Source organism: Alistipes intestinihominis (genome assembly GCF_040095975.1).
Lineage (GTDB): Bacteria > Bacteroidota > Bacteroidia > Bacteroidales > Rikenellaceae > Alistipes > Alistipes senegalensis.
The window spans coordinates 57,672-108,341 of the sequence record NZ_JBBMFL010000015.1 but is presented as its reverse complement, the minus strand read 5'-3'; the positions used below and the strand labels follow the sequence as shown (position 1 = coordinate 108,341).

The following is a 50,670-nucleotide window of genomic DNA, read 5'->3' as shown; positions in this document are numbered from 1 at the left end:
TGCAAGTTCAGGGGGCCCGAAGGTCGTGCGACAGGATCGGAGATCCGCACGGCGAGATAGCCGGTGGTCAACCGGCAACCGGCTATGGCCGGGTCCGATGAATTTGTGATAAATCACAAAGAAAAAAATCCTCGGAGCTGCGGCTCCGAGGATCTGATGTTGATACGTGAAGGGAAGAAATTAACAGTATAAGTCAATCTGCGGCTATTTTTTGTGATTAATCACAAAGAATAAGTTTGCAGTTGCACTGAAATTTCTTAATTTTGCAACGTTTTATTAAACGATGGTCTCGTAGCTCAGTTGGATAGAGCAGCAGATTTCTAATCTGCCGGCCGCGCGTTCGAGCCGCGCCGAGATCACTTCACGACGAGCGGTTTTCATGCTATATGAAGATCGCTCTCTTTTTTCTGACAACGTACAAATATGGGGTAGAGAGGTGTTTTCGGCTGCTTTTTATTTCTTTGTGATGAATCACAAGGAAATAGGAATTTGCAGAAACCATTTCCTTTCCGTACATTTGCTTTGAAGGGAAGAGATTATCTTCAGTTGAGAATAACTCTTCATTGTAACCCGGACTTCGGTCTGGGTTTTCTTTTTTGCTAATAATTTTTTGGACAAAAAAGTAACTTCCGCAACCATTTTTGGGAATCGAAAATTTGTATCTCAACTTTTTTTGGACAAAAAAGTAACTCGCGTTGGAGTCAATTTTTGGCTCTTCCCTTCACTTTTCAACAATTTCTCGTAATATCAGTCAAATTTCGCCCAATACTGAGGTTATAATGAGCAACAAAACCTTTCTCCTCGCGCGCGCGAGTAACTTTTGTTGGCCTATTCATCAGTTGTTATATAATTTATCAGGTTGTATAGTGAATTTATCAAAGATAAATTCTTTGATAAATAGATATAAGGTATCCGTGGACAAAAAAGTAACTTCCAAACCCTACTTTTGGACAAATAAGTAACTTGTTTTGGACAAAAAAGTAACTTCAAGACCGTCATTTTCTCATTTTTGGACAAAAAAGTAACTATTTATCGGGCCATTTTAAGAGTGCAAGTACTTTTGTATGGGCTTCCCATATTACGGACCAATCCTTCTCAATATACATATCGGTTACTCGCATCTTCAGATCAACGTGGTTAAGTGCCTCATGGACAGTCGCCTTCTCAATCTTCAGCAATCGTGATCGGGCAATTGTGGCCCAGGTATGGCGTGCTGCATAATATTGCAGCGCCGGCAACCCCAATTCGACAGCGATCATCTGCAACCCCTTATTTATCGCTTTATTCAGAGCATCCGGATTAGAATACTCGAGATAGAATCTGAATATTCGTTTTTTGAAGGGGTCTTTGTACTTGGCCATCAACGGTGCAATCATCGGCTCAATTTTCACTCGCATTTCGGCCCGGTCCGCTCGCCTGGTGCATGTTTTCTTGCGGTGATAGATTAATACACCATCTTCAATGTCCTGACAAGTGTACAAATCAACGGAATTCATACCTATCAGTCCAAAAGACATGATGAAACAATCTTTCGCCAAATTATATCGTTTGGCGCCTATTGTCGTATCCGGTCTATAAGGCAGATCGATTATTTGCTGCAATGTTTCCAATGAAATAGCGCGTTTGGCTGGTACATGCTCCGGTAACCTTATTTTCGAGAACGGAGCTCGCGTGATTGGAATAAATCCATAATCTTCATCATTGTATTTCAATTTTGCACGGTTATACATGGCCTTCATATTCGCAATATATAATGAGATTGCCCGTGACTTTTGCGCGCCTTTCAGCTTACTCAGGGTTTTCCGATTAGATCCCCGTTGTGAAGGCTCATGCTCGATGAAAGCCATAAATTCGCTGATCAAGCGAGATGTGATGTGCATTATATCGAATGAATCGGTCCCAATAAACCGTTGGAAGGCATTCAAGGCGGCAATATAATTTCGCCGAGTTCCTGGTGACAGGGTATCAGCCTGCTCTCTCCAAAATTTGCAAAAGTCCAAATGGAAATCTTCGGAACCGGCTAATTTCACATCGAGAACATGCACCAGGTCATCGACCGACATCCGATTAATCGTAAATCCCAGTTCGCGGCATATTTTTCGACAATCAGCACACAGGTCCTCGCACAATCCGAGAAGTTCTTTATCGGTAATTTCGAGGTTCGGGGTAACATACTTCGCCTCGACATAGTAAGGAGTACTGATTTTGCGCGATATTCGATTATGGGTAACACGTAATTTCACATTATACGTGCCGTCTTTACGCAGATGATTTTTGAATACACAAGTCTTAAAAGTAGCCATCTCTTAAAAATTTTGAGTCATTTTTGGACAACATTTGGGCAAATAATAGCCTATTTTTCGACCCTTTTTAAGAAATCGCACCAGATCAGAAGACTGCGCTATATACAAAAAGCACACTTAGCGAATCTTATAATACGCTAAATGTGAAGTAAATATAGAGATATAAACCCTTGCCCGGGTGTAAATCTATGAAGGCCGGAGCCCATAGTTTAGAAGGCTGTTGCTCTATCCAACTGAGCTACGGAACCAACGCACACGACGCATATCCATGCGAATTGCGGATGCAAAGATAGGAAAAGTTTTTCATTTTTCCGCGGCATCCGACATCCCGACCGCAGATTTGCAGGCGCAAAATGCGCATTTTTGCAGCATTTATTTTGCCGGGCGGAATATTTTCCCTACATTTGCAGGCTTAAAAGCCCGAACGGGTGAGCGTTTTTAATAACTTATAACAAAATTTTATAGCAAATGGCTGTTAAAATTCGTCTGGCACGTCACGGTAAGAAGGGCTATGCCTTCTATCACATCGTTGCCGCAGATAGCAGAGCGCCACGTGATGGTAAATTCATCGAAAAGTTGGGCATTTACAACCCCAACACGAATCCTGCTACGATCGACCTGGACTTCGGGAAAGCCCTGGATTGGTTACAGAAAGGCGCACAACCTACGGATACTTGTCGGGCTATTCTCTCCTACAAGGGCGTAATGTACAAGAAACACCTCCTGGGCGGTGTCGCCAAGGGTGCGTTCTCCGAGGCCGAGGCCGAAGCACGCTTCAACAAGTGGCTGGAAGCCAAAGCCGGTAAGATCGAAGCCAAGGCCAACAAGCTGGCGACCGACGCCAAGTCGGCCGAGAAGGCTCGTCTGGCTGCCGAGGCCAAGATCAAGGAGGAGCGCGCCGCCGCAATCGCCGAGAAGAAGGCTGCCGCCGAAGCCGCTGCCCGCGAGGCTGCTGCTGAAGCCGCTGCCCGCGAGGCTGCTGCTGAAGCCGCTGCCGAGACCGAAGCTGCCGCCGAGGAGGCCGCTCCGGAAGCTCCCGCCGCCGAATAAGGCGCCGCAGGAGGGCGGGGGCCGCAAATGTTTCCCGCTCCGATAAAAAAACGATAAACCGTCCCTTGGGCGGTTTATCGTTTTTTTGTATTTTTACACCGTAATTCTCAATCCTATGACTGTTCCCGCAGGCAGAATCAACAAACTTTTCGGCACCGAGGGCGGAGTGATGCTCTCGCTCTACCCCGCTTTCCCCGACGATTTCACGACCGACACCCCGCTGATGGTCACCATCGACGCATTGGAGGTGCCGCTCTGGTGCGAGCATTTCGAACGCCGCGGCCAGTCGGGAGCCACCGCCACGTTCGCCGATTTCGACACCGAACGCCGGACCCAGGAGCTGCTGGGACTCGAATTCCGCATCGAACCGGAAGAAGAGGGCGAGAACGACGAGTTCTATCTCGAAGACCTGATCGGCTTTGCCGTCGAGGCCGAGGAGACCGGAACGCCGGAAAAATTCAAAGGAACCGTCTCGGACTATTACGACAGCGATGTCAATCCGCTGTTCGAACTGGAGATCGGCGGACGGCAGGTGCTGGTCCCCGCCGCCGAGGAATTCATCGCACACATCGACTTCGAGGCCCGCACGATGCACCTCGTGCTGCCCGAAGGACTTCTGACACTGGAATAGGATGGCACGGGTAGTGATCGGACTTTCGGGCGGCGTCGATTCGTCGGTGGCGGCCTGGCTGCTGAAACAGCAGGGACACGAGGTCATCGGGCTCTTCATGATCAACTGGCACGACACCACGGGCACGCTCGAAGGCGACTGTCCGTGGCACGACGACCGGGTCTTCGCCGAACTGGTGGCCAAGAGGCTGGACATCGCCCTGCATGTGGCAGACCTCTCGGACGAATACCGCGCACGGGTCGTCGAGTACATGTTCGCCGAATACGAGCAGGGGCGCACGCCCAATCCCGACGTGCTGTGCAACCGGGAGATCAAATTCGATGTCTTCCTGCGCGAAGCGCTCAAACTCGGGGCCGACTACGTCGCCACGGGCCACTACTGCCGCAAGGCGGAAGAGGTGCTGCCCGACGGCCGCACGGTCTACAAACTGCTGGCCGGCAGCGATCCCAACAAGGACCAGAGCTATTTTCTCTGCCAGCTCTCGCAGGAGCAGCTGCGCTATGCGCTGTTTCCGGTCGGGGACCTGCTGAAGCCCGAGGTGCGGCGCATAGCCGCCGAGCAGCAGCTCGCCACGGCCCGGCGCAAGGATTCGCAGGGCATCTGTTTCGTCGGCAAGGTGGACCTGCCGACCTTCCTGCAACAGAAACTCGCCCGCAAAAGGGGCAATGTGCACGAGATACTCCCCGCATGGCCCAAATTCCGCCGTGAGGCCGCCCCTGCCAACGGTTCGGAACCCTCGGACGACCAGTTGGCCGCACAGGCCGAACCGTGGCACTACACTGTGCGCGACGGCAAGAAGATCGGCGAACACAACGGCGCCCATTTCTACACCGTCGGTCAGCGCAAGGGCCTCGGCATCGGGGGACGCAAGGAGTCGCTCTTCATCATCGGGACGGACGTGGCGCAGAACGTGATCTACGTCGGCGAGGGCGACGCACACCCGGGATTGTGGCGTCCGGCGCTGCACATCGTCCCGGAGGAGGTGCATTGGGTCAACCCCTCGCGCAAGATGGCGCCCGGCACGAGCGCCCGGTTCTCCGTGCGCATCCGCTACCGCCAGCCCTTGCAGGGAGCTACGCTCCACATGCGCCCGAACGGCATGTATATCCTCTTCGACGAACCCCAGCGGGGCATCGCCCCGGGGCAGTTCGCCGCCTGGTACGACGGCGACGAGCTGGTCGGCTCGGGAGTGATCGAGAAATGACCTAACTGAACCCACTATGATAAAACACCTCGCACTGATCGCCGCCGGAGTGCTTAGCCTGCACACCGCCGCAGCCCGCAAATACGTCGATGCCTCGACGCTGACCCTCATCGGCCGCACCTGCCCGATGGAGGGAAACCCCTACTACCGGGTCGATACGGCCCGTTACCATTTCGACAACGCCGCCATCCGCCGCTATTGCGGCTATCCGGCCGGCGTGGCCGTGCTCTTCACCACCGACAGCCGCTCCATCGAGGCCCGCTGGACCACGACCCCGCGCAGCTACGGCTGGAACATGACCCCGGTCACGCAGCGCGGCATGGACCTCTACATCCGCCGGGACGGGATCTGGACGATGGCCGGCGCAGCGCGCCCCGGACTGGAAGACCGGCACTCCGGCACCATCGTCGAGCACATGGACCGGCAGCCCCGGGAGTGCATGCTCTACCTGCCGACGTGGAGCGAACTCCTGACGCTGGAAATCGGCGTGGACGACGACGCCACCGTCACGCCGCTCGCATCGCCCTACAAACACCGCGTCATCGTCTTCGGGTCGAGCATCACCCACGGAGCCTCGGCCAGCCGTCCGGGTATGGCCTATCCGGCGCGCATGAGCCGCATGACAGGCATCGAGTTCGTCAATCTGGGGTACAGCGGCAACTGCAAGCTCCAGCCCGAATTCGCACGGCTGCTCGCCGAAACCGACGCCGACGCCTTTCTCTTCGACGCCTTTTCGAACCCCTCTCCAGAGTTGATCCGCGAGCGGCTCGAGGCGTTCGTCGCGGCGCTCGTCGAAGCGCACCCCAACAAACCGCTGATCTTCATGCAAACCCACTGGCATGCCGCAGGCAACTTCAACAACGAAGCCGCGCAGTTCCACCGCGAGCGGATCGACACCGCCGACCGGATGATGCGGCGGCTGGCGAAACAATACGACAACGTCTATTTCCTCGACGGCGAGTGGTACTACGGCAAAGACTCCGAAGGAACCATCGACTGCGACCACGGCTCCGACCTGGGATTCGACCGGATGATCCGCGAACGGCTGCCGCACATCCGGAAAATCCTGCGCAAATACGGCATCCGATAACACCGGAGAAAACTCTCTCCGACCGGGCCCTGCGGTTTTCCGCAGGGCTTTCCTTTTCAGGGGCCCCGAGGGGACGGACGCTCACCATACGTGAGTATACTCATGTATAGAAGAGCGTCACAAATGGCACGTTTTTTAGTTTTGTACGACAAAACAATGCCTGTGAAAACACCCGCCGACATCTACGTGATCGAGGCCATCCGCAAAGAGCGAATGGCGCAGAAGGTGTCGCAAGCCATGCTGGCATACGGCATCGGCGTCTCGAAAGGGTTTATCGGCATGGCCGAGAGTCCGAAGTACGACATCAAATACAATGTCAACCATATCAACGAGATCGCCAGGTTCCTGGGCTGTTCGCCCCGCGATTTCATGCCCGAAAAACCGCTGTAATCCGGAAGAGGTATGCGATGGCTGCTGTCAATTCTCGATTTTTCACTTCTCATTCTTAATTGCAGTTCCTACGGACGACCGCCCGTAGGAATTGCGTTCTACGACGTGGACCGCCTCTACGACACCGTCCCGGCGCTCTTCTACGACGATTCCGACTACACGCCCGAAGGCCGCCTGCGGTGGACTGCGGCGCGCTACGAACGCAAGATCCGCAACACGGCGGCCGTCATCGACTCGATGGCCCTGCCGATCGTAGCCCTGTGGGGCGTGGAGAACGAGCGGGTCGTGCGCGACCTCGCGGCAGCCTGCCGGGGCGACTACTCCTACCTCCACCGCACGCTCAATTCGCTCGACGGAATGGATTTTGCGCTGCTCTATTACGGAGACCTCTTCTACCCCGTTTACGACGAATCGGGCCGCGGCTACCTCTATGTCGAGGGCGAACTGGGACGCGACACCGTGGGGCTGGTGCTGTGCTCCGACCCGCGCACGGCCCGGTGGCTCATCGGCGACCTGCGCGAGGAGCGTCCGCATGCGAAACTGCTCGTCATGGGCCGCACGGGATCATTTTTCACACCCCGCCACGGACTCCGCGACAGAACCCTGCGGGCCGAAAAATCGGGCCGCGGCAATGTCCGGAGCGCCCGGAAATGGCAGATGCGCGACCGGATCTGGGCCGACACGGCGCTGCGGACTTCCGAAGGCGACGTTTTCGCACGCCGCTATCTGGTTGACCAAAAGAGCGGTAACCCCCTCGCAACCTACTCCCGAGGGGTCTACCGGGGCGGTTACGGATATTCCCTCCCGGTGTTCGTATACATCCGGTAGATTTTTTTGGAAATTTCGAAAAGTTTTCGTATTTTCGCAATCCCTCGGACGAAAATAAAATTTTCGGGTTGCGGTCGCGGCGGCGTTACCGCTATTTTTTAAGTTCCGGGGAAACGTGTTAGAAAAAAATTTATATACACATACCAATTAAAAAAAATCAAAAAACTATGGCAGACGTAAAACGGGTCTATACCTTCGGCAACAAAGAGGCCGAAGGAAACGGCAAAATGCGTGAACTGCTCGGAGGCAAGGGTGCCAACCTTGCGGAGATGAACCTGATCGGCATCCCCGTCCCCCCGGGATTCACCATCACCACGGAAGTGTGTGCGGAGTACTACAAACACGGCAAGGAGGCCGTCATCGAACTGCTCCGCCCCGAAGTCGAGAAGGCGATGAAGAACATCGAGAACCTGACCGGCATGAAATTCGGCGACAAGGAGATGCCGCTGCTCGTTTCCGTCCGCTCCGGAGCCCGCGCTTCGATGCCCGGCATGATGGACACCATCCTCAACCTGGGCATGAACGACCAGGCCGTGGAGGCCGTGGCCAAGCGCACGGGCAACCCGCGTTTCGCGTGGGACTCGTACCGCCGCTTCGTACAGATGTACGGCGACGTGGTGCTGGGCATGAAGCCCGTCTCGAAAGAGGATCACGATCCGTTCGAAGTCATCATCGAGGAGCAGAAAGAGAAGAAGGGCGTCAAGAACGACACCGACCTGACGACCGACGACCTGAAGGAGCTGGTGAAGAGCTTCAAGGCCGCCGTGAAGAAGCAGACCGGCGAGGACTTCCCGGCCAATCCGTGGGACCAGCTCTGGGGCGCCGTCTGCGCCGTGTTCGGTTCGTGGATGAACGAGCGCGCCATCCTCTACCGCAAGCTCAACAACATCCCCGCCGAGTGGGGCACGGCCGTATCGGTACAGGCCATGGTATTCGGCAACATGGGCAACAACTCCGCGACGGGCGTGGCCTTCTCGCGCGACGCTGCGACGGGTGAAAACCTCTTCAACGGCGAATACCTCATCAACGCCCAGGGCGAGGATGTCGTAGCCGGCATCCGCACCCCGCAGCAGATCACCATCGAGGGTTCGAAGCGCTGGGCCGTGGCTCAGAAGGTCTCGGAAGAGGAGCGCAAGGCGAAATACCCCTCGCTCGAAGAGGTGATGCCCGAGGTTTACAAGGAGCTGTTCGACATCCAGCACCACCTGGAACAGTATTTCACCGACATGCAGGACATCGAGTTCACGATTCAGGACGGCAAGCTCTGGATGTTGCAGTGCCGCAACGGCAAGCGCACGGGCGCCGCGATGGTCAAGATCGCCATGGACATGCTCCGCGAGGGTCTGATCGACGAGAAGACCGCCGTGCTGCGCTGCGAGCCCGCGAAACTCGACGAACTGCTCCATCCCGTCTTCGACAAGAAGGCCATCTCCAGCGCACAGGTCATCACCAAAGGTCTGCCCGCATCGCCGGGCGCCGCGACGGGTCCCGTAGTGTTCTTCGCCGAGGACGCCGAAAAGGTGCTGGCCAAGAACGGCGCACGCGCCATTCTGGTGCGCATCGAGACCTCGCCCGAGGACCTGAAAGGCATGCTCGACGCGGCAGGCATCCTGACCGCACGCGGCGGCATGACCTCGCACGCAGCCGTCGTGGCCCGCGGCATGGGCAAGTGCTGCGTATCGGGCGCCGGCGAGTTGCAGATCGACTACAAGGCCCGCACGATCCAGGTCAACGGATTCACGGTGAAGGAGGGCGACTGGATTTCGCTCAACGGCTCGACGGGCGAGGTTTACCTCGGCCAGGTGGCTACCAAGGCCGCCGACCTGAGCGGCGATTTCGGCAAGCTGATGGAGCTCGCCGGCAAATACTCCGTCATGAAGGTCCGCGCCAACGCCGACACCCCGAAGGACGCCGCACAGGCATTCGCGTTCGGCGCCGAGGGCATCGGCCTCTGCCGCACGGAGCACATGTTCTTCGAGGGCGACCGCATCAAGGCGTTCCGCGAGATGATCCTCGCCGACGACGAGGCCGGACGCCGCGTGGCGCTGGCCAAGCTGCTGCCGATTCAGCGCGGCGACTTCGAGGGTCTGTTCAAGGCCATGAACGGATACCCCGTGACGGTCCGCCTGCTCGATCCCCCTCTGCACGAGTTCGTGCCCCACGATGAGAAGGGCCAGAAGGAGATGGCCGCCGAGATGGGCGTGCCCCTGGCAAAGATCGTCGCCAAGGTCGAGTCGCTGGCCGAGTTCAACCCCATGCTGGGACACCGCGGCTGCCGCTTGGGCAACACCTATCCCGAGATCACCGAGATGCAGGCCCGCGCCATCATCGAGGCTGCCATGAACGTCAAGGCTACGGGCATGCCCGTGCACGTGGAGATCATGGTGCCGCTGGTGGGCAACCACAAGGAGCTGCGCTATCAGAAGAGCATCATCGACGCGACGGCCGAGCAGGTGTTCTCGGAGCGCAACGACAAGATCGACTACATGGTCGGCACGATGATCGAGGTTCCGCGCGCCGCCGTGACGGCCAACCAGATCGCCGAGGTCGCCGAGTTCTTCTCGTTCGGAACCAACGACCTGACGCAGATGACCCTCGGATTCTCGCGCGACGACATCGGCAAATTCCTGCCCGTGTACCTGGAGAAAGGCATCCTGAAGAACGACCCGTTCCAGATCCTCGACCGCAACGGCGTGGGCCAGCTGATCCGCGAAGCCGTATTCAAGGGCCGCGGCACGCGCCCGACGCTCAAGTGCGGCATCTGCGGCGAGCACGGCGGCGAGCCGTCGTCGGTGGAGTTCTGCCACTACGCAGGTCTGAACTACGTGAGCTGCTCGCCCTTCCGCGTGCCCATCGCACGTCTGGCAGCCGCACACGCAGCGCTCAACCAGAAATAACGGTCCGATGCCGGGAACAGCCCGGTACGATTTCGGAAAACCCGCAGCGCGACGGCTGCGGGTTTTCTTTTCGTCGGCAAAACCCCGCGGTTCGTTGAATATGTTTGGTCGTTATGGGAAAATTTTCTATTTTTGTTTGGCAAACAGTTTGAATAACGTCTATTCATATAAAAAACGGAAAAATGAAAAAGTTCTTATTTTCGGCGATCGTCGCGCTGTTCGCAGTATCGGCAGTGTCGGCGCAGGACAAAGGAAACTGGGCGCTGGGCCCCCGCATGAACATCTACACCAACACGGGCGACGCCGTGGTAGGTCTGGGAGCGTTCGGCCGTTACAGCATCACGGACAACTGGCGCATCGAGCCGTCGCTCATGGCTCTGCTGCACAGCGGCTGCTCGATCGACATCAGCGTTGACGCCCAGTATCTCTTCCACCTGGGCAGCGGTTGGAGCGTCTATCCCGCAGTAGGTTTCACGGCCAACGACATCGGCAAATGGGCCGCAGGTCTGAACATCGGCGGCGGCTTCGACTTCGAAGTGGCCCGCAACTGGGACCTCTCGGCCGGCCTGAAATGGCAGCCTATGTTCGACGACTGGCGCAAGAATCCCGTAGTCATCAGCATCGGCGCGGCTTACAAGTTCTAAGCCGGATAGCGGATAAAACGAATCCCGGAAACCTTCGAGGTTTCCGGGATTTCATTTTGTCACCGGCGGCGCTCAGCGCCTCTCGTTCACATGGATCATCTCGAAAATCTTATATCCGATCGGGGCGTAACTGCGCCACGCCGAACGCTTCGCCCGATAGACATAAGGCCGCTCCCCGGCATAGAGCGTCACTTCGGGCTCGGCCCCCTCGTCGAAGAATCCGCAGAGCAGCGAACCGTCGGCGTCGAAGGTGTAGCGGTGTTTCCACCCCTTCTTCTCCGGTTCGAGGTAGAGCTTCTCCACAGGCCCCGCCAGCACCACCCGTCCCGAGACGAAACGCACCGAATCGGCCGGAACGGCCTGCGCCATGCGGCACGTGAAATTGATCGTCGCACGGCCGCCGCGGTGCTCCTTGTAGGTGATGTCGAAGGTCAGGTCGCCCGCCTCCCGGCTCTCGAAGAGCGTCACCGGAAAGGTGTGGTAAATCACGCCGTCGCTCTCGGCCTTCGAGACGTAGTGGCTGCGAATGTTCTGCCCCGAGGCCGTCAGCACGCCCCCGACGGCGCAAAACGCAGCCAGCAGCCCGAGTTTAGTCACCGTAGACGATGATCGTGTAGATCGTGTAGACCCCGACATAGGACTTGGCCTGATAGTCTACGTGGTGGATGCGCGTGATGCCGGCCTCGCGGGCTGCGGCCTGGATGCTCGCATCGCCCAGAGCGACGACGCCCACATAGCCTTTGGCCTCGGCGGTGCCCACCTTGCTCGACCCGGCGTTGCCCGTAACGGCGAGCCCGTCCTTCACATCGGTATAGATGCCTCCCACGAGCGGAGACTTGACACATCCGACGAACATCATGGCCGCGAATGCCAGCGTAAAGATTTTTTTCATAATCGCATTATTTGGTTTTGTAGGCGCAGCGGTATTTCCCCTTCGCCAGATTCAACAGTTTTCCTTTGAGCAGCTGGCGGCGCAGCGGGGCGATGCGGTCGGTGAAGACCACGCCTTCGATATGGTCGTACTCGTGCTGGATGACCCACGCCTTGAGCCCCGTAAACTCCTCGTCGTGCTCGACGAAATCGGTGTCCAGGTAACGCATGCGGATCGCCAGCGACCGCGACACGTCGGCATGGATGCCGGGGAAGGAGAGGCATCCCTCGTTGTAGGTCCTCTTCTCCTCGGAATAGGCGTAAATCTCGGGGTTGATGAAAGCGCGCTTGTAGTCGGCGCACGAGGGGTCCTCCTCGCCCCACGGCGTGCAATCGACGATGAACAGACGGATGTTCTTGCCGATCTGGGGAGCGGCAAGACCGACTCCTTCGGCCTCTTCGAGCGTGAGGAACATATCCTCGGCCAGTTTTTTCACGTCGGGGTAATCGGGCGTTATCTCTTCGCAGCGTTTGCGAAGCGCCTCATCCCCGTAAATTACAATCGGATAGATCATTTGTTAAATTCCATATAACTCTGCAATATGATCGTTGCAGATATTTTGTCCACCAACGCCTTGTCGCGGCGGGCCATCCTGCCGATGCCGCTTTCGAGCATCGTGCGGTGGGCCATCACCGAGGTAAAGCGTTCGTCGTAGAAAACCACCTCCTTGTCGGGCCACGCCCGCCGCAGGCGTCCGGCCAGCGGTTCGATGAACCTCCACGTCTCGGAGGGCGTGCCGTCCATCCGCGAGGGTTTTCCCACAACTATCGTACTAACGTCCTCCCGGGCGAAATATTTCGCCAGCCACGTCTCCAGCTCTTTCGTCGGGACCGTTTCCAGACCTCCGGCGATCAGGCGCAGGGGATCGCTCACGGCAATCCCCGTGCGCCGGGTCCCGTAGTCTATGGCAAGAATGCGGCCCAAATCAGAGGTTCAGCATTTTGAACAGCTTGCGGTAGGAGCACTCCTCATCGACCATCGCATGCAGCTCTTCGATCTTGACGCGCTCCTGCTGCATCGTGTCGCGGTGGCGGACCGTCACGGTGCCGTCCTCCAGCGTCTGTCCGTCAACCGTCACGCAGAACGGCGTGCCGATGGCGTCCTGACGGCGGTAGCGCTTGCCGACGGAATCCTTCTCGTCGTAAACGACGTTGTAGTCGTATTTGAGCCGATCGACGATCTTCTGCGCCACCTCGGGCATGCCGTCCTTCTTGACCAGCGGCAGCACGGCGACCTTGATCGGGGCCAGTGCGGGCGGGAATTTCAGCACGACGCGCGAGTCGCCGCCTTCGAGCTGCTCCTCGGTGTAGGCCGCCGACATCACTTGCAGGAACATGCGGTCCACGCCGATCGAGGTCTCGACCACATAGGGGACATAGCTTTCGCCCGTCTCCGGATCGAAATACTGGATCTTCTTGCCGGAGAACTTCTGATGGCTGCCCAGGTCGAAATCCGTCCGCGAGTGGATGCCCTCGACCTCCTTGAAGCCGAACGGGAAGTTATATTCGATGTCCGTGGCGGCGTTGGCGTAGTGCGCCAGCTTGTCATGGTCGTGGAAGCGGTAGTTGTCGTCGCCGAAGCCCAGCGCACGGTGCCAGGCCATGCGGGTGTTCTTCCACTCGTTCCACCACCCCATCTCGGTCCCGGGGCGCACGAAGAACTGCATCTCCATCTGCTCGAACTCGCGCATGCGGAAGATGAACTGACGGGCCACGATCTCGTTGCGGAAAGCCTTGCCGATCTGCGCAATGCCGAACGGAATCTTCATGCGGCCGGTCTTCTGGACGTTCAGGAAGTTGACGAAGATACCCTGCGCCGTCTCGGGACGCAGGTAAATGGTGCTCGCGCCCTCGGACGTGGAGCCCATCTGCGTCGAGAACATCAGGTTGAACTGCCGCACCTCGGTCCAGTTGCGGGTGCCCGAGATCGGACAGGCGATCTCGCAGTCGATGATGATCTGGCGCAGTTCCCCAAGGTCGTTGGCGTTCAGCGCATCGGCGAACCGCTTGTGCACCTCGTCGCGTCTGGCCGCGGTCTCCGCCACACGGGGCGACGTTTCGCGGTATTTGGCCTCGTCGAAATCGGCGCCGAAACGCTTGCGGGCCTTCTCGACCTCCTTTTCGATCTTCTCGTCCTGCTTGGCCAGCCACTCCTCGACCAGCACGTCGGCACGGTAGCGTTTCTTCGAATCCTTGTTGTCGATCAGCGGGTCGTTGAACGCCGCGACGTGTCCCGAAGCCTCCCAGGTCTTGGGGTGCATGAAGATCGCGGCGTCGATGCCGACGATGTTCTCGTGCAGTTTGACCATCGAATCCCACCAATAGCGCTTGATGTTGTTCTTCAGCTCCACGCCGTTCTGCCCGTAATCGTACACGGCGCCGAGTCCGTCGTATATCTCGCTCGAAGGGAATACGAAGCCGTACTCCTTGCAATGGGCGACAAGTTTCTTGAAAAGTTCTTCCTGAGTCATCGCAATCTGTTTTACTTTACTGATTTACCGAATTACAAAAGTACAAAATAAATAATAAAAGCCGCCGCCGATACGGATTTTATTTCTATATTTGTGCCGGCAGCCTGCGAGGGCCGCCGACATACGACGATAAAAAGCGCATCGGCTTTTTTCTTACATGTGAAAATTGGACACTTTCGCGAATGGTAAGGAACAAAGGTTGATGCTCTCGCTGTTTTTCAGCGTGGGCATATTCCATCATTCTACCATTCGGGTCGTCCAATACCTCACATGTGGATATGGAATTTTGCCTGCGCCTTTTGTTGCCGGGACGGAAACACATCCCTTAAACAAAATAAAAAATGAAAACAGCAAAATTCTTCATGGCCTTCATGGCCGCCGCGCTGCTCGCATCGTGCAGCGACAGCGACGAGGATTATTCGGGCGATTTCGGGCAGATCAAGGTCCCGGACACCCGGCAACTGGAACAGACCGTCACGGCCGACGACACGCAGGCCGCCCGGGGCGTAACCTTCACGACCGAAGGGGCGTGGACCTCGACGATCGCCGAAAAGACCCGCGCCGAAGCCCCCGACTGGATCGGAATCTCGCCCGACCACGGCGACGCGGCAGGCAGCTACACGCTGAAAATCACCCTCGAATCCAACACGTCGGAAGCGTCGCGTTCGGCGACGATCGTCATCACGTGCGGCACGTCGAAGATCGAGATCACCGTCACGCAGGAGGGCTCGGACGACCCCATCGAACCGATGCCGGCCAACCGGATAACGCGCATCGAAAACTACTGGCGGACAATCCGGAACAGCGGCGATTCGGAGCCGGAGCGATGGACTTCGACCAGCCACTTCGCATACGACGATGCCGGACGCCTCACGAGTTACGAATGGGACGACACCCCGGAGAACACGGCCGATGTCATGGATGAAGTCCTCCGGATCAGCTATCCCGACGCCAAGACCCTGAAACTGTCCGCCGAAACGACGGAATCGCCCGAAAAGGGATCGTACACCGTCACGCTCGACGATGCAGGGCGCGCCGTCGCCGCCCGCAACGACAACGGTCCCGAACGCTGGACCTTCGCCTACGACGGCAACGGCTGCTGCAAGGAGTGCACCTACGAGGGCGACGAAACCCACTACTACCCGCGCACGGTCTGCCGCTGGAGCGGCAACGACCTCACCGGTCTCGACATCCACTCGAAACCGGACTCCATTTATTTCAGCTACGAACTCGAATACCACACCGACCTGTCCAACACGCCCGCATTGTGCAACCTCGACCTCAATGCGCTCCTGTTCGACGTATGCCCCGATATCGAGGACACCGACTTCTCCATGGGAGCGATACTCTCCGGAATCGGGCGGCTGGGCAAACGCAGCGCCCATCTGACGAACAGCTATCCGGACGAGAGCATGTTCTCGGTCGAGCCATTACCCGACGGATCAATTATCAGTTTCAGAGCCCTGAACGAGCGGATCGAATGGAAGCAGGTCGATGGACGGATCACCGAGGTCATCTGGTCTCAGGAGGTGGAGTGTTTCCAGCGAAAAGGCGACAATGAAACGATCCTTTCCGAACGAGGCTACAAGGAGACCGAAACGCACCGGATTTTCTATTGACGGACTTTCCTCCCGAAAACCGAACGGCGGTCTTACAAAGACCGCCGTTTATTTTACTCCCCCCCCGGGAGACCTACCGCCCCATCAACCCTTCGCGGCGGAACGAGAAATCCCCCTCGCGGGCGATGATGATGTGGTCCAGCAGGCGGATGTCGAACAACTCCGCGGCGCGCGCGACCCGCTCGGTCAGCGCCTTGTCCTGCCCGCTCGCCTCGGGGGTGCCCGAAGGATGGTTGTGGATCAGGATCAGCTGCGTGGCGAGCAGCTCCAGCGCCCGTTTGACGATCAGCCGGTGATCGACCACCGTGCCTGTCACCCCGCCCTGGCTCACGCGCTGACGCTCGATGATGCGGTTCGACGAAGTGAGATAAACCACCCAGCACTCCTCGTGGGCGAGGCGTTGCAGCTGCGGCCGGAACAGCCGCACCACGTCGTCGCTCGTCGCCACGGAATCGGCCTCCGCAGCCCGGTCCGCTGCCGCGCGGCGTCCGAACTCCGCGGCCGCCAGCAGCATCCGCGCCCGTTTCAATCCCAATCCGCCGACCATGCGCAGGCGGGCTTCGGACTCCCCGGCGATACGCGCCGGCGAACCGTCGTAAGCCTCCAGCAACGCCCGGGCCGCCTGCCCGTCCTCGGTGAGCAGGGTCAGCAGCTCGGCATCGTCCAAAGCCTCCACACCCCGTGCGGCCATTTTATCGTGGATATTTTTCATGGGCTCTCAGACGATCGACCTTGTCCAACAGCGAGGCGCACTGCTCGTCGCTCAGATACTGCGCCACGGAGAACGACGCATGCTGCTCGGCCTCCTTTTTCGACTCCCCGGCGCCGTGCCCCACCTCCATGTCGTCGATCAGCACCGTACAGCAGAACACCGGGTGGTTCGACGCATACTCCTTGTCGTGCTCCGTGCGGAACTCGATCCGGTGGCGGTTCTTCTGGCTCCACTCGATCAAGCGGCTTTTGAAATCGGTCTCCGACTCGGTAAGCTCCTCCAAATCCAGAAACCGCAGGTAAATATCGTTAATCAGCAGGCGGTTGACGAACTCATACCCCTGATCCAGATAGACCGCCCCCATCATCGCCTCGAAGGCGTCGCCGTAGATATGCTTCTGAGAGATGCCCGCCCCGCCGTTCGAGATCACGTGGACATCCAGCCCCAGTTTCACCGCCAGCGCATTGAGCGACTGGCGCGAGACGATCTTCGACCGCAGCTGGGTCATGAACCCCTCGTCGCGGTCGGGGTATTCGATGAAGAGATAGTCCGAAGTCACGGCCTCGATCACCGCGTCGCCCAGATACTCCAGGCGCTCGTTGTTGATCGAACGGCCGTCCTCCAAAACCAAAGAAGCTGACTTGTGAATCAAAGCCAGCTTGTAAAGTTCGATGTTGTGCGGAATGAATCCGAACAGATCATCGACAATTCTGTAATACGCCCGGTCACGCCCGTAATTCCGCCGCAGCGGACGCAATAGAAAATCAATCACGGCAACGGGTCGTCAACGGGGTTAGAGCTTGCGGAAAATGATCGTCGAGTTATGACCGCCGAATCCGAACGTGTTGCTCAGCGCGCATTTCACATCGCGTTTCTGCGCCTTGTTGAGCGTCAGGTTCAACTTCGGGTCGATCCCAGGATCGAGGTTCTCGCAGTTGATCGTGGGGGGCACCACGCCGTGCGTCATCGCAAAGATGCAGGCCAGGGCCTCGACGGCTCCGGCGGCACCCAGCAGGTGGCCCGTCATCGACTTGGTCGAGGAGATGTTGACATCGTACACGTGCTCGCCCAGAACGCCCGCTACGGCTTTCAGCTCGGGAATGTCGCCCGCGGGGGTCGAGGTTCCGTGCACGTTCACATAGTCGATGTCCTCGGGTTTGATGCCGGCGTCCTTGATGGCGTCGCGCATCGCCTTCATGGCACCCTTGCCCTCGGGGTGGGGAGCCGTGAAGTGGTAGGCGTCGGCCGAAGCGCCTCCGCCGACGACCTCGCAGTAGATCTTCGCACCGCGCGCCTTGGCGTGCTCATACTCCTCGAGGATCAGCGCCCCGGCGCCCTCGCCGATCACGAATCCGTCGCGGTCCTTGTCGAAAGGACGCGAAGCGTGCTGCGGATCGTCGTTGCGCGTCGAAAGCGCCTGCATGGAGTTGAAGCCGCCGACCGAAGGCTCGTTGACCGCAGCCTCCGAACCGCCCGCCACCATCACGTCGGCCTTGCCGTAGCGGATGGCGTCGAAAGCGGCCATGATGCCGTGGTTCGACGAAGCGCAGGCCGACACGGTGCAGTAGTTCGGCCCCATGAAGCCGTACTTCATGGAGATGAAACCGGCAGCGATGTCGGAGATCATGCGGGGAATAAAGAATGGGCTAAACCGCGGGGTTCCGTCCCCGGCGGCCCAGCCCAGACACTCATCGAAGAAAGATTTGATTCCTCCGATGCCCGAGCTCCAAATGACACCCACCTGCTCCTTATCGACCTTCTCGAGATCGAGGGCCGAATCCTCCACGGCCTGCGTGGCGGCGATCAGGGCATACTGGGTGAACAGGTCGTATTTGCGAACCTCCTTGCGGTCGAAATACTGAGCCGGGTCGTAATTCTTTACTTCACAAGCGAATTGGGTCTTAAACTTTTCGGCATTGAAATGAGTAATCGGTGCGGCACCGCTGACTCCCTTCTCCAGATTCGAAAAAAACTCCTCTATATTATTACCGAGCGGGTTGATCGTACCGATGCCCGTAACAACTACTCTTCTTCCTGTCATAAATTTAAGGCTTTGTTGGCCGTGAACGAAATTCTAAAAGAAAAAATTATTTCTTGTGCTCCTCGATGTACTTGATGGCGTCACCTACGGTAGCGATCTTCTCAGCGTCCTCATCCGGGATCTGGATATCGAAAGCCTTCTCGAACTCCATGATCAGCTCTACGGTGTCGAGCGAGTCTGCGCCCAGGTGGTTGGTGAAGCTTGCTTCGGGTACTACCTCCGACTCCTTGACACCCAGTTTGTCGACGATGATCTCGACAACTTTTGATTGAACTTCTGACATAATTTTAATTTTTTAGTTAAACAATTATTTGGAAATAGTTCATATACATTTCCAGAGCAATTTTGCGCAAAAGTAACACTTTTTTTATTACTTTTGACAAAACGGCCCGATTTTTTATTCACAACTTTTTCGACATTTAGCACAAAATTTTAATTAATACGTTCAAAACCATATCCTTATGAAATTGCTTCTGATCTCGAATTCGACCAATGCCGGCGAAGAATATCTGCGTTATCCGCTGCCCGAAATAGGCCGGTTTCTCGACGGGGTGCGCGAAGCGGTCTTCGTGCCCTATGCCGCGGTCACCTTCTCCTACGCCGAATACGAGAAGAAGGTGCAGGCGCGTTTCGCCGAACTCGGCATCCGCGTCCGCTCGGTCCACCGGGCCAAAGACCCCGCCGCGCTGATCCGCACGGCCGAAGCCGTCTGCGTGGGCGGCGGCAACACCTTCGCCCTGACCAAAAAGATGCAGCAGCAGGGGCTGATGAAGGCCATCCTCCGCAAAATCAAGGCCGGAACCCCCTACGTAGGATGGTCCGCCGGCAGCAACGTCTGCTGTCCGACGATCTGCACCACCAACGATATGCCCATCGTGGAGCCCGAATCGTTCGGGGCCATCGGGGCCGTGAAGTTCCAGATCAACCCCCACTACCTCGACGCCAACCCCGCGGGACACGCGGGCGAGACGCGCGAGCAGCGCATTCTGGAGTACATCGAAGCCAATCCGCGCCGCTGGGTGGCCGGACTGCGCGAAGGGTGCATGCTGCGGCTGGAGAACGGGAAACTGGAGCTGATCGGCAAACGCCCGATGCGGATGTTCCGCAAGGGAGTCGAAACGTTCGAGGTCGAACCCGGCGGCGATCTCTCTTTTTTATTATAAATAGGTATATCCGCTATGAAAGTACTGATTGCGGGCATGGGCCTCATCGGAGGCTCGTTCGCCCTGGCCCTGCGCGACCACGAACTCGCGGAGGAGATACTCGGGGTGGAGAACTCCGAAGAACACGCCGCCGAAGCCCTGCAACTGGGGCTGGCGGACCGCATGGTGACGTTCGAAGAGGGCGTCGCCGAGGCGGACCTCGTGGTGCTGGCCACCCCCGCCGACACCATTCCGCTGATGGCTGTCAAGGCCCTCAACCGCGTGAACGACAAGCAGGTGGTGATGGACATGGGTTCGATCAAAAGCGAGCTGTGCGAGGTGATTTCGATGCACGCGCACCGCGGGCGCTTCGTCGCCGCACACCCGATGTGGGGCACGGAGTACAGCGGCCCGAAAGCCGCTCAGCGGGGCGCCTTCACGGGGCGCAGCGTCGTGCTGTGCGACACCGTCCGCAGCGACAAGGACGCGCTGGCGGTCGTCGAGCGGATCTTCCGCACGCTGGGCTGCCCGGCGGTCTACATGGACCCCGAGGAACACGACCTGCACGCAGCCTACGTCTCGCACATCTCGCACGTCACGTCGTTCGCGCTGGCCCTCACGGTGCTCGAAAAGGAGCGCGAGGAGCGCCACATCTTCGACCTGGCGGGCGGCGGTTTCGAGAGCACGGTGCGTCTGGCCAAGAGTTCCGCGGCGACGTGGGTGCCGATCCTGCTGCAAAACAAGTACAACGTGCTGGATGTCCTGCGCGAGCACATCCACCAGTTGCAGATCATGCGCCGGATGCTCGAACGCGACGACGCCGAGGGGCTGAAAAACGCCATGGAGCGCGCCAACACCATTCAACGCATCATCCATTGACGACGACGGCCGAAACGGGACAGGCCGGCGAGCGGGCCGCGACCGAACACCTCCGCCGCGAGGGGTACGACATCCGCGCCCTCAACTGGCGGCAGGGCCGCTACGAACTGGACATCGTGGCCCTGAAAGAGGGCGTGCTTCACTTCGTGGAGGTCAAAACCCGCCGGGCGGGATCGCTCACGCCGCCCGAAGCGGCCGCCACGCAGCGGAAATTCCGGGCCCTGAGCCGCGCCGCCGAATGCTACCTGCACACGACGGGCTGGGAGGGCGAAGTGCAGTTCGACCTGGCTGCGGCCGAGGCGTTTCCCGACGGTACGATCCGCGTCGAGCTGATCGAAAATGCACTGGAATACAACTGGTAATTTTGCAGTTCCGACAAATTGTGCTATCTTTGCCGGACTGAAAAAAACTTCCTGACGCTGAGCCGCGAACGGCCGGGGCACAGGGAACAAGAAACTGAAAACCTCAACACCGTAAATACCGATGTGGTTCTATAATTTCGGTCTGCTTCTCTATGTATGGGCCATACGCCTCGTAGCGCCGCGTCATCAGAAGGCCCGGCTCTGGCTCGAAGGCCGCAAAGACCTTTTCCGCCGCATGCGGGAAGCAATCGACCCCTCCGCCCGGATCGTCTGGGTGCATGTCGCCTCGCTCGGGGAGTTCGAGCAGGGACGCCCCATCATCGAACAGATCCGCAAGACCCGTCCCGAATACAAGATCCTCGTCACCTTCTTCTCGCCCTCGGGCTACGAGATCCGCAAGAACTACAAGGGCGCCGACTACATCTTCTACCTGCCGCTCGACACGCCGCGCAACGCCCGCCGGTTCCTCGACATCGCCCGTCCCGAAATCGCAATCTTCGTCAAATACGAATACTGGCTCAACCTGTTGCGCGAACTGCGCCGCCGCAAGGTCCGCACCTACGTCGTGTCGGCCATCTTCCGGCGCAATTCGGTCTTCTTCCGCCCCTACGGCGGCATGTGGCGGCAGGCGCTGGAGTCGTTCGACGTGATGTTCGTGCAGAACGAGGAGTCGAAAAAACTGCTGGCGACGCTCGGATTCGACAACGTGCTGGTGGCCGGCGACACGCGCTTCGACCGCGTCGCCGAGATCGCCCGGACGGCCAAGCAGATAGATGTCATCGAACGCTTCAAGGCCGACGACCGGCTGTTCGTCGCAGGCTCCACGTGGGAGCCCGACGAAGAGCTGCTGATCCGGCTGATCAACGACAATCCCTGCGTGAAATTCGTCGTCGCGCCTCACGAGATGGACGAGGGGCGCATCGCGCACCTGATGTCCGAGATCAAGGGCGGCGCGCTGCGCTACACGCAATGCACGCCCCGCACCTCGTACGGGTCGCGCCAGGTGCTGATCCTCGACACCGTGGGCATCCTCGCATCGGTCTACGGCTACGCCACATGGAGCTACATCGGCGGCGGATTCGGCGTCGGCATCCACAATACGCTCGAAGCCGCGACGTTCGGCCTTCCGGTGGCATTCGGTCCCAATTACCAGAAATTCAAGGAGGCCCGCGATTTGGTGACGCTCGGCGCGGCGCGTTCGGTCGCCGACTACGAGCAGCTGCGGGCGTGGTTCGTCCCCCTGCGCGACAACGAAGAGTTCCTCCAGAAGACCAGCCGCATCGCCAAGGACTACACCACGCGCCATCAGGGTGCGACGGACATCATCGTCAAGACGATCTTCCACTGATCCGGCAATCTCCGAAAAAACGTGCAGCCTCCACGAAGGAGGCTGCACGTTTCATTTTCAATCGGCGTCCGGAGCCGGAGAATCACTCGTAAAATAGAGCGATTCGCAATGCTTTTTCAACTCCTTCCACGGATAATAGGGACCTCCGGGGATCGGCAGCCGGGCGTCGCGCTCGTTGTGCAGCACGCGGACCCGCACATCGCCCGTCGCGGGATTGCGGAAGAAGACGAACTGGATGTTGGTGCCCATCGGCGTCACGGTCTGGGCATTCCACACCGCGGCAACGTCGTCGAGCGACTCCACGCGCGTCGAAGCACCCTCGACGCCCAGCAGGGCCAGCAGCGGCGTTATGCAGGTGTCGTGCCCGAAGCGCAGCGAAGCCGAGAGGTCCGACTCACCCCGGACGACCTCGTCGGCCGTCTCGACGATGTTGCGCAGCAACGCCCCGGCATCGGCGACGATCGGGTCCCCGAAGCGGGCCGAGGGCCCCATCTGCATATAGCGAAGGGCGTTCTCGCACTCCCAGAGCGAGTAGAGCTCCTCGTCGGTAAAGATGTCGTAGAAGGGTTCGATGCCCAGGTGGCTAACGTCCTGGACGATGCTGGCGAGCATGTAAAGATCCTGCATCAGCTCCAGCGGCTCGGCGACCGCCCGGGGATCGGTGACCAGCGACCGCACCAGACGGTCGGGGTTCAGCCGCGCACGGCTCAGGCTGTCGGCGACCGCCGCAACCGCCTTGCGGGCAAGCACCAGCGAATTCCCCCGCGCCATATAGTCGAGATAGCGGCCGCTCGCGTCGCGGGTGGTCGTGATCGCCGGATTCAGCTCTTTGAGACGTTCGTTGAAGGCCGCCATGCTCAGGATGCAGCGCGGCACGAGCGTCGAACGGCTCTCGACGCGGCACACGCGGCCGCCGTCGGTCGAGAAGACCTCGGGCCAGGCCGCATACATGCGCTCGGCGATGCCCCGGTGCTCGGCCGTTCCGCGGGGCGAAAGGTCCCCGTAACGCAGGTACGCATCTGCGGCCAGCGCCTCGACCTTCGCCAAAACCTCCTGCCCCTTAGGAGTCAGTTTACCGGCCTCGGAGGCTTGCAGCAGAACGCCGAGAGGCCGGTCGTACGCCTTCTCCGAGGAGTGGTAGCGGCTGCCGTGACGGCCGTAATGGCTGATGTAGAAAGGTTCGTAGCCCGCGGGAACCGGCGTCGCGGGACCGGGCAGGTATTCGTAGGAGTGGTAGATGCCCGCCGAGCGTTCGGGATGCGCGGCGAACTCGGCAGGGGTGGGCTGCGCCGCAGCGCAGATCGCGGCCAGCAGCGACAACGCCAGCAGCCGGGTTTTCAGGGTAAAGTATCTCATAATCAGCATTTGTTGGTCATTATCCGGAGCACGAGCCGGTCGGTCTCATCCATGCCCTCGCGGCCGATGGCCGTCAGATTGCGGATGCAGCGGTCCACATCCTCCTCGATGATGCCCTCGACGGAACTGACGCAGCGGCCGTCCATAGCCATCATCGCCGAGAGCACGGCCGTCGAGACGCCGCTCGTGAGTTTCATCGCACAGCTGGGCTTGGCGCCGTCGCAGATCATCCCCGTCAGGTTGGCGATCATGTTCTTCACCGCCGCGGCCGCCTGTTCGTAACCGCCGCCCATCAGGTAGGTGATGCCGCAGCTCGAACCCGTCGCCGCCACCACGCAGCCGCACAGGGCCGACAACCGCCCGAGGCTCTGTTTGATGTAGATCACCGTCAGGTGGCTCAGCGCCAGCGCCCGGATCGTCTGCTCCTCCGAGGCATGCACTTCGTCGGCATAGACCGCCACGGGAAGCGTCGCGGCGATGCCCTGGTTGCCGCTGCCCGAGTTGCTCATCACGGGAATCATCGCCCCGGCCATCCGGGCGTCGCAGGCCGCCGAGGTGTAGGAGAGAATCCGCGTGAAGAGGCTGTCGCCCATCACCTTCCGCTCCCGGTCGCAGCGCAGCGTGCGGCCCACGCAGTGGCCGTACTCCCCGGCCAGCGACCGTTCGGCGGCGGCCATGTTCAGACGGCGGGTTTCGAGGATGAAGCGCAGCTCTTCCACGGGCGAGGTCATGGCGAAATCCCACACCCGGGCCAGGGTCAGGGGCACCTCCCCCGCCTCCTCGTCGCACCCCGCCGGGGTCCGCTTGTCGAACAACACCTCGCCGTCGCGGCTCACGAAGACGAAATCCGTATGTCCGCCGGCAATGACCGCCACGGCCCGATGCCCGGCGGCTTCGACCTCCGCCTCGATGTAGAGCTTTTCGCAGACGCCCTCTTTCAATCCGATCGAGATGCACCGCCGGCCGATCATCTCCCGGCCGCGTTCCACGGCCTCCGGCGTCACGTCGCGCAACACCTCCAGCCGGTATTCCGAACGGCCGATCAAAGCCCCGAGAGCCACGGCGATCGGCAGTCCGATCATCCCCGTTCCGGGAATCCCGACGCCCATAGCGTTCTTGAGGATGTTGGCGCTCAGTCGCACGGCGATCCTTTCGGGCCCGGCGCCCAGCGTCTCCGCGGCGCGCGCCGTACACAGCGCCACGGCGATCGGCTCGGTGCACCCGATGGCGGGCACCACCTCGCGGTTGATGAGATCTATGATTCTGCGTCGTTCGGATAAAGACAGCATAGCGGGTTATTCTTAGAATATGACAAATGGAAGCGCCGTTACGGCAGCGACATCAAAGATAGCGATTTTTCACTATTTTTGTCAACAGACAACGAACCGAATCATGGAAAATCCGAAAAACCGCAAGTGGAAAGTCCTCACGAGCGAATACCTCGCGCGCGAACCGTGGTTCACGGTCCGCCACGAGAGCCTCGAACTGCCCGACGGACGCCGCATTCCCGACTATTACGTCCTCGAATACCCCGACTGGATCAACGTCATCGCCATCACGTGCGACGGACGCTTCGTCTTCATCGACCAATACCGCCACGGCCTCGGGGAGACCTCCTACGAGATACCCGCCGGCGTGTCGGAACCCTCCGACGGGTCGATGCTCGCCGCGGCACAGCGCGAACTGGCCGAAGAGACGGGCTACGGCGGCGGCGAATGGCGGCTGCTCATGACCGTCTCGGCCAATCCCGCGACACAGAACAACCTCACCCACTGCTTCCTCGCCACGGGGGTCGGGCGGATCGGCGAACAGCACCTCGACCCGACGGAGGACCTGCGCGTGCATCTCCTGACGCGCGCGGAGGTGCTGGAGCTGCTGCGCGGCGACCGCATCCGGCAGGCCCTGATGACCGCGCCGCTGTGGCGATACTTCGCCGAAAACCCCGCTCCGCCCGAAGAACCCCGGGAGGAGTGACGGCCCGATGAAAAAGGAGCGGCCCCTCGGGGACCGCTCCTTGCGTTTCGGAGACCGGACGGCTATTTGCCGACGGTCTGGGCCAGCGCCGCGAAGCAGCGCGACGGATCGAGCCCGAGGGCGGCCATCAGCTCCGCTTCGGGAAGGCTGCCGCGCGTGATCGAACGCAGACCGTGACCCGCCGTGTACAGATTGACGTTCTCGGCATACCCCGCGGCATCCTGCCCGCAGAGGTAGCGGACGTGCTCCGCCGGAATGTTCTTCCCGTCGTAGACCGAAAGGTCGGCGACATAGACCAAATTCAGGGGCGCCTTGAAGACGAAATCCTGCATTCCGGCCAGTTTGCGGAGATCGCCCTCGGCGACGCGCACGAGTTTGTGCGCCCGGGCATCGTAGGCATACGCGCCCTCGGCGAAGAAGGCGTAGACGCGGATCGGATAGAGCGCCAGCGCCGAAGGAGCCGTCAGACGCCCCTGGTCCGGACGGTTGATGCCGGCGGCGGCCCACATCACGCCCGAAAGCTCCTCGAGCGTCAGCGGCTCGGCGCTGTACTCGCGCCACGAACGACGGGCGGCCAACGCCTGACCGACGGTCGCTCCGCCCACCGTATCGGGGGCCGAAAGGACGATCTCGGGGCCGTGTTTCACTTCGGTCCGGCTCTCCGCGGCCTTTTGGGCCGACGGGACGCCTCCGCACGCCGCCAGCAGCAGCGCGGCACAGGCAAACAGTTTCGTTTTCATAGTCTTGCGTTTTTTTCGGTTCCCGGCAAAAATAATGCACGCGAAGCACAATAGCAAATTTATCCGCACGCATTCCTCGACGAAGCGATCCCGGCGGCGATCCCCGCACGGAAACAGCGGTCCGAAAGCCCGATTCCGCAAAACGCACCCCGAAGCGCGGGATTTTTTCGTAACTTTGCCCGCATGAAACCCGAAACCATCCATACCGTCGTCTTTTCGCCGACGGGAACCTCGAAAAAAATCGCCGCGGCCGTGGCCCGGGGAATCGCCTCCGCGACCGGAACCGTCGCATCTGTCCCGCTGAAAACCATCGACCTGACGCACTCGGCCGGGCAACCCGCAACGCTCCCCGCCGACACCGTGGCCGTGATCGCCGCCCCGGTCTACGGGGGCCGCGTCGCCCCGACGGCCGTGAAGCGGCTCGAAACGCTCCGGGGCGAAGGCACTCCCGCCGTCGTCATCGCCGTCTACGGCAACCGGGCATTCGAAAAAGCCGTCGCGGAGTTGGCCGGACTGGCCTCGCGGCAGGGATTCGTCCCGGTGGCCGCCGGGGCTTTCGTCGGGGAGCATTCGTACAGCACCCCCGAAACGCCCGTCGCCGCGGGACGCCCCGATGCGCAGGACCTCGCAGAGGCCGAGGCGTTCGGCGCCGCGGTGCGCGAAAAACTCGCCGCCGGGAACCTCACGCCGGTCGATGCCGCCGGGCTGAAAGACGTGCGGACACCGCTGCTGCCGATGCTGCGGTTCATCCGCTTTGTGCTGGGCTACCGCCGCCGGCAGCGGAAAAATCCCGTCGTCTATCTGCCCGCAGGCAATGCCGACCTCTGCACCCGTTGCGGCCGCTGTGCGGCGATCTGTCCCACGCAAGCCATCGCCCGCGGCGACGAAACGCACACCGATCCGGCGCGCTGCATCCGCTGCTGCGCCTGCGTCAAGGGATGCCCGGTCGGGGCGCGGAGTTTCCAAACCCCCTTCGCCGCAGCCCTCGCACGCAACTTCACCCGACGCAAACCGCCCGTAACCCGTTTATAGAACATGATCGAACGCATCGAATCCCCGGCGCCCGCCGAACTGGAAGCCCTGACCGATCTGTGGGAGCGGTCGGTACGCGCCACGCACGACTTCCTCGCCCCGGAGGACATCGCCTTTTTCCGCCGCATGGTGCGCGAGGAGGCGCTTCCGGGCGTGGAGGAGCTCCACGTGATCCGGGACGAAAAAAACGGCTTCGCAGCCTTTGCGGGCGTCGAAGCCGGAAAACTCGAAATGCTGTTCGTCGCGCCCGAGAAGCGCGGGAGAGGTTTGGGGCGCGAACTCGTGGAATATCTCATCGCCCGCCGCGGCGTACGGCGCGTGGATGTCAACGAGCAGAACGCGCAGGCCGCGGGATTCTACGCCCGAATGGGTTTCCGCGTCGTTTCGCGCAGCGAGACGGACCCCTCGGGCCGCCCCTACCCCATTCTCCACCTGTCGCTTTAAGCCCGGATCAGCACCGTCACGGACATCGGCCCGTGGGCGCCGAAGACCAGCGCCTGTTCGATGTCGGCGGTCTTCGAAGGCCCCGACATGAAACACCCGTAGCCGAAGTCGTCCACCTCGGGACGCACGACCGCCTCGTGCATGGTGTCCACGATCGCATCCTTCGGGATGACGATCACGAGGGCCGTGGCCCCGAAATAGAGAGCTTTGTGGCGGATGTCCTGCGCGATCCACACCGCACCGTTCTCCGCGACGCCGAACGCCCCTTTCACGACGCCCAGATCGACATCGACCAGTTCGCGCGCATCCTCCACGGCGTCGGGGTCAAGCGTGGCGACGCTCAGTTCGGGCATCGCCGAAGCGATCGTCCGCGCATCGGGATAACAGCGGCGGACCGCCTCGTCGAGGGTTTCGCCCGGCAGCATCCGCACCGCCCGGCCGCCGGCGGCTTCGAGCCGTTCGGCGAACATAGCCGCGGGGTCGTCGAAGCGCTGGGGCGTGAAACCCGGCGCAGGATAGGGATATTCGGGCATTCCGTCGGCCGAAAGTTTTTTCAATATGATCTCTTTGCTATTCATTGTCTTGCTTTTTTCACCGGCTTTTCTCATCGCACGGTCGTTATCGCCGCCTCCGGCGTCGTTTACAAATCCGACCCACCCCTAAATCCCCTCCTCAGGAGGGGACTTGGTGCCGCCATGCGGCAAGGAGCGTTGCGGACAGCCTTGCTACTTATTCGCCTTTTTCCACCATCCATTGAAAGTCTTCGGCGCGAAAGGCGGCATGGCACGGCCGGGGGCGCTCCACGGGTTGAGCCCGTTTTCGAGCACGAAGCACGGGAGCTTCTCCGCCGCGCGGGCCAGGGCGATGCCGCCGTAGAATCGCCTCCGCCCGCCCATGACGAAGTCCATGCCCTTGACCGAGAGTTTCTTCACCGGATCGGCCAGGTGCATCCCGTCCAGCTGCTGCCGCCACATGTAGATCTGCTCCCCGAGGTCGATCTGCGCCGGGCAGACATCCGAACAGGAGTAGCAGAGCGAGCAGGCCGAGACGTTGCCGTGGTGGAGCTTCGGCGAACGCAGCATCCCGAGATTGATGCCCAGCGGTCCGGGGATGAAATAGGAATAGGTATAGCCTCCCGAACGGCGGTAAACCGGGCAGGTGTTCATGCAGGCCCCGCAGCGGAGGCACTTGAGCATGTTGCGGTGCGCGGCGTCGGCCAGCCATTCCGAACGGCCGTTATCGACCAGAATGACGTGAATCCGTTTCCCCGGGGCGGGACGGCGGTAGAGCGAGGTGTAGCTCGTGACGGGCTGTCCGGTGCCCGAACGCGCCAGCAGGCGCGTGAAGACCGCCAGCGCCTCCATGTCGGGGATCACCTTCTCGATCCCCATGATGGCGATGTGCAGGTCGGCGAACGAGGTGCCCAGATCGGCGTTGCCCTCGTTGGTGCAGACGGCCAGCGCCCCCGTGGAGGCCACGGCGAAATTAACGCCCGTCATCGAGATGTCGGCCCCGAGGAACTTCGGCCGCAGGGCCCTGCGGGCCGCGTGGGTCAGGTAGGTGGGGTCGCTGTTGCCCGGTTCGGTGCCCATCTCGCGCTCGAAAAGCGCCCCGACCTCCTCGCGCCGCACGGCGATCGCAGGCAGGACGATGTGGCTGGGCGGCCGGTGCAGCAGCTGCATGATCCGCTCCCCGAGGTCGCTCTCCACGGCATCTATGCCCCGTTCGTGCAGGTAAGGCGTCAATCCGCACTCCTCCGAGAGCATCGACTTGCTCTTGATGAGGTTCGTGCCCCCGTGCTCGCGGACCAGCTGCCAGACGATCTCGTTCATCCCGGCGGCGTCCTTCGCCCAATGGACCGTCATGCCGTTGGCCGAGGCGTTGCGCTCGAACTTGCAGAGGTAGTGCCCCAGGCGGCTCAGGGTGTGGCGTTTGATCTCCGACGACCGGCGCCGCAGCTCCTCCCACTCGGGAACCGTCATCATCATCCGGTCGCGCTTCTCGCGCACGGCGTACAGCGCCTTGTCGTGCCAGGCCATGCGTTCGGCGTCGGCGACGAACCGTTTCGCAGTTTTGGAATGGGTGCTCATAACTTCGAATTGAGGATTTCAACGATATGAAGGGTCTTCACCGGCAGTTTCTCGCGGTCGATGATCCCCTGCATGTGCATCAGGCACGACGAATCGGCCCCGGTGATGTACTCGGCCCCGGTGTCGATGTGCCGCCGGACCTTAGCGCGCCCCATAGCCACCGACACGGCGTTCTCCTCGACGGAGAACATCCCGCCGAAGCCGCAGCACTCGTCCCGCCGCTCGGGCTCCATGACCTCGACGCCCTCGACCAGCGCCAGCAGGTCGCGGAGTTTCGACCGAAGGGGCACGTTCATCTCGCTGGGCGACGAGAGCCCCATCTTGCGCACCCCGTGGCAGGAGTTGTGCAGACTCACCCGGTGCGGGAAACGGGCGTCCAACCGCGCAGGCTTCACCACGTCGTGCAGGAACTCGCAAATCTCCCAAATGCGCGCATCGACGCACGCATGCTCCCTGTAATCGTCCAGCAGCCGCGGATAGCCCTCGCGCACGAAGACCACGCAGCTGGCCGACGGGCCAACGACGTAATCGTATTTTTCGAACAGCGCGTTCATGCGTTCCGCCAGCGCCTTGGCGTCCTTTTCGAACCCCGCATTGGCCATCGGCTGACCGCAGCAGGTCTGGTCCAGCGGGTATTCGACCTCGCAGCCGACCTTGCGCAGCAGTTCGTACGACGCCCGGCCCACCTGGGGATACACCGCATTGACGTAACAGGGAATGAACAATCCGACCTTCATTCGTTTTTCCATTTTAATGCCGGCCCGAACCCTACCGAAGATACGGATTTTTCCGGGATTCGTGCATCGGCAATGACTTTCCGTCCGCTAAATTACAAAAAAAGAGGGCCCGGTATCCCGGTCCCTCCCGTTTCGGGTGCATTTTTCACTTGATCTCGATCCGTCGGGCGGCGGCAGCGGCCTCCGTCACCTTGCGTTTCGGGATCTCGATGGTCATCACGCCGTTCTCGACCTTGGCCGAGATCTTGTCGCGCTCGACGTTGTCGGGCAGCAGCAGGCTCTGCTGGAACTGCGTGTAGGAAAACTCCCGGCGCAGGTAAGTGCCCTTATGCTCCTTGTCCTCCTCCTTGGACTCGTTCTTCTTCTCCATCGAGATGATCAGTTCGTTGTCCTCGTTGAGATGAACCTTGAAATCCTCCTTGGTCATGCCCGGAGCAGCCACTTCGACCTTGTATTCGTCGTCGTTCTCCAGGATGTTGACGGCCGGAGCCGTGGCGTTGCGGCGCTCTACGAGCCAATCGTTGCCCAGAAAATCGTTGAAAATGCTCGGCAGCCAGTTCTGATTACGTCTTGCAGGTACCATAGTTTTGTCCTCCTTGAATTATTTTGGTTTAACATTCGTTTCCTTTCGCCCGCCCCCTCCGGAGCGGATTTATCCCTATACGGTCAAATCCTGTGCCATGCACGAAAGAATGATAAAATGTCACGAATTGTCACAAATACTGAAAAAATGTCCTGACAGAACGACATTGCGGCGACATTTGTTTACATTTGCGACATGGACCAAGAATCGACATTCCGGCAGGCGGTGCCCCGCGAGGCGCCCCTCATCATGCAGATCATCCGGCAGGCGCAGGCCCGGATGCGCGCAGCAGGCAGCAGCCAATGGCAGGACGGGTATCCCGCCCCGGGACATATCTCGGCGGACATCGGCCGCGGCTGCGGCTATGTGCTGTGCAGGCCCGGCGTCAGGGAATGCCGTGCGATCATCGCCTACGGCGCGGTAGCGTTCAACGGAGAACCGGCCTACGAGGCCCTCGAAGGCGAATGGCTCACCGACGGGCCTTACGTAGTGGTACACCGCATGGCCGTCGCCGACGGCGAATGCGGCAAGGGCGTGGCGGCGGAGTTCCTGCGCCATGCAGAGGAGATGGCCCGGGAACGTGGCATCGGCGCATTCCGCATCGACACCAACCATGACAACCGTCCCATGCTGCGGCTGCTCGAACGCATGGGATTCACCTTCTGCGGAAAGGTCGTCTACCGGAGCGGCGAACGGCTGGCGTTCGAGAAGAGGCTCTGAGCGGGAAGGCTCCGCGGGCAGCCATCACGGCGCGGTGCGACACGGCCAAGCGTGAGCCGGGCACGCAACCGGGCGTGTAGCCGGGCAAGACCGGCGCCCCGCGGCGCAGACTATATGCCGAGCGGATCGGCCGGTGCGGGACGTGCGGTGACGATGCTGTCAACGACGAATTTCGTGAAACCCCGCCAGGGCAGCGCACCGAAATACTCCCGGTAGTGCAGTTCGAGGGTCTTGCCGCCTTGCAGCATCAGTTCGCGGGCGAGCGCCTCGTCCTCGACCGAAAATTCGAACTCATAGGACTGGATCGACCCGGCGGCCTTCGAACGGATGCCCGTCTGGATCAGTTTGCCTTCGTAAGTCTTGAAAACGAGTCCCTTGTAAACGACGTAGTTCAGTTCCCCGCTCTTCACGCCTTCGCCGAAGACGAAATAGAAGCGGAAATAGAAGAACACGGCCAGCCCGACGGCAAGCAGGACCGTGATGATGCCCCAATATTTTTTCATAACTCTTTTGTTCGGCCGCACGCGGCGGCAATCATTCGCAAAGGTAACAAAAAGCGGAACCGTTTCAAAACCCAATCGCGGCCAATGCGACAAAACGTTACGGCTAATAAACGTGTCGTTACGACACCAAAGGTAACAAAAAGCGGAACCGTTCCAAAACCCAATCGCGGCCAATGCGACAAAACGTTACAGCTAATAAACGTGTCGTTACGACACCAAAGGTAGCAAAAAGCGCGGCTGTTCCAAAACCGAATCGTATCTTTGCAGAAAACATCGGTCATGGTCTGGGAAACGATCGACATAACAACGGAAGCGGGCGAAACGGTGCGGGCACAGGCGCCCGTGATCATCTCGGCGAGCCGTGCCACGGACATTCCGGCATTCTATGCCGACTGGTTTTTCGACCGGCTGGAAAAGGGGTATTCAGTCTGGACGAACCCTTTCAACGGTGTGAAATCATATATCTCCTACGCCCGGACACGACTGATCGTTTTCTGGTCGAAGAATCCCCGTCCGTTGCTTCCGCATCTGGGAAAACTGCGCGAAAAGGGCATCCGCTGCTACCTCCACTACACGCTCAACGACTACGAAGCCGAAGGTCTCGAACGTGGCGTACCGCCGCTCGACGAACGGATCGAAACTTTCCTCCGGTTCTCTGAACTGTTGGGCAAAGAGCTGGTCATCTGGCGGTTCGACCCCCTGGTCCTGACCGAGCGAACCGGCGTGGAGGAGCTGTTGCGCAAAGCGGAACGGATCGGCGACAGGCTCCGCGGGCATACCGAGAAACTGGTTTTCAGCTTCGCGGACATCCGCGCCTACCGCAATGTGGAGAGCCGACTGCGGCGGAACGCCCTCCCCTGCCGTGAGTTCGACGAACGGCAAATGCTCGGCATGGCAGCCGGACTGGCGGAACTGAACGAAAAGTGGAATTACACGTTGGCCACATGCGGCGAACGAATCGACCTGTCGCAGTTCGGCGTCCGGCGCAACAAATGTATCGACGACGAACTGATCGTCCGCAAATTCTCCGACGATCCGCTCCTGACGGACTTTCTGGGCGTAAGCCGCGAGGGATTGCCCGGAGCGGGAACAGCCGTCCGGAAAAACCTGAAAGACAAAGGGCAACGGCCCTTCTGCGGCTGTGTCGCCAGCAAGGACATCGGCGAATACGACACCTGCCCGCACGGGTGCGCCTACTGCTACGCCAACCGTTCCGGCGAAAAGGCATCCGAAAATTACCGTCTGCACCGGGCCCGTCCCTCCGCCGAAACAATCACCGGAAAATAACCCCGTCACTCCTCCCCGAAGTCGAACCGCAACTGCACGCATCCCTCGCCGAAATCCGGGGCATTGCCCACCGTGACCCCGATCAGGCGTATCCGGTGGCCGCCGAAATCGACCCCCGCCAGCAGCTCACGGGCGACGAGGCGCAGTCCGTCGCGCGAATCGACCGTGGCGGGAAGCGTCCTCGAACGGGTGATCTGGCGGAAATCGTCGAACTTGATCTTCAGCACCACGGTCCGCCCCCGGAACCGGTGGCGCGAAAGCCGCTGCCACACCTCCTCGCAAACCTGTTCCAACTCGCCGAGCAGCACCTCGCGGTCGGCGGTGTCGGTCCCGAAGGTCGTTTCGGCACCGAGAGATTTGCGGATGCGGTTCGGAACCACCGGGCGCGGGTCGATTCCGCGGGCGTAACCGTAATAACTGCGTCCGGCCTTCCCGAAATGCCTGACCAATTCCAACTCCTCCCACTGCCGCAGATCGGCGCCGGTGCGGATGCCCAACGCGTGCATCTTCTCGGCCGTGACCTCCCCGATGCCGAAAAAGCGCTCGACGGGAAGCTCCGCGACGAAGGTGTCGATTTTGTCGGGCGGGATCACGAACAATCCGTCGGGCTTGCGGTAATCCGAAGCGATCTTCGCCAGCATCTTGTTGACAGAGATGCCCGCCGAAGCCGTAAGCCCGGTTTCGGTGCGGATGCGGTCCTTGATCTCCCGGGCCGCGAGCGTCGCCGAGCGGAGGTGCGAAACGTCGAGAAACGCTTCGTCCAGCGAGAGCGGTTCGACGAGTTCGGTATAGTCGTGGAAGATGTCGCGGATCTGCTGCGAAACGGCCTTGTAGACATCGAAGCGCGCCGGCACGAAGATCAGGTCGGGACAGAGGCGCCTGGCCAGCACCGAGGAGATCGCCGAACGTACTCCGAACGGCCGGGCCTCGTAACTGGCCGTCGCCACGACACCCCGCGGTCCGTCGTAGCCCACGGCGATCGGACGCCCCCGGAGTTCGGGACGGTCACGCTGCTCGATGGAGGCGTAGAAAGCATCCATATCGACGTGTATGATCTTGTTCTGCACACTTGCAAAAATACAAAAATAATGCAGTCCAAGACGGAAGTCCGGCTACTCGTTCCTGCCAGTCGGCGAGTCCTGCCCATCGGCAGCTTCCGATTCCCGTCGGCAAGAAAAGAAATATGTACGAAAAAATCCCTGAACCTTTCGGATTCAGGGATTCGCGGCAATTCGCATTTTCGTGGTACCACCAGGAATCGAACCGGGGACACAAGGATTTTCAGTCCTTTGCTCTACCAACTGAGCTATGGCACCATCCCGATAAACGAAGCATTTCGTATTATCGTGGTGCAAAGGTAAGCAAATTTCTCAAACTTGCAAAAGTTTCCCCGAAAATTTACAACTTTTCTGCCCTCGCATAATCATACAACCGCGATTAAAGCCATTTCACACCCGCTATCGGTCCCTTCTCCATCTTTTTCAAAACCATTCAAGCGACGATTGAATCCGGCCGATTCGACCAAAAAATTATCTGAAAAGTCGGTTACAAATTGTAATACCGCAATCCATCAACCGGCCGAATCGTAACTCCCGAAAGCTCATTTCGACACGATATGTTACATTTGTAAATTATTTTAATAAATTATTTGTAAAGGAGTTAGCGATTTCTTACCTTTGTTGTGAACTTTTTATTTTACAATTAATTGATTAACGCTTATGGTAAGAAAAATTCTACTGACGTTAATTGCATTGCTGGGGGGGGGAATTTTGCTTTCCCAGGCCCAAAGCAAGCAAATTTCCGGCACGGTTACCGGTTCCGACGGTAAACCGATCGCCGGCGTGACAGTGGTTGTCGAAGGCACCTCCGTCGGCACCACGACAAATGCAGCCGGTGCATACAGCATATCGGCCGGCAAAGACGCCAAACTGGTCTTCTCGTTCATCGGCATGGAGAACCAGACCGTTCCCGTCAGCGGCAAGAGCGTCATCAACGTCCAGATGAAAGAGGATGCGATCGGTGTGGACGAGGTCGTGGTGACGGCCATGGGTATCACCCGTTCCGAAAAATCGCTCGGCTACTCGGTATCCACCGTCAAGGCGGACGAAATCGACAAGGCCCGCGAAGGCAACGTCCTCAACGCGCTGGCCGGTAAAGTCGCCGGCGTGAACATCTCCGCAGCTTCGGGAACCGCAGGCGGCGGTTCGCGCATCATCATCCGCGGCCAGTCGTCGCTCGGCTCGGCCGGTTCGCCGCTCTTCGTCATCGACGGTATGCCCGTCAGCAACCAAAGTTACAACCCGACCGGCATCAACGGTTCGGTCGATGTGGGCAACCGCATGGGCGACATTTCGGGCGACGACATCGAGTCGATCAACGTCCTGAAAGGCGCCGCCGCAACGGCCCTTTACGGCGCCCGCGCCAAGGACGGCGCTATCATCATCACGACCAAGAAAGGTTCGCGGATGCAGAAAACCAGCGTAACGATCAACTCGACGCTGCGTTTCGAGAACATCCTGAAAGCTCCCGATTTCCAGAACAGCTATGCAGGCGGCAACTCTTCCGATGGCACCTACAATCCCTATTCGCAGAACGGCTGGGGCCCCAAGATCGAAGGACAGACCGTCCAGAATTTCCTGGGCGACGAAGTCCAGCTGAAAGCCTACAAAAACAATGTCAAGGACTTCTATAATACGGGACATACCTATATTAATAACATCTCGGTAGCCGGCGGCGACGAGAAAAACGATTTCCGTCTGGGCTTCACGGCGCACAACCAGAAAGGTATCATCCCCAAGAACGACTACGACAAATATAACGTAGCGTTCAACGGCGGCCGCAAATTCAACGACAAACTCGAAGCACGCGTTTCGTTCAACTACGCGCACACCTCCTCGGCCGGCCGGCCCGCCCAGGGATCGAACGAGATCAACGTATTGGTTCCGCAGATCAACGGTATCGCCCGCAACTGGGATCTGAACTGGCTGAAGGACAACTGGATGAACGAAGACGGCACGCAGGGCAAGATCACCGAGAAAAGCACCAGCGGCAATTTCTACTGGACAGTCAATAAAAACCTCTTCACCAACACAGTAGACCGTCTCTACGGCACAGCGACCGTCACCTACAAGCCCATCGAGGGACTGACGATCACCAACAACCTGGGAACCGACTACTTCCACGAGGAGCGCCGTCAGATCTGGGCCAGCGGCACGATCGGACGTCCGAAGGGCCAGTTCAACACCAACGACATCACCAACCGTCAGATCAACAACGACCTAATGATCTCCTACGACGCCAAGTTCAACGAGGACTGGGGGCTGAAAGTGATGCTGGGCCACAACATCAACCAGAACATGACCAAATACCTGGAAGTCTCGGCCAAAGACCTGCTCGTGGCGGATGTCTACACCTATGCCAATGCCGAGAGCGTCGTCTCGACGAACGACATGGTGAAATCGCGCCTGATCGGTCTCTACGGCGAGGTGGACCTCAGCTACAAGGACATCGTCTACCTGAGCGTCACGGGACGTAACGACTGGTCCTCGACCATGCCCAAGTCGCACCGCTCCTATTTTTATCCTTCGGTCAGCGCCGGATTCGTCTTCTCGGAGCTGATTCCGAAAAACGACGTACTGAGCTTCGGTAAGTTCCGCGTCAGCTATGCCAATGTCGGCAGCGATACGGCACCCTATCAGCTCGATTTCCTCTACTACCCCGTTTCGGAAGTGTTCGGACAATTCGGATGCACCAACTATTTCCCGTTCGGCGGGCTGCTGGGCTATGAAGCGACGCCGACCTATCCCGACCCGAATCTCGAACCGCAGAACCAGTCTTCGTTCGAAGTCGGCGCCGACCTGCGGTTCTTCAACGGCCGTCTGCGTCTCGACGCCACCTATTATTATCAGAAGACGACCAAGAACATCGTCCGCCTGGACGTAGCCAACTCCACGGGATTCTTCTACATGCGCAAGAACGCCGGTGTCATCACCAACGAGGGCGTCGAAATTCTGTTGGGCGCGACTCCCGTGCAGACCAGGAACTTCCGCTGGGACATCGACGTGAACTTCGCTTCGAACAAACAACTCGTGAAGGAGCTCGACCCCTCGGTCAAAGCCTACACGCTGGCCTCGGGTTACGAAGGCACCCAGATCAAAGCGGTCGAAGGCGAATCGTTCAGCCTCTACGGCTCCTATTGGCTGCGCGACGAAAACGGCAATTTCGCCATCAGCGAGAACGGTACGCGCATCAAGAGTTCCGACACGAAGAATCTCGGCAAAGTCTCTCCCGACTGGACGATGGGTATCGGCAACACTTTCTCGTACAAAGGTCTTTCGCTGAGCTTCCTGCTCGACATCCGTTACGGAGGCGTCATGTACTCGGGAACGGTACAGCAGCTGCGCACGAGCGGTCTGGCTGAAGAGACGCTGGGCAACGACCGCGCCGAAATCGTCGATAAGGGATTCGTCTACAAAGACGGCCAGAACACCGGCGAGAAGAACACCAAAGCTATCACTCCGTATCAGTTCTGGAATACCAACTACGACAAGTCTATCACCGAAGCGAACGTTTTCGATGCTACGTTCATCAAACTGCGTGAGATCGTACTGGCCTACCAGATGCCGAAAAAGTGGTTCGAGCATTGCTTCATCGGTTCGCTTTCGGTAGGTTTCGAAGCCCGCAACCTGTGGCTCATCAAATCGAACGTCCCGCACATCGACCCCGAGGCCAGCATCTTCGGTCCCTCGTCAGTGGGTTCGGGTATCGAGTACGCCGGTATTCCCTCGACGCGCAGCTACGGTTTCAATATCAAGTTAACATTCTAAAACGCAGCACCGTATGAAAAAATTAGCATATAAATTTCTAATCGCCCTGACGATCGGCGGCACTGCTTCCGGATTGCAATCCTGCGGCGATTGGCTGGACATCAACACGAATGAATATGCCGCCACGGAGGTCGATCCCGGATACCTGTTCACCAATGCGGCCCTGAATTACAGTATGAAACGCTGCGGCGCCGACCAATTCCTTACACTGATGTACGCTGCGCAGACCGCTTCCGAACAGACCCAGTGGTTCAATTACATCTTCGGCGGCGAACCCTACGGCATCGACGCCGAGTATTCGTCGGGCAATGCCTGGGTAGGCACCTATTCGAGCACGGGTTACAACCTTCAGCGTGCGATCGGATTCGCTCAGGAAAAGGGACACGTCAACGCCGAAGCCCAATGCAAAATACTGACGGCCAACGTTTTTTGGGAGACGACCATGCTCTTCGGCGACATCCCGTACAGTGAGGCATGGCACATCGACGAAATCAAGGAGCCGAAATTCGACACCCAGAAAGAGGTGCTCTACGCTTTGGAAGAGCTGCTGGACGAGGCTCTCGACCAAATCGACGAGTCCGATCCGAACACGATCTCCAAATACGACCTCTACTACGGAGGCGACATGACCAAATGGCGCAAACTGGCCAAATCCATCAAGTTGAAGATCTACATGTACCTCTCCAACAAGGAGGATGTAGGTGCCGAGATCAAGGCGCTGATCGAAGAAGGCGATCTGCTCTCTTCATCGGCCGACGACTGCAAATTCCCGTTCTACGACAGCCCGGGCAACCGGAATCCCAACGCCGAATTCGACAATCAGAACCCGGGTCTCCTCGGCTGGATGTATTTCGGCACGCCGGAAATCGTCGATCCGATGAATGCGACCAACGACCCGCGCCGTCCCATCTATTTCTATCCCAACAAGGAAGGTTTGTACGTGGGTATTGCATCCACGCATGAAGGGTCCGCCATGGAGGCCGAAGATCCTTCGGAGATCACCGAAGCGCGTTTCAACCTCGACAACCTGTTCAAGTCGGACTACCCCGACGTGATCTGTTCCTATCCGGAAGTGATGTTCTATGTAGCCGAGGCCTATGTCCGCGGCCTGGGCGTCACCAAAGACCTCACCAAAGCCGACGAATATTTCAAGAAGGGTCTGGAAGCATCCTGCACCAACGTCGGAGTCGCTGCGGCCGATGCCAAGACCTTCGCCGACGGAGTTCCCGCCCTCTCGACGCTGGGCGGCGACGAAAAAGCGATCGAAGCCATTGCCGCACAGCAGCGTATCGAGATGATGATGCGCCCGCTCGAAGCATGGTCCGAACAGCGCCGCACGGACTATCCGAAACTCGAAGTCCCGGAGATGATCCGAACGCTGTATACCGATCTGATCAGCCGCTGGCCCTATCCCTCGCGCGAATCGCTCGTCAATGACAACGTTCCGCAGGTGGACGGCATCTGGACCAAGATGTGGTTCCAGAAATAACGCCGGCCGCAATCCGCACGGAGGCCGTTCCCGAACCGGGAGCGGCCTCTTTTTCGGATAGCGGCAAGATATTTCGCAGATGGCGATTTTTTTCGTAATTTTGCCGCCAGACAAATAAAAAACAATTATGGCAATTACCGAAATACGTCCCGGCATCCACTACGTCGGGGTCAACGACCGCACCACCACGCGCTTCGAAGCCCTCTGGTCGCTTCCGATCGGCGTGTCGTACAACGCCTATCTGGTCGTGGGCGAAAAGATCGCGCTGATCGACACCGTCGAGGAGGCTTTCGGCAGCCGCTTCGAAGCCAATATCCGCGAAACGATCGGCGACCGGAAGATCGACTATCTGGTCGTCAACCACATGGAGCCCGACCATTCGTCGTCGATCACGGCGCTGCGCCGCCTCTACCCCGACCTCGAAATCGTCGGCAACGCCAAGACGCTCCAAATGATCGGCGGGTTCTACGGCATCGCCGGAGGCACGGTCGAGGTCAAGGAGGGCGACACGCTCGACCTGGGCGGCGGCAAGGTGCTTTCGTTCCACCTGATCCCGATGGTGCACTGGCCCGAGACGATGGTGACGTGGTGCGCCGGCGAGAAGACGCTCTTTTCGGGCGACGCTTTCGGCACGTTCGGAGCCCTCGACGGCGGCATCACCGACTCGCAGGTCGATACCGACCGCTACTGGGACGAGATGCGCCGCTACTACGCCTGCATCGTGGGCAAATACGGCGGCCCGGTGCAGAAGGCCCTGCAAAAGGTCCGCACGCTCCCCGTCGAGACGATCTGCTCGACGCACGGCCCCGTGTGGCAGCGGGAGATTCCCCGGGTGATGGATATTTACGACCGTCTGAGCCGCTACGAGGGCGAGCCGGGCGTGGTCGTGGCCTACGCCTCGATGTACGGCAACACGGAGCAGATGGCCGAGCGCATCGCCCGCGAGCTGGCGGCCGAAGGTGTCGGCCCCATCCGGGTCTACAACCTTTCGTACGCCGATCCTTCGGTGGTCCTGCGCGATGTCTTCCGTTACGACACGCTGATCGTCGGCGGCCCGACCTACAACGGCAACCTCTTCCCGCCCGTCGCCGAACTGCTCGACCGGCTCGCCGCCCGCTGCATCCCGCAGCGCAAATTCGGCTGGTTCGGATCGTTCTGCTGGGCCGGAGCCTCGGTGCGCCTGCTGGGAGAGTTCGCTCAGAAGATGAAGTGGGAACCCCTGTGCGATCCCGTGGAGATGAAGCAGGGCTTTTCGTCCGACGTGTGCGGCCTCTGCCGGACACTGGCAGGCCGCATCGCCGAACGCCGGCGAAGCGAATAACGCGAAAAAGGGGCGGTCCGGCGGGCCGCCCCTTTTCTTTTCAGGGACAAGGAATTTCGGAAAAAACCGCTATCTTTACGGTTGCGAATTCAAGAAACCGCGACAGACTATGATGAAAATCGCAATCGTGGGTACGGGCTATGTCGGCCTGGTATCGGGGGCCTGCTTCGCCGAAATGGGGCTCGACATCACCTGCGTGGACATAGACCGGGAGAAAATCGACGCGCTGAACGCCGGCGCCATCCCCATCTACGAACCGGGGCTCGATGCGCTCGTGCAGCGCAACGTCCGTGCGGGACGCCTCCACTTCACCACCGACCTCACCGAATGCCTCGACCACGTCGAAGTGGTCTTCTCGGCCGTCGGCACCCCGCCCGACGAGGACGGCTCGGCCGATCTGAGATACGTCCTGGAGGTAGCCCGCACCTTCGGGCGCCACATCCGGAAATACACCGTGCTGGTGACCAAGAGCACCGTGCCCGTGGGCACGGCCCGGAAAGTGAAGGCCGTGATCGAGGAGGAGCTCGCCCGGCGGGGCTGCCAAGTGCCGTTCGACGTCGCCTCGAACCCCGAATTCCTCAAAGAGGGGGCCGCTATCAAGGATTTCATGTCGCCCGACCGCGTGGTCGTGGGCGTCGAGAGCGAGCGGGCCCGCGAGCTGATGGCCAGACTCTACCGGCCGTTCCTGATCAACAATTTCCGGGTGCTGTTCATGGACATCCCCTCGGCCGAGATGACCAAATACGCCGCCAACGCCATGCTGGCCACGCGCATTTCGTTTATGAACGAGATCGCCAACCTCTGCGACCGCGTGGGCGCCGACGTGGAGATGGTGCGCAAGGGCATCGGCTCCGACGCCCGCATCGGCAACAAGTTCCTCTACCCCGGCTGCGGCTACGGCGGGTCGTGTTTCCCGAAAGACGTGAAAGCGCTGGCCCGCACGGGCCGCGAGAACGGCTGCACGATGCAGATCATCGAGGCGGTCGAACGGGTCAACGAACGGCAGAAAAGCGTGGTCTTCGAGAAATTGCAGGCCGCGCTGGGCGACCTGCGGGGCAAGCTCGTCACGATCTGGGGGCTGGCGTTCAAACCCGAAACCGACGACATGCGCGAAGCCCCGGCGACGGTGGTGATCGACCTTCTGCTGAAAGCCGGCGCCGAGGTCTGCGCCTACGATCCGGTGGCCATGCCCGAATCGCAGCGGCGGATGGCCGGGCGTCCGATCCGTTACGCCCGGACGATGTACGAGGCGGCCGAGGGCGCCGACGCCGTGGCCCTCATCACCGAATGGAAGGAGTTCCGCATGCCCGACTGGCCCCAGCTGCACGCGGCGATGCGCGGCGACGCGATCATCGACGGCCGCAACATCTTCGACAAGCCGGAGGTCGCGGCCGCCGGGTTCCGCTACTTCGGAATCGGGAAATGACCGACGAAAACGGCCCGCGAAAAGCGGGCCGTTTCCTTGCAGGACCGGATATTTACAACATCGGAATCACCGTCACGTAGATCGCGGCGATGATGGCCGACGTGATGACTCCCGTGACATTGGCTCCCAAAGCGTCGGGCAGCACCATCGACGAAGGATTGTCGTGCGACACGATCTTCTGGGCGACTTTGGCCGTCGTCGGCACGCAGCTCACGGCGGCGATGCCGATCACGGGGTTGAAATTGCCCCGCTTGATGAAATACATGACGTAGCCGCCCAGTATGCCGCCGATGCCCGAGATCAGCAGGGCGAGGATTCCCAGCACGAGGAGTTTGAGCACCGTGGGATCGAGCAGCGTGTGGGCGTCGCACAGCACGCCCAGCAGGATGCCCAGGAAGAACGTCGAGCCGTAGAGCATCGGCCCGCTGATGAAATCGTTGACGTGTTTCAGTCCCGATTCCTTGATGACCACGCCGATAAAGAGCGAGAAGAACAGCGGCGCGGCCACCGGGAAGAGCAGGCAGAGGATCACGCACATCACCACGGCGAATGCGATCTTGGCCGCGGGGCTGTACTGCTTCGCCGGTTTCCCGGCAGGCTTCATCTTGATGGCCCGCAGGCGTCTGGGCACCATCGCCCGCACCAGATAGGGATACCCGCCGTAGGTCAGCCCCAGGTAGAGATAGGCCACGACGGTGATCGGCACGAAGATCTCCTTCGAGAGGTTGAGCGAGGTGAAGAGCACCATCGGTCCGTCCGCACCGCCCACCATAGCGATCGAGGCGCTGTCGCTGGGACTCAGGCCCATCGAATAGGCGATCGGCAGCACGGCGAAGGTCCCCAGTTCGGCGCACAGCGCGAGGAACATGCTTTGCAGGGGTTTGGCCAGCAGGAAATTGATGTCGAGCATCGTTCCGATACCCATGAAGATCAGGCAGGCGATCAGGCCGTTGCTGAAAGTGAAGGTATAGACGGGTTGCAGGAAGTCGATTTGCAGAATGTTCATCAGCTGGTCGGTGTCGGTCACCATCGGGTCGAGGAACAGATTGCCGTGGGCACCTCCGGGAAAGATCAGCACACCGGCGTTCACGGCCGCCATGCCCAGTCCCATCGGGATCATCACCAGCGGTTCCAGAATCCCCTTGCGTCCCAGGTAAACCAGCAGGATGCCCAGCAGGATCAGCCCGATGCGCGAATACATGATCGCCGGATCGGACTGCAACAGGGTCGAAATGCCCTGGAAAATACTGCCCAGATCAAATTTTTCCATGGTGCAATTCGTATAAACGTTTCATTTCCGCATCCTGTTTCTCCCCGTCCCGGGGATTTCCGAAATGGTATTCGGCCAGTCCGTTCTGCGCCGCCCCTTCCGGAGAGCCGTCGTCCTCACAGTCCAACGACCAGATACTGCGGTAGGTACGTATCAGGTTCATGCGGTAGGCCCGGGCCCATACCCGGCTCCGGCCCATCCAGTCGGAAAGGCCGCACCCGCCGAAGCGGGAGAAGAAGAAAGTCATCCCTTTGAGCACATACGCGAATGCGATCCCCACGACAAACGTGAAGCCCATCATCAGCGCAGTCTCCCGAATTATATACATCAGGTTCATCGCTTTATTTTTTTAAGATTTGTTGTGCGCGCGACGCCACGCCCCGGGCCGCACGGCATTCGGGAGCGGTTCGCACACGGAATTCACCCGTACAGCATCCCCTGCGGGGTGCACGGTACGGGATCGGATGAAGGGATGAAAGGCTAAATGACCAGTATGCCGAACCGGAGATAGTCGGTCCGGTGGGACGGCAGGGCCGTCAGTTCGCTCTGCGACAGCAGGGAAACGACATATTGCGTACAGCAACTCCGCACGAGCGAGAAATGGCGTCCGAAACAGGAGTTCCGGACATCGACGGTCGTCCGGCGGTGATTCTCCAAATGCTTGCGCAGGGCGCGCACGGGCGACGGGACAGCCGGCTGAACGGTCTCCGTGGCGAAACAATCGGCATAGAGGGACGCCACGGAGTAACACTCCGCGACCCTGCCGACATCGGCCGGCATACGCGCTTCCGCACCCGCGTCCTTCGCCGGCGACAGCGAGGAGAGCAGCAGAAACAACAGGATGAACACCGGCGTTTTCATATCTCGTAGAAATTGCGTCGCTCAAATTTAATACAAATCCGAGAAACAAACAAGTCTGCGGCAGGAATCTTTTCATCCCCGGTTTTCGGAAGCCGGAAGCGGGGATTCTTCAGACAGGCATATTCCGAAATTGAACCACACCCTGCCCCAAAAGGCGATTTGCAGGGCGAAAATTCGAAGTAATTTTGCAACGGTCAAACAGTACATTATGAACAACGATAACAGCAAACTTTTCCTGCTCGTCCTGCTGGGCCTGCTGACGGCGTTCGGTCCCTTCGTGACGGACATGTACCTGCCGACGCTGCCCGCCATGACGGATTTCTTCCGCACCTCTTCGTCGATGGTGCAGATGGGACTGACGACCAGCATGATCGGTCTGGCCGCCGGGCAGCTGCTCTTCGGCCCCCTGAGCGACAAGTACGGACGCCGCACGCCGCTGCTGACGGCCATGTGGCTCTTCATCGGCTCCACGCTGCTCTGCATCTTCGCCTCGGACATCCGCCAGTTCATCGCCGCACGCTTCCTGCAAGGCATCGCCGGTTCGGGAGGCATTGTCATTTCGCGGTCGGTGGCCACCGACCGTTTCGGAGGCCACGACCTGGCCCGGATGCTGGCGCTGATCGGCGCCGTCAACGGCGTCGCACCGGTCGTCGCACCCATCATCGGCGGCACCCTCACCGACTCCATCGGCTGGCAGGGCATCTTCTGCATCCTGCTCGGACTGGGGTGCCTCCTGCTCGCAGGCTGTTTCCGCCTCCGCGAATCGCTGCCCGCCGAACGCCGCAGCGCCGTGGCCTGGAACGACATCCTCCGCAATTTCGGCACCGTGCTCCGCAACCGCCGCTACCTGGCCTATGTACTGCAAATGGGCTTCGCACAGGGCGTGCTGTTCGCCTACATCGCCTCCTCGCCCTTCATCGTGCAGGGACACTACGGGTTCTCGGCCTTCGAATTCAGCATCTGCTTCGCCGTCAACGCCGTGGCCATCGGCGGAGCCGCGGCCTTCTCGATCCGCTTCCGCAGTCCCGAGCGAAGCACCCGCACCGGATGCGCCGGGATGCTCCTCTTCGCCGCCGCCGAAGCCGCGGCACTCGGCCTCGGATGCGGTTTCTGGGTCTACGAAGGAGTGCTTTTCGGACTGCTGTTCGCCATGGGACTTACCTTCACCTCCTCCACGGCGCTGGCTATGGAATCGGCCCGCGAGCACGCCGGCACGGCCTCGGCCCTGCTGGGCGCCGTCTGCTTCTCGTTCGGCGGTGTCGTATCGCCGCTGGTCGGCATCGGCGACACGCTTCTCTCCACAGGTGCGGTCTTCGTCGCCTGCGCCCTCTGCTCATGGCTCAGCCTGCGCATCGCCCCGCGGCCCACGACGCTCGCCGCCGCCTGACAAAAAAGGCCGGAGCGCAATGCTCCGGCCCGTAACCCGATCGTCCGGCACGCCTACTTGCGCACCTTGACGATGATCTTGCGCACCGTTCCCTCGCCCACCATCGGAGCGTGGCCGTCCTCGGGGAAAAGCACCGTGAACTGGCCCGGGCGCAGCGTATAATAGGTCTGCGGCACGTCGTCGAAGAACTGGATGTCTTTCGCGGCGTCGAACTCGCCCTGCGGCAGTTTCAGTTCCCGGCGCTCGCTCCAGCCGAAGGACTCCTCCTTGCCGGTGACGAGCACCTGGATGTCGATGTACTCGTTGTGCACTTCGAGTTTGGCATCGGGTTTCCGTTTGAGCTCGCGCTCCATCACGTTGACATAGATGTCCTTGCCGTCGAGCTCGTGGATGCCCGGCTCCATCTTCGTCCAGTCCGTCGAAGCGATCAGCGCGAAAGCCTTCTTCATGCGCGGGTTGACGTTCTCGTACAACGCGCAGTTTTTCAGTGAGTCTAAAATCATGTTTTTATCTGTTTTTCCGGTTCTTCGTTCTCCGGCCCCGGAACCGATTCCGCAGCCGCACACAAAGTTAACAAGAATTTTTATTTTAACCAAAGGGTCCCTCTACGACGATTTTTTCAGCCGCACGACGACGGGATGGTGGTCCGAATACTCGACCGGTATCACCTCGTAGGAGAGGGGTTCCAACCCCTCGGAACTCAGCACGTAGTCGATGCGCAGCGTGTTGTAGAATCCCCGGAACGTATGCGAATAGCCCGAACCGCACTCGCTGAAAGCATCGCGCAGCCCCCGGGCCATCGTGCGGTAGACATACGACATCGGCGTGTCGTTGAAATCGCCGCAGACGATCTTCCGCGTGCGCGTCGCGCCCGCGACCTTGGCGATGCTGTCCACCTGCCGGGCCCGCAGCACGCTGTTCTCGCGCAGGCGCGTGACGATGCTGCGGATCTTGGTCTCGCGCGCCGTGTCCGAGAGAAACCGGTGGCTGGTGATGAACTCGTTGTCCGAGGCGTTGATGGCCGTCGAACGAAGGTGGTTGTTGAACACCCGCACCGTATCTTCGCCGATCATCACGTCGGCCCAGACCGACGACGACGGCGTCAGCACCGTGCCGGTCCGCAGGATGCGGTATTTGCTCAGGATGGCCATCGTCGAGCCGTAGACCGAGTCGGGGGCCTGCGTGCGTCCGAAATGGGCGCTTTCGTACTTCTCGTCGAGCAGCGCGAACTCCGCCGAACGCTCCGCCAGACGGGCGTTAAACTCCTGCAAACAGATGATGTCGGGGTCCTGTTCGGCGATCAGTTGCAGGATGTCATCGACGCTGCTGCCGCCGTTCTCGCCGTAGAAACTGCGGACGTTGTAGGTCATCACCCGGAACGACCCGCGGTCATAAACCGCCTCTTCGGCGTAGCTGCGGCGGATTTCGGGCCGCCAGAAGAGCGAAACCTTGAAAAGCCCCGCCACGACGATCGCCAGCATCACCAGGGCGCGCACCGTGCGCCAGCGGATCACCCAATAGAGCATCAGCACCACCGAGGCGACGTAGATGCCGGGGGCCGCAAGCCCCAGCACGGGAAAGAACCAGACCCGGGCGGGATCGACGTAAGGGACCAGATAGGTAAGCAGCATCGTCACGGCCGCCGCGACGGTCGCTATCGTCAGAATCAGGTCCAGCACTCTTATGACGATACTGCGGCGGCGTTTCGCCGGGCGTCCCCCGTAATCGTTGTAATACTCCGAAGCCATCGCTCAGAAACGGATCGTCCCGCGGCGTTTCCACCATTGGAGCAGCAGGAAGCCCCACAGCATGCCGCCCACATGGGCGAAATGGGCCACGTTGCCCACGCCCCGCCATCCGAGGAAGAGCTCGATGACGGCGTAGATGATGACGAACCACTTGGCCTTCATCGGGATGGGCGGTATCAGCAGCATGATGACCGCATTGGGGTGCATCACGCCGAAAGCCAGCAGCAGACCCATCACGGCGCCCGACGCGCCGACCAGCATCAGCGGCAGTTCCCCGAAGGCCAGCGCCGTGAGGTACTGGATCAGCGCCGCACCGATGCCGCAGACCATGTAGAAGGTCAGGAAGCGCTGCGACCCCAGCTCGTATTCGAGCGTCCGCCCGAACATCCACAGGGCGAACATGTTGAAGAAGATATGCTCGAAATTGGCATGCAGGAACATGTAGGTGATGAACTGATAGGTATGGAAGAACGGCGTCCCGAGCGACAGGGCGCAGTACTCCATGATCCGGTCGCCCACGGGCAGCAGCGCCGTGGCCATATAGACCAGCACGTTGATAATTATCAGGTTCTTGACGACCGGAGGGGTCTGGAAATAACGGTTCATGGCGTTTTAATTTTTGCAAATGTAACTCTTTCCGCGGGATTATCCCAGCTTGGCGCGCAAATCTTCGGGGGTGATCTCCGCGGTAATCGCCTTGCCCGAGGGCGAGAAGCTGAAACTGCCCGTGTCGGCCAGCTGCATCAGCAGCGCCGCGGCCTCTTCGCGCGACAGCATCCGCCCGGCGCCCTTGGAGCCCGAGCGGGCCATCACGGCGGCGATCTTCTCCCGCCGGACATCGGCCAGCGACACGGGGGTCGCAAAAGCCTGCAACAGCTCGAACAGCAGTTTGTCCACCGCATCGGCGGGCATGTCGGCGGGCGTGCCCTTCACCTCCACGGCCCCTTCGCCGCAGAAGTCGATGTCGAAGCCCAGCGAAGCGAACTCCACGGCGTTCTCCTCCAGCAGGGCGTATTCGTCGCCCGAGAGCACCAGCCGCTCGGGAAACAGCAGCTGCTGGCTCACCGACGAGCCGTTGCCCAGCATGCGCAGGTAATCTTCGTAAAGAATCCGCTCGCGGGCGCGGCGTACGTCCACCACCACGAAGCGGCCGCCGAGCAGGGCGGCGACATACCCGCCCGGCAGGGGCATGGGATCGGTGAACTCCGGACGCTGCGCCATGTCGAAACGCTGCTGTTCGGGAGCGGCCTCCGAAGGGATGAAATCCAGCGCGCTGTCGTCGAAGCCTCCGCCGGAAGCGATCTCGAAACCGCCTCCCGACTCGAACTCCTCGAACTCCCCGTCGTCCGTCGCAGGCAGGCCGCTGCGCCCGCCTCCCCGCGGAAATGCGGGCGCGGCGCTCCGGCCTCCGCCCGTGCGGAATCCCGCGGCAGAGTTGTCCGACACGGCACCGCCGTCGCGGTAAGGCACGTCGAAGCCCGTAAAATCCTCGTTGGGATCGGGCGCCGTGGGGTCGATATACTCCTCGCGGAAAGGATTGTAGTCGCTGTTGGACATCGCCTGCGGCTCGCTGTACACGGCGCCCCGCTGCAACACGGGAATCTCCACCACGCCGTCGCGGTCGAAATCCATCAGCGGCACGGCGCCCGTCTTGGCCAGCGTCTCGCGCACGGCGGCGTTGATGATCTGCCACACGGCCTCCTCGTCGGCGAACTTCACCTCGGTCTTCTGCGGGTGGACGTTCACGTCGATGCGCCCGGGGTCGATCGTCAGGAAGAGGAAATACGACGGCTGGCAGTTCTCGGGAATCAGCTTCTCGTAGGCTTTCAGGATGGCGCTCGTCAGGTAGCTGCTTTTGAAAAAGCGGCCGTTGACGAAGAGGTACTGCTCCGAATTGCGCTTCTTGGCGGCCGCCGGACGGCCGATATACCCTTCGATGCGGGCGATCGAGGTGTCGGCCTCGACCTCCAGCAGATTCTGTTTGATATGGCGCCCCACCACGTCCACGATACGGCCCGCCAGCGACGACGCCTGCAACGTGTAGACCGGAGCGTCGTTGGCGTAGAGTTCGAAGGCGACCTGCGGGTTGCAGAGCGCGATGCGCTGGAACTCGGCCTTGATATGCGAAGCCGACGTGGTGCTCTTGTCCAGGAAACGGCGGCGCGCCGGGACGTTGTAAAAGAGGTTGCGCACGAAGAACTGCGACCCCACGGGACACATCACGGGCGTCTGCGACGCGAACTGTCCGCCGTTGATCTCGGTCTGGGTGCCCACCTCGTCGCCCTCCTGCCGCGTGCGCAGCTCCACCTGCGCCACGGCGGCGATCGAAGCCAGC

Annotated in this window: 49 protein-coding genes and 2 tRNA genes (1 of these 51 cut by a window edge); 24 read left to right on the top strand and 27 right to left on the bottom strand. The window is 60.0% G+C overall.

The genetic code is table 11. The features are described from left to right. The first annotated feature begins 285 nt into the window (after positions 1–285). Positions 286–359 (top strand) — tRNA-Arg (locus WMO46_RS12300). A 666-nt stretch (positions 360–1,025) separates the two neighbouring features. Here WMO46_RS12300 and WMO46_RS12295 read toward each other — a convergent pair. Continuing rightward, positions 1,026–2,303, bottom strand: coding sequence for a phage integrase SAM-like domain-containing protein (locus WMO46_RS12295; protein WP_349094426.1), 1,278 nt, complete (start codon positions 2,301–2,303; stop codon positions 1,026–1,028). A 468-nt stretch (positions 2,304–2,771) separates the two neighbouring features. Between WMO46_RS12295 and WMO46_RS12290 the strand changes: the two genes are divergently transcribed. From WMO46_RS12290 to WMO46_RS12255, 8 genes are all read left to right on the top strand, one after another. Further along, complete coding sequence (locus WMO46_RS12290; RefSeq protein ID WP_349094425.1) at positions 2,772–3,353, top strand: 30S ribosomal protein S16; 582 nt, start codon at positions 2,772–2,774, stop codon at positions 3,351–3,353. Positions 3,354–3,468: 115 nt separating this feature from the next. Next, positions 3,469–3,984, top strand: coding sequence for a ribosome maturation factor RimM (gene rimM, locus WMO46_RS12285; RefSeq protein WP_278965013.1), 516 nt, complete (start codon positions 3,469–3,471; stop codon positions 3,982–3,984). Between the two features lies 1 nt (position 3,985). After that, on the top strand, positions 3,986–5,188 hold the full coding sequence (gene mnmA, locus WMO46_RS12280; RefSeq protein WP_278965011.1) for a tRNA 2-thiouridine(34) synthase MnmA: 1,203 nt from the start codon (positions 3,986–3,988) through the stop codon (positions 5,186–5,188). Between the two features lie 16 nt (positions 5,189–5,204). After that, positions 5,205–6,278: an SGNH/GDSL hydrolase family protein gene (locus tag WMO46_RS12275; RefSeq protein WP_278965009.1), complete on the top strand. Its 1,074-nt coding sequence runs from the start codon at positions 5,205–5,207 to the stop codon at positions 6,276–6,278. A 156-nt stretch (positions 6,279–6,434) separates the two neighbouring features. Beyond that, a complete protein-coding gene (locus WMO46_RS12270; RefSeq protein WP_129651711.1) occupies positions 6,435–6,668 on the top strand; it encodes a helix-turn-helix domain-containing protein in 234 nt (77 codons plus the stop codon). A gap of 12 nt (positions 6,669–6,680) precedes the next feature. Then, positions 6,681–7,496: an endonuclease/exonuclease/phosphatase family protein gene (locus WMO46_RS12265; protein ID WP_278965007.1), complete on the top strand. Its 816-nt coding sequence runs from the start codon at positions 6,681–6,683 to the stop codon at positions 7,494–7,496. A gap of 167 nt (positions 7,497–7,663) precedes the next feature. Further along, complete coding sequence (ppdK, locus tag WMO46_RS12260; protein WP_129651709.1) at positions 7,664–10,393, top strand: pyruvate, phosphate dikinase; 2,730 nt, start codon at positions 7,664–7,666, stop codon at positions 10,391–10,393. 182 nt (positions 10,394–10,575) lie between these two features. After that, entirely contained in the window at positions 10,576–11,037 is a 462-nt protein-coding gene (locus tag WMO46_RS12255) for an outer membrane beta-barrel protein (protein ID WP_129651708.1), read from the top strand. Positions 11,038–11,109: 72 nt separating this feature from the next. Here the strand turns inward: WMO46_RS12255 and WMO46_RS12250 are convergent, their stop codons facing one another. Genes WMO46_RS12250 through WMO46_RS12230 form a run of 5 tightly spaced genes read right to left on the bottom strand, consistent with a single transcriptional unit; the run spans position 11,110 to position 14,438 of the window. After that, positions 11,110–11,634, bottom strand: a complete 525-nt coding sequence (locus WMO46_RS12250) for a hypothetical protein (RefSeq protein ID WP_242493192.1) — start codon at positions 11,632–11,634, stop codon at positions 11,110–11,112. Further along, positions 11,627–11,929, bottom strand: a complete 303-nt coding sequence (locus WMO46_RS12245) for a TRL-like family protein (RefSeq protein WP_019151090.1) — start codon at positions 11,927–11,929, stop codon at positions 11,627–11,629. Before WMO46_RS12245 ends, WMO46_RS12250 begins: the two co-directional genes overlap by 8 nt. A gap of 7 nt (positions 11,930–11,936) precedes the next feature. Continuing rightward, complete coding sequence (def, locus tag WMO46_RS12240) at positions 11,937–12,482, bottom strand: peptide deformylase (protein WP_019151091.1); 546 nt, start codon at positions 12,480–12,482, stop codon at positions 11,937–11,939. Beyond that, positions 12,479–12,892, bottom strand: a complete 414-nt coding sequence (gene ruvX / locus WMO46_RS12235) for a Holliday junction resolvase RuvX (RefSeq protein ID WP_129651707.1) — start codon at positions 12,890–12,892, stop codon at positions 12,479–12,481. The genes def and ruvX overlap by 4 nt, the downstream gene beginning before the upstream one ends. A gap of 1 nt (position 12,893) precedes the next feature. Then, on the bottom strand, positions 12,894–14,438 hold the full coding sequence (locus WMO46_RS12230; RefSeq protein WP_288661322.1) for a glycine--tRNA ligase: 1,545 nt from the start codon (positions 14,436–14,438) through the stop codon (positions 12,894–12,896). A gap of 341 nt (positions 14,439–14,779) precedes the next feature. On the opposite strand from WMO46_RS12230, the gene WMO46_RS12225 reads away from it, so the two are divergent. After that, complete coding sequence (locus tag WMO46_RS12225; protein WP_349094424.1) at positions 14,780–16,057, top strand: BACON domain-containing protein; 1,278 nt, start codon at positions 14,780–14,782, stop codon at positions 16,055–16,057. A 73-nt stretch (positions 16,058–16,130) separates the two neighbouring features. On the opposite strand, the gene WMO46_RS12220 is transcribed toward WMO46_RS12225, so the two are convergent. Genes WMO46_RS12220 through WMO46_RS12205 form a run of 4 tightly spaced genes read right to left on the bottom strand, consistent with a single transcriptional unit; the run spans position 16,131 to position 19,093 of the window. Beyond that, on the bottom strand, positions 16,131–16,769 hold the full coding sequence (locus WMO46_RS12220) for a JAB domain-containing protein (protein WP_349094423.1): 639 nt from the start codon (positions 16,767–16,769) through the stop codon (positions 16,131–16,133). After that, the gene (gene rnc, locus WMO46_RS12215; protein WP_276761964.1) at positions 16,750–17,526 is read right to left on the bottom strand and encodes a ribonuclease III; all 777 of its coding nucleotides are present in this window, start codon (positions 17,524–17,526) and stop codon (positions 16,750–16,752) included. Before rnc ends, WMO46_RS12220 begins: the two co-directional genes overlap by 20 nt. A 36-nt stretch (positions 17,527–17,562) precedes the next feature. Next, positions 17,563–18,810 carry a beta-ketoacyl-ACP synthase II gene (fabF, locus tag WMO46_RS12210; RefSeq protein ID WP_129651706.1) on the bottom strand — a complete coding sequence of 416 codons (1,248 nt, stop codon included), beginning with the start codon at positions 18,808–18,810 and terminating at the stop codon, positions 17,563–17,565. 46 nt (positions 18,811–18,856) lie between these two features. After that, positions 18,857–19,093 carry an acyl carrier protein gene (locus WMO46_RS12205; RefSeq protein ID WP_018694937.1) on the bottom strand — a complete coding sequence of 79 codons (237 nt, stop codon included), beginning with the start codon at positions 19,091–19,093 and terminating at the stop codon, positions 18,857–18,859. Between the two features lie 178 nt (positions 19,094–19,271). On the opposite strand from WMO46_RS12205, the gene pepE reads away from it, so the two are divergent. The 4 genes from pepE (at position 19,272) to WMO46_RS12185 (ending at position 22,541) form a co-directional block, all read left to right on the top strand. Then, complete coding sequence (pepE, locus tag WMO46_RS12200) at positions 19,272–19,973, top strand: dipeptidase PepE (protein ID WP_278966608.1); 702 nt, start codon at positions 19,272–19,274, stop codon at positions 19,971–19,973. A 15-nt stretch (positions 19,974–19,988) separates the two neighbouring features. Then, a complete protein-coding gene (locus WMO46_RS12195; protein ID WP_019151099.1) occupies positions 19,989–20,831 on the top strand; it encodes a prephenate dehydrogenase in 843 nt (280 codons plus the stop codon). After that, positions 20,828–21,193 carry a YraN family protein gene (locus WMO46_RS12190; protein WP_278966605.1) on the top strand — a complete coding sequence of 122 codons (366 nt, stop codon included), beginning with the start codon at positions 20,828–20,830 and terminating at the stop codon, positions 21,191–21,193. Before WMO46_RS12195 ends, WMO46_RS12190 begins: the two co-directional genes overlap by 4 nt. 121 nt (positions 21,194–21,314) lie before the next feature. Then, positions 21,315–22,541, top strand: coding sequence for a 3-deoxy-D-manno-octulosonic acid transferase (locus WMO46_RS12185; protein ID WP_129651703.1), 1,227 nt, complete (start codon positions 21,315–21,317; stop codon positions 22,539–22,541). A gap of 57 nt (positions 22,542–22,598) precedes the next feature. On the opposite strand, the gene WMO46_RS12180 is transcribed toward WMO46_RS12185, so the two are convergent. Further along, on the bottom strand, positions 22,599–23,906 hold the full coding sequence (locus WMO46_RS12180) for a histidine-type phosphatase (RefSeq protein ID WP_278966603.1): 1,308 nt from the start codon (positions 23,904–23,906) through the stop codon (positions 22,599–22,601). Continuing rightward, a complete protein-coding gene (locus WMO46_RS12175) occupies positions 23,900–25,186 on the bottom strand; it encodes an L-cysteine desulfidase family protein (RefSeq protein WP_195498246.1) in 1,287 nt (428 codons plus the stop codon). Before WMO46_RS12175 ends, WMO46_RS12180 begins: the two co-directional genes overlap by 7 nt. Before the next feature lie 103 nt (positions 25,187–25,289). Here WMO46_RS12175 and WMO46_RS12170 point away from each other — a divergent pair, with 103 nt between their 5' ends. Next, entirely contained in the window at positions 25,290–25,871 is a 582-nt protein-coding gene (locus tag WMO46_RS12170; RefSeq protein WP_278966601.1) for an NUDIX hydrolase, read from the top strand. 62 nt (positions 25,872–25,933) lie between these two features. Here WMO46_RS12170 and WMO46_RS12165 read toward each other — a convergent pair whose 3' ends face one another. Next, positions 25,934–26,611, bottom strand: coding sequence for a SagB/ThcOx family dehydrogenase (locus tag WMO46_RS12165; RefSeq protein ID WP_276714817.1), 678 nt, complete (start codon positions 26,609–26,611; stop codon positions 25,934–25,936). Between the two features lie 183 nt (positions 26,612–26,794). Here WMO46_RS12165 and WMO46_RS12160 point away from each other — a divergent pair, with 183 nt between their 5' ends. Together WMO46_RS12160 and WMO46_RS12155 are read left to right on the top strand one after the other, a co-directional pair. Further along, entirely contained in the window at positions 26,795–27,643 is an 849-nt protein-coding gene (locus tag WMO46_RS12160) for a 4Fe-4S binding protein (protein ID WP_278966599.1), read from the top strand. A gap of 3 nt (positions 27,644–27,646) precedes the next feature. Then, positions 27,647–28,087, top strand: coding sequence for a GNAT family N-acetyltransferase (locus tag WMO46_RS12155; protein ID WP_278966598.1), 441 nt, complete (start codon positions 27,647–27,649; stop codon positions 28,085–28,087). Here the strand turns inward: WMO46_RS12155 and WMO46_RS12150 are convergent. The 4 genes from WMO46_RS12150 to WMO46_RS12135 all read right to left on the bottom strand — a co-directional run bounded on the left by WMO46_RS12150 (position 28,084) and on the right by WMO46_RS12135 (position 31,497). Then, a complete protein-coding gene (locus WMO46_RS12150; RefSeq protein WP_196017583.1) occupies positions 28,084–28,665 on the bottom strand; it encodes a LutC/YkgG family protein in 582 nt (193 codons plus the stop codon). The genes WMO46_RS12155 and WMO46_RS12150 overlap by 4 nt on opposite strands. 147 nt (positions 28,666–28,812) lie before the next feature. Then, positions 28,813–30,177: a lactate utilization protein B gene (locus tag WMO46_RS12145; RefSeq protein ID WP_278966596.1), complete on the bottom strand. Its 1,365-nt coding sequence runs from the start codon at positions 30,175–30,177 to the stop codon at positions 28,813–28,815. Further along, entirely contained in the window at positions 30,174–30,914 is a 741-nt protein-coding gene (locus WMO46_RS12140) for a (Fe-S)-binding protein (RefSeq protein ID WP_276761765.1), read from the bottom strand. The genes WMO46_RS12145 and WMO46_RS12140 overlap by 4 nt, the downstream gene beginning before the upstream one ends. 145 nt (positions 30,915–31,059) lie before the next feature. Continuing rightward, a complete protein-coding gene (locus tag WMO46_RS12135; RefSeq protein ID WP_019151111.1) occupies positions 31,060–31,497 on the bottom strand; it encodes an Hsp20/alpha crystallin family protein in 438 nt (145 codons plus the stop codon). A gap of 195 nt (positions 31,498–31,692) precedes the next feature. On the opposite strand from WMO46_RS12135, the gene WMO46_RS12130 reads away from it, so the two are divergent. Then, positions 31,693–32,217, top strand: coding sequence for a GNAT family N-acetyltransferase (locus WMO46_RS12130; RefSeq protein ID WP_276714833.1), 525 nt, complete (start codon positions 31,693–31,695; stop codon positions 32,215–32,217). Between the two features lie 110 nt (positions 32,218–32,327). On the opposite strand, the gene WMO46_RS12125 is transcribed toward WMO46_RS12130, so the two are convergent. Beyond that, positions 32,328–32,720 carry a hypothetical protein gene (locus WMO46_RS12125; protein WP_019151113.1) on the bottom strand — a complete coding sequence of 131 codons (393 nt, stop codon included), beginning with the start codon at positions 32,718–32,720 and terminating at the stop codon, positions 32,328–32,330. A 279-nt stretch (positions 32,721–32,999) separates the two neighbouring features. Between WMO46_RS12125 and WMO46_RS12120 the strand changes: the two genes are divergently transcribed. Continuing rightward, entirely contained in the window at positions 33,000–34,007 is a 1,008-nt protein-coding gene (locus WMO46_RS12120) for a DUF1848 domain-containing protein (RefSeq protein ID WP_278965427.1), read from the top strand. A 5-nt stretch (positions 34,008–34,012) separates the two neighbouring features. Here the strand turns inward: WMO46_RS12120 and dinB are convergent, their stop codons facing one another. Both dinB and WMO46_RS12110 read right to left on the bottom strand, forming a co-directional pair. Beyond that, positions 34,013–35,074: a DNA polymerase IV gene (gene dinB / locus WMO46_RS12115; protein WP_278965417.1), complete on the bottom strand. Its 1,062-nt coding sequence runs from the start codon at positions 35,072–35,074 to the stop codon at positions 34,013–34,015. Between the two features lie 176 nt (positions 35,075–35,250). Then, positions 35,251–35,323 (bottom strand) — tRNA-Phe (locus WMO46_RS12110). 402 nt (positions 35,324–35,725) lie between these two features. On the opposite strand from WMO46_RS12110, the gene WMO46_RS12105 reads away from it, so the two are divergent. The 4 genes from WMO46_RS12105 (at position 35,726) to WMO46_RS12090 (ending at position 43,069) form a co-directional block, all read left to right on the top strand. Then, the gene (locus WMO46_RS12105) at positions 35,726–38,833 is read left to right on the top strand and encodes a SusC/RagA family TonB-linked outer membrane protein (RefSeq protein ID WP_278965414.1); all 3,108 of its coding nucleotides are present in this window, start codon (positions 35,726–35,728) and stop codon (positions 38,831–38,833) included. Between the two features lie 13 nt (positions 38,834–38,846). Then, positions 38,847–40,322 carry a SusD/RagB family nutrient-binding outer membrane lipoprotein gene (locus WMO46_RS12100; RefSeq protein WP_195497365.1) on the top strand — a complete coding sequence of 492 codons (1,476 nt, stop codon included), beginning with the start codon at positions 38,847–38,849 and terminating at the stop codon, positions 40,320–40,322. Between the two features lie 127 nt (positions 40,323–40,449). Continuing rightward, a complete protein-coding gene (locus tag WMO46_RS12095) occupies positions 40,450–41,643 on the top strand; it encodes an FprA family A-type flavoprotein (protein WP_349094421.1) in 1,194 nt (397 codons plus the stop codon). Between the two features lie 112 nt (positions 41,644–41,755). Next, positions 41,756–43,069: a UDP-glucose dehydrogenase family protein gene (locus tag WMO46_RS12090; RefSeq protein ID WP_302589422.1), complete on the top strand. Its 1,314-nt coding sequence runs from the start codon at positions 41,756–41,758 to the stop codon at positions 43,067–43,069. 52 nt (positions 43,070–43,121) lie between these two features. On the opposite strand, the gene WMO46_RS12085 is transcribed toward WMO46_RS12090, so the two are convergent. The 3 genes from WMO46_RS12085 to WMO46_RS12075 form a co-directional block, all read right to left on the bottom strand. Beyond that, positions 43,122–44,339: a sodium ion-translocating decarboxylase subunit beta gene (locus WMO46_RS12085; RefSeq protein WP_019151127.1), complete on the bottom strand. Its 1,218-nt coding sequence runs from the start codon at positions 44,337–44,339 to the stop codon at positions 43,122–43,124. Next, positions 44,326–44,676, bottom strand: a complete 351-nt coding sequence (locus tag WMO46_RS12080) for a hypothetical protein (RefSeq protein WP_019151128.1) — start codon at positions 44,674–44,676, stop codon at positions 44,326–44,328. Before WMO46_RS12080 ends, WMO46_RS12085 begins: the two co-directional genes overlap by 14 nt. Positions 44,677–44,819: 143 nt before the next feature. Continuing rightward, positions 44,820–45,200, bottom strand: a complete 381-nt coding sequence (locus WMO46_RS12075) for a hypothetical protein (RefSeq protein ID WP_129651680.1) — start codon at positions 45,198–45,200, stop codon at positions 44,820–44,822. Between the two features lie 208 nt (positions 45,201–45,408). Here WMO46_RS12075 and WMO46_RS12070 point away from each other — a divergent pair, with 208 nt between their 5' ends. Further along, positions 45,409–46,587 (top strand): multidrug effflux MFS transporter, encoded by a 1,179-nt coding sequence (locus WMO46_RS12070; protein WP_278965408.1) that lies wholly within the window; start codon positions 45,409–45,411, stop codon positions 46,585–46,587. Positions 46,588–46,640: 53 nt separating this feature from the next. Here WMO46_RS12070 and WMO46_RS12065 read toward each other — a convergent pair whose 3' ends face one another. The 4 genes from WMO46_RS12065 to mutL all read right to left on the bottom strand — a co-directional run. Beyond that, on the bottom strand, positions 46,641–47,090 hold the full coding sequence (locus WMO46_RS12065) for a YhcH/YjgK/YiaL family protein (RefSeq protein WP_026076608.1): 450 nt from the start codon (positions 47,088–47,090) through the stop codon (positions 46,641–46,643). 102 nt (positions 47,091–47,192) lie between these two features. Continuing rightward, positions 47,193–48,335: an endonuclease/exonuclease/phosphatase family protein gene (locus WMO46_RS12060; protein WP_278965405.1), complete on the bottom strand. Its 1,143-nt coding sequence runs from the start codon at positions 48,333–48,335 to the stop codon at positions 47,193–47,195. 3 nt (positions 48,336–48,338) lie between these two features. Continuing rightward, the gene (locus WMO46_RS12055) at positions 48,339–48,941 is read right to left on the bottom strand and encodes a rhomboid family intramembrane serine protease (RefSeq protein ID WP_019151133.1); all 603 of its coding nucleotides are present in this window, start codon (positions 48,939–48,941) and stop codon (positions 48,339–48,341) included. Positions 48,942–48,980: 39 nt separating this feature from the next. Beyond that, a protein-coding gene (gene mutL / locus WMO46_RS12050) for a DNA mismatch repair endonuclease MutL (protein WP_278965403.1) crosses the window boundary here: on the bottom strand, positions 48,981–50,670 show its 3' portion. It continues 299 nt past the right edge of the window; the window shows 1,690 of its 1,989 coding nt (coding positions 300–1,989); its start codon lies off the right edge, out of view; the stop codon is at positions 48,981–48,983.

Coding starts and splice junctions, on each gene's coding strand:
- WMO46_RS12165 (WP_276714817.1), bottom strand. CDS start 26,611: ATGAAAACGAAACTGTTTGCCTGTGCCGCGCTGCTGCTGGCGGCGTGC.
- WMO46_RS12060 (WP_278965405.1), bottom strand. CDS start 48,335: ATGGCTTCGGAGTATTACAACGATTACGGGGGACGCCCGGCGAAACGC.
- WMO46_RS12155 (WP_278966598.1), top strand. CDS start 27,647: ATGATCGAACGCATCGAATCCCCGGCGCCCGCCGAACTGGAAGCCCTG.
- WMO46_RS12295 (WP_349094426.1), bottom strand. CDS start 2,303: ATGGCTACTTTTAAGACTTGTGTATTCAAAAATCATCTGCGTAAAGAC.
- mnmA (WP_278965011.1), top strand. CDS start 3,986: ATGGCACGGGTAGTGATCGGACTTTCGGGCGGCGTCGATTCGTCGGTG.
- fabF (WP_129651706.1), bottom strand. CDS start 18,810: ATGACAGGAAGAAGAGTAGTTGTTACGGGCATCGGTACGATCAACCCG.
- WMO46_RS12090 (WP_302589422.1), top strand. CDS start 41,756: ATGAAAATCGCAATCGTGGGTACGGGCTATGTCGGCCTGGTATCGGGG.
- def (WP_019151091.1), bottom strand. CDS start 12,482: ATGATCTATCCGATTGTAATTTACGGGGATGAGGCGCTTCGCAAACGC.
- WMO46_RS12265 (WP_278965007.1), top strand. CDS start 6,681: ATGCGATGGCTGCTGTCAATTCTCGATTTTTCACTTCTCATTCTTAAT.
- WMO46_RS12230 (WP_288661322.1), bottom strand. CDS start 14,438: ATGACTCAGGAAGAACTTTTCAAGAAACTTGTCGCCCATTGCAAGGAG.
- WMO46_RS12055 (WP_019151133.1), bottom strand. CDS start 48,941: ATGAACCGTTATTTCCAGACCCCTCCGGTCGTCAAGAACCTGATAATT.
- WMO46_RS12220 (WP_349094423.1), bottom strand. CDS start 16,769: ATGAAAAATATCCACGATAAAATGGCCGCACGGGGTGTGGAGGCTTTG.
- WMO46_RS12100 (WP_195497365.1), top strand. CDS start 38,847: ATGAAAAAATTAGCATATAAATTTCTAATCGCCCTGACGATCGGCGGC.
- WMO46_RS12080 (WP_019151128.1), bottom strand. CDS start 44,676: ATGAACCTGATGTATATAATTCGGGAGACTGCGCTGATGATGGGCTTC.
- WMO46_RS12150 (WP_196017583.1), bottom strand. CDS start 28,665: ATGAATAGCAAAGAGATCATATTGAAAAAACTTTCGGCCGACGGAATG.
- ppdK (WP_129651709.1), top strand. CDS start 7,664: ATGGCAGACGTAAAACGGGTCTATACCTTCGGCAACAAAGAGGCCGAA.
- WMO46_RS12180 (WP_278966603.1), bottom strand. CDS start 23,906: ATGCTGATTATGAGATACTTTACCCTGAAAACCCGGCTGCTGGCGTTG.
- WMO46_RS12185 (WP_129651703.1), top strand. CDS start 21,315: ATGTGGTTCTATAATTTCGGTCTGCTTCTCTATGTATGGGCCATACGC.
- WMO46_RS12130 (WP_276714833.1), top strand. CDS start 31,693: ATGGACCAAGAATCGACATTCCGGCAGGCGGTGCCCCGCGAGGCGCCC.
- WMO46_RS12160 (WP_278966599.1), top strand. CDS start 26,795: ATGAAACCCGAAACCATCCATACCGTCGTCTTTTCGCCGACGGGAACC.
- WMO46_RS12275 (WP_278965009.1), top strand. CDS start 5,205: ATGATAAAACACCTCGCACTGATCGCCGCCGGAGTGCTTAGCCTGCAC.
- WMO46_RS12255 (WP_129651708.1), top strand. CDS start 10,576: ATGAAAAAGTTCTTATTTTCGGCGATCGTCGCGCTGTTCGCAGTATCG.
- WMO46_RS12120 (WP_278965427.1), top strand. CDS start 33,000: ATGGTCTGGGAAACGATCGACATAACAACGGAAGCGGGCGAAACGGTG.
- WMO46_RS12135 (WP_019151111.1), bottom strand. CDS start 31,497: ATGGTACCTGCAAGACGTAATCAGAACTGGCTGCCGAGCATTTTCAAC.
- WMO46_RS12145 (WP_278966596.1), bottom strand. CDS start 30,177: ATGAGCACCCATTCCAAAACTGCGAAACGGTTCGTCGCCGACGCCGAA.
- rimM (WP_278965013.1), top strand. CDS start 3,469: ATGACTGTTCCCGCAGGCAGAATCAACAAACTTTTCGGCACCGAGGGC.
- WMO46_RS12070 (WP_278965408.1), top strand. CDS start 45,409: ATGAACAACGATAACAGCAAACTTTTCCTGCTCGTCCTGCTGGGCCTG.
- WMO46_RS12140 (WP_276761765.1), bottom strand. CDS start 30,914: ATGAAGGTCGGATTGTTCATTCCCTGTTACGTCAATGCGGTGTATCCC.
- WMO46_RS12205 (WP_018694937.1), bottom strand. CDS start 19,093: ATGTCAGAAGTTCAATCAAAAGTTGTCGAGATCATCGTCGACAAACTG.
- WMO46_RS12085 (WP_019151127.1), bottom strand. CDS start 44,339: ATGGAAAAATTTGATCTGGGCAGTATTTTCCAGGGCATTTCGACCCTG.
- WMO46_RS12175 (WP_195498246.1), bottom strand. CDS start 25,186: ATGCTGTCTTTATCCGAACGACGCAGAATCATAGATCTCATCAACCGC.
- WMO46_RS12125 (WP_019151113.1), bottom strand. CDS start 32,720: ATGAAAAAATATTGGGGCATCATCACGGTCCTGCTTGCCGTCGGGCTG.
- WMO46_RS12290 (WP_349094425.1), top strand. CDS start 2,772: ATGGCTGTTAAAATTCGTCTGGCACGTCACGGTAAGAAGGGCTATGCC.
- WMO46_RS12095 (WP_349094421.1), top strand. CDS start 40,450: ATGGCAATTACCGAAATACGTCCCGGCATCCACTACGTCGGGGTCAAC.
- WMO46_RS12245 (WP_019151090.1), bottom strand. CDS start 11,929: ATGAAAAAAATCTTTACGCTGGCATTCGCGGCCATGATGTTCGTCGGA.
- WMO46_RS12225 (WP_349094424.1), top strand. CDS start 14,780: ATGAAAACAGCAAAATTCTTCATGGCCTTCATGGCCGCCGCGCTGCTC.
- WMO46_RS12065 (WP_026076608.1), bottom strand. CDS start 47,090: ATGATTTTAGACTCACTGAAAAACTGCGCGTTGTACGAGAACGTCAAC.
- WMO46_RS12105 (WP_278965414.1), top strand. CDS start 35,726: ATGGTAAGAAAAATTCTACTGACGTTAATTGCATTGCTGGGGGGGGGA.
- WMO46_RS12075 (WP_129651680.1), bottom strand. CDS start 45,200: ATGAAAACGCCGGTGTTCATCCTGTTGTTTCTGCTGCTCTCCTCGCTG.
- WMO46_RS12195 (WP_019151099.1), top strand. CDS start 19,989: ATGAAAGTACTGATTGCGGGCATGGGCCTCATCGGAGGCTCGTTCGCC.
- WMO46_RS12270 (WP_129651711.1), top strand. CDS start 6,435: ATGCCTGTGAAAACACCCGCCGACATCTACGTGATCGAGGCCATCCGC.
- WMO46_RS12170 (WP_278966601.1), top strand. CDS start 25,290: ATGGAAAATCCGAAAAACCGCAAGTGGAAAGTCCTCACGAGCGAATAC.
- pepE (WP_278966608.1), top strand. CDS start 19,272: ATGAAATTGCTTCTGATCTCGAATTCGACCAATGCCGGCGAAGAATAT.